At 67.0% G+C, this 57105-nt stretch carries 48 protein-coding genes and 1 pseudogene (1 of these 49 only partly in view); 24 read left to right on the forward strand and 25 right to left on the reverse strand.

Annotated elements, in window-relative coordinates; all coding sequences use genetic code 11:
• Positions 1-156 precede the first annotated feature (156 nt).
• The 12 genes from AVTE2539_RS14725 (at position 157) to AVTE2539_RS14780 (ending at position 13661) form a co-directional block, all read left to right on the forward strand.
• Positions 157-897 (forward strand): 16S rRNA pseudouridine(516) synthase, encoded by a 741-nt coding sequence (locus tag AVTE2539_RS14725; RefSeq protein ID WP_284411654.1) that lies wholly within the window; start codon positions 157-159, stop codon positions 895-897.
• Between the two features lie 164 nt (positions 898-1061).
• Positions 1062-2021, forward strand: a complete 960-nt coding sequence (locus AVTE2539_RS14730; protein WP_284407305.1) for a YncE family protein — start codon at positions 1062-1064, stop codon at positions 2019-2021.
• A 13-nt stretch (positions 2022-2034) separates the two neighbouring features.
• Positions 2035-2850 (forward strand): polysaccharide deacetylase family protein, encoded by an 816-nt coding sequence (locus tag AVTE2539_RS14735; protein WP_284411656.1) that lies wholly within the window; start codon positions 2035-2037, stop codon positions 2848-2850.
• A 38-nt stretch (positions 2851-2888) separates the two neighbouring features.
• A complete protein-coding gene (locus tag AVTE2539_RS14740; protein WP_284411657.1) occupies positions 2889-3932 on the forward strand; it encodes a sterol desaturase family protein in 1044 nt (347 codons plus the stop codon).
• Positions 3933-3969: 37 nt separating this feature from the next.
• Complete coding sequence (locus tag AVTE2539_RS14745; protein WP_284407297.1) at positions 3970-4848, forward strand: EI24 domain-containing protein; 879 nt, start codon at positions 3970-3972, stop codon at positions 4846-4848.
• Positions 4845-5666: a competence/damage-inducible protein A gene (locus tag AVTE2539_RS14750; protein WP_284411659.1), complete on the forward strand. Its 822-nt coding sequence runs from the start codon at positions 4845-4847 to the stop codon at positions 5664-5666. The genes AVTE2539_RS14745 and AVTE2539_RS14750 overlap by 4 nt, the downstream gene beginning before the upstream one ends.
• A 169-nt stretch (positions 5667-5835) precedes the next feature.
• Positions 5836-7251, forward strand: coding sequence for a type I glutamate--ammonia ligase (gene glnA / locus AVTE2539_RS14755; RefSeq protein WP_272551879.1), 1416 nt, complete (start codon positions 5836-5838; stop codon positions 7249-7251).
• Between the two features lie 194 nt (positions 7252-7445).
• Positions 7446-7952, forward strand: coding sequence for a hypothetical protein (locus tag AVTE2539_RS14760; protein ID WP_284407295.1), 507 nt, complete (start codon positions 7446-7448; stop codon positions 7950-7952).
• Between the two features lie 2 nt (positions 7953-7954).
• Positions 7955-9031: a nitrogen regulation protein NR(II) gene (gene glnL, locus AVTE2539_RS14765; RefSeq protein ID WP_502868928.1), complete on the forward strand. Its 1077-nt coding sequence runs from the start codon at positions 7955-7957 to the stop codon at positions 9029-9031.
• Between the two features lie 42 nt (positions 9032-9073).
• Entirely contained in the window at positions 9074-10690 is a 1617-nt protein-coding gene (gene ntrC / locus AVTE2539_RS14770; protein WP_284411661.1) for a nitrogen regulation protein NR(I), read from the forward strand.
• A 195-nt stretch (positions 10691-10885) separates the two neighbouring features.
• Positions 10886-11854 carry a ferritin-like domain-containing protein gene (locus tag AVTE2539_RS14775; protein ID WP_284411663.1) on the forward strand — a complete coding sequence of 323 codons (969 nt, stop codon included), beginning with the start codon at positions 10886-10888 and terminating at the stop codon, positions 11852-11854.
• 670 nt (positions 11855-12524) lie between these two features.
• Complete coding sequence (locus AVTE2539_RS14780; RefSeq protein WP_284411666.1) at positions 12525-13661, forward strand: hypothetical protein; 1137 nt, start codon at positions 12525-12527, stop codon at positions 13659-13661.
• 36 nt (positions 13662-13697) lie between these two features.
• On the opposite strand, the gene xth is transcribed toward AVTE2539_RS14780, so the two are convergent.
• The 3 genes from xth to AVTE2539_RS14795 form a co-directional block, all read right to left on the reverse strand.
• Complete coding sequence (gene xth / locus AVTE2539_RS14785; protein ID WP_284411668.1) at positions 13698-14474, reverse strand: exodeoxyribonuclease III; 777 nt, start codon at positions 14472-14474, stop codon at positions 13698-13700.
• Positions 14475-14819: 345 nt separating this feature from the next.
• Entirely contained in the window at positions 14820-15188 is a 369-nt protein-coding gene (locus tag AVTE2539_RS14790; RefSeq protein ID WP_284411670.1) for a response regulator, read from the reverse strand.
• A gap of 130 nt (positions 15189-15318) precedes the next feature.
• Entirely contained in the window at positions 15319-16392 is a 1074-nt protein-coding gene (locus AVTE2539_RS14795; RefSeq protein ID WP_502868929.1) for a mechanosensitive ion channel family protein, read from the reverse strand.
• 406 nt (positions 16393-16798) lie between these two features.
• On the opposite strand from AVTE2539_RS14795, the gene AVTE2539_RS14800 reads away from it, so the two are divergent.
• Positions 16799-21715: a PAS domain S-box protein gene (locus tag AVTE2539_RS14800; RefSeq protein WP_284411673.1), complete on the forward strand. Its 4917-nt coding sequence runs from the start codon at positions 16799-16801 to the stop codon at positions 21713-21715.
• A gap of 12 nt (positions 21716-21727) precedes the next feature.
• A complete protein-coding gene (locus AVTE2539_RS14805) occupies positions 21728-22858 on the forward strand; it encodes a response regulator (protein WP_284402728.1) in 1131 nt (376 codons plus the stop codon).
• Between the two features lie 92 nt (positions 22859-22950).
• On the opposite strand, the gene AVTE2539_RS14810 is transcribed toward AVTE2539_RS14805, so the two are convergent.
• Positions 22951-23883: an inositol monophosphatase family protein gene (locus AVTE2539_RS14810; RefSeq protein ID WP_284407290.1), complete on the reverse strand. Its 933-nt coding sequence runs from the start codon at positions 23881-23883 to the stop codon at positions 22951-22953.
• 138 nt (positions 23884-24021) lie between these two features.
• Here AVTE2539_RS14810 and AVTE2539_RS14815 point away from each other — a divergent pair, with 138 nt between their 5' ends.
• Complete coding sequence (locus AVTE2539_RS14815; RefSeq protein ID WP_284411675.1) at positions 24022-24816, forward strand: RNA methyltransferase; 795 nt, start codon at positions 24022-24024, stop codon at positions 24814-24816.
• A 45-nt stretch (positions 24817-24861) separates the two neighbouring features.
• Entirely contained in the window at positions 24862-25647 is a 786-nt protein-coding gene (gene cysE / locus AVTE2539_RS14820) for a serine O-acetyltransferase (protein ID WP_284402731.1), read from the forward strand.
• A 60-nt stretch (positions 25648-25707) separates the two neighbouring features.
• On the opposite strand, the gene AVTE2539_RS14825 is transcribed toward cysE, so the two are convergent.
• The 3 genes from AVTE2539_RS14825 to yjgA all read right to left on the reverse strand — a co-directional run bounded on the left by AVTE2539_RS14825 (position 25708) and on the right by yjgA (position 28116).
• Positions 25708-26523: a hypothetical protein gene (locus AVTE2539_RS14825; RefSeq protein WP_284411677.1), complete on the reverse strand. Its 816-nt coding sequence runs from the start codon at positions 26521-26523 to the stop codon at positions 25708-25710.
• Between the two features lie 320 nt (positions 26524-26843).
• A complete protein-coding gene (mog, locus tag AVTE2539_RS14830; RefSeq protein WP_284411679.1) occupies positions 26844-27458 on the reverse strand; it encodes a molybdopterin adenylyltransferase in 615 nt (204 codons plus the stop codon).
• Positions 27451-28116 (reverse strand): ribosome biogenesis factor YjgA, encoded by a 666-nt coding sequence (gene yjgA, locus AVTE2539_RS14835; RefSeq protein WP_284411681.1) that lies wholly within the window; start codon positions 28114-28116, stop codon positions 27451-27453. Before yjgA ends, mog begins: the two co-directional genes overlap by 8 nt.
• 86 nt (positions 28117-28202) lie before the next feature.
• Here yjgA and pmbA point away from each other — a divergent pair, with 86 nt between their 5' ends.
• Positions 28203-29612, forward strand: coding sequence for a metalloprotease PmbA (pmbA, locus tag AVTE2539_RS14840; RefSeq protein WP_284402734.1), 1410 nt, complete (start codon positions 28203-28205; stop codon positions 29610-29612).
• Between the two features lie 85 nt (positions 29613-29697).
• Here the strand turns inward: pmbA and AVTE2539_RS14845 are convergent, their stop codons facing one another.
• From AVTE2539_RS14845 to AVTE2539_RS14875, 7 genes are all read right to left on the reverse strand, one after another.
• Positions 29698-30384 (reverse strand): IPTL-CTERM sorting domain-containing protein, encoded by a 687-nt coding sequence (locus tag AVTE2539_RS14845; protein WP_284411683.1) that lies wholly within the window; start codon positions 30382-30384, stop codon positions 29698-29700.
• 194 nt (positions 30385-30578) lie between these two features.
• On the reverse strand, positions 30579-31385 hold the full coding sequence (gene hpaI / locus AVTE2539_RS14850) for a 4-hydroxy-2-oxoheptanedioate aldolase (protein ID WP_284411685.1): 807 nt from the start codon (positions 31383-31385) through the stop codon (positions 30579-30581).
• Positions 31386-31442: 57 nt separating this feature from the next.
• Positions 31443-32453: an NAD(P)-dependent oxidoreductase gene (locus AVTE2539_RS14855; protein WP_284411687.1), complete on the reverse strand. Its 1011-nt coding sequence runs from the start codon at positions 32451-32453 to the stop codon at positions 31443-31445.
• Positions 32454-32552: 99 nt separating this feature from the next.
• Complete coding sequence (locus AVTE2539_RS14860; protein ID WP_284411689.1) at positions 32553-33593, reverse strand: Bug family tripartite tricarboxylate transporter substrate binding protein; 1041 nt, start codon at positions 33591-33593, stop codon at positions 32553-32555.
• A gap of 190 nt (positions 33594-33783) precedes the next feature.
• Positions 33784-35253, reverse strand: a complete 1470-nt coding sequence (locus AVTE2539_RS14865; RefSeq protein WP_284412461.1) for an NAD-dependent succinate-semialdehyde dehydrogenase — start codon at positions 35251-35253, stop codon at positions 33784-33786.
• Positions 35254-35421: 168 nt separating this feature from the next.
• Positions 35422-36972: a UxaA family hydrolase gene (locus AVTE2539_RS14870; protein WP_284411691.1), complete on the reverse strand. Its 1551-nt coding sequence runs from the start codon at positions 36970-36972 to the stop codon at positions 35422-35424.
• A 95-nt stretch (positions 36973-37067) separates the two neighbouring features.
• The gene (locus AVTE2539_RS14875; RefSeq protein WP_284411695.1) at positions 37068-38072 is read right to left on the reverse strand and encodes a tripartite tricarboxylate transporter substrate binding protein; all 1005 of its coding nucleotides are present in this window, start codon (positions 38070-38072) and stop codon (positions 37068-37070) included.
• A 149-nt stretch (positions 38073-38221) separates the two neighbouring features.
• Here AVTE2539_RS14875 and AVTE2539_RS14880 point away from each other — a divergent pair, with 149 nt between their 5' ends.
• Both AVTE2539_RS14880 and AVTE2539_RS14885 read left to right on the forward strand, forming a co-directional pair.
• A complete protein-coding gene (locus AVTE2539_RS14880) occupies positions 38222-38680 on the forward strand; it encodes a thioesterase domain-containing protein (RefSeq protein WP_284411697.1) in 459 nt (152 codons plus the stop codon).
• A gap of 112 nt (positions 38681-38792) precedes the next feature.
• Positions 38793-39725 carry a LysR substrate-binding domain-containing protein gene (locus AVTE2539_RS14885; RefSeq protein ID WP_284411699.1) on the forward strand — a complete coding sequence of 311 codons (933 nt, stop codon included), beginning with the start codon at positions 38793-38795 and terminating at the stop codon, positions 39723-39725.
• A gap of 108 nt (positions 39726-39833) precedes the next feature.
• Here the strand turns inward: AVTE2539_RS14885 and AVTE2539_RS14890 are convergent, their stop codons facing one another.
• Positions 39834-40442 carry a hypothetical protein gene (locus AVTE2539_RS14890; RefSeq protein ID WP_284411701.1) on the reverse strand — a complete coding sequence of 203 codons (609 nt, stop codon included), beginning with the start codon at positions 40440-40442 and terminating at the stop codon, positions 39834-39836.
• Between the two features lie 432 nt (positions 40443-40874).
• Here AVTE2539_RS14890 and AVTE2539_RS14895 point away from each other — a divergent pair, with 432 nt between their 5' ends.
• Positions 40875-41603: a Crp/Fnr family transcriptional regulator gene (locus AVTE2539_RS14895; RefSeq protein ID WP_502868930.1), complete on the forward strand. Its 729-nt coding sequence runs from the start codon at positions 40875-40877 to the stop codon at positions 41601-41603.
• A 79-nt stretch (positions 41604-41682) separates the two neighbouring features.
• On the opposite strand, the gene AVTE2539_RS14900 is transcribed toward AVTE2539_RS14895, so the two are convergent.
• The 7 genes from AVTE2539_RS14900 to AVTE2539_RS14930 form a co-directional block, all read right to left on the reverse strand.
• Entirely contained in the window at positions 41683-42519 is an 837-nt protein-coding gene (locus AVTE2539_RS14900; protein WP_284411703.1) for a hypothetical protein, read from the reverse strand.
• An 11-nt stretch (positions 42520-42530) separates the two neighbouring features.
• Positions 42531-43364 carry a YaiO family outer membrane beta-barrel protein gene (locus AVTE2539_RS14905; protein WP_284411706.1) on the reverse strand — a complete coding sequence of 278 codons (834 nt, stop codon included), beginning with the start codon at positions 43362-43364 and terminating at the stop codon, positions 42531-42533.
• A 31-nt stretch (positions 43365-43395) separates the two neighbouring features.
• Complete coding sequence (locus AVTE2539_RS14910) at positions 43396-44418, reverse strand: hypothetical protein (RefSeq protein WP_284411707.1); 1023 nt, start codon at positions 44416-44418, stop codon at positions 43396-43398.
• On the reverse strand, positions 44415-45470 hold the full coding sequence (locus AVTE2539_RS14915; RefSeq protein WP_284411710.1) for a bactofilin family protein: 1056 nt from the start codon (positions 45468-45470) through the stop codon (positions 44415-44417). Before AVTE2539_RS14915 ends, AVTE2539_RS14910 begins: the two co-directional genes overlap by 4 nt.
• Positions 45463-46767, reverse strand: a complete 1305-nt coding sequence (locus AVTE2539_RS14920) for a glycosyltransferase family 2 protein (protein WP_284411712.1) — start codon at positions 46765-46767, stop codon at positions 45463-45465. The genes AVTE2539_RS14915 and AVTE2539_RS14920 overlap by 8 nt, the downstream gene beginning before the upstream one ends.
• Positions 46768-46771: 4 nt before the next feature.
• Complete coding sequence (gene wecB / locus AVTE2539_RS14925; protein WP_284411714.1) at positions 46772-47890, reverse strand: non-hydrolyzing UDP-N-acetylglucosamine 2-epimerase; 1119 nt, start codon at positions 47888-47890, stop codon at positions 46772-46774.
• A gap of 228 nt (positions 47891-48118) precedes the next feature.
• Complete coding sequence (locus tag AVTE2539_RS14930) at positions 48119-50632, reverse strand: polysaccharide deacetylase family protein (protein WP_284411716.1); 2514 nt, start codon at positions 50630-50632, stop codon at positions 48119-48121.
• 168 nt (positions 50633-50800) lie between these two features.
• Between AVTE2539_RS14930 and AVTE2539_RS14935 the strand changes: the two genes are divergently transcribed.
• Together AVTE2539_RS14935 and AVTE2539_RS14940 are read left to right on the forward strand one after the other, a co-directional pair.
• Positions 50801-50980 carry a hypothetical protein gene (locus tag AVTE2539_RS14935; protein ID WP_284411719.1) on the forward strand — a complete coding sequence of 60 codons (180 nt, stop codon included), beginning with the start codon at positions 50801-50803 and terminating at the stop codon, positions 50978-50980.
• A 230-nt stretch (positions 50981-51210) separates the two neighbouring features.
• Positions 51211-51912: pseudogene (locus AVTE2539_RS14940) on the forward strand (Crp/Fnr family transcriptional regulator); the annotation flags it as partial.
• Between the two features lie 236 nt (positions 51913-52148).
• Here AVTE2539_RS14940 and AVTE2539_RS14945 read toward each other — a convergent pair.
• Positions 52149-53240, reverse strand: coding sequence for a tartrate dehydrogenase (locus AVTE2539_RS14945; RefSeq protein WP_284411721.1), 1092 nt, complete (start codon positions 53238-53240; stop codon positions 52149-52151).
• Between the two features lie 109 nt (positions 53241-53349).
• Between AVTE2539_RS14945 and AVTE2539_RS14950 the strand changes: the two genes are divergently transcribed.
• Complete coding sequence (locus AVTE2539_RS14950) at positions 53350-54300, forward strand: LysR substrate-binding domain-containing protein (RefSeq protein WP_284411727.1); 951 nt, start codon at positions 53350-53352, stop codon at positions 54298-54300.
• A gap of 79 nt (positions 54301-54379) precedes the next feature.
• Here the strand turns inward: AVTE2539_RS14950 and AVTE2539_RS14955 are convergent, their stop codons facing one another.
• A complete protein-coding gene (locus AVTE2539_RS14955; protein ID WP_284411729.1) occupies positions 54380-54826 on the reverse strand; it encodes a GatB/YqeY domain-containing protein in 447 nt (148 codons plus the stop codon).
• A gap of 118 nt (positions 54827-54944) precedes the next feature.
• Positions 54945-55157, reverse strand: coding sequence for a 30S ribosomal protein S21 (rpsU, locus tag AVTE2539_RS14960; protein ID WP_007833691.1), 213 nt, complete (start codon positions 55155-55157; stop codon positions 54945-54947).
• 300 nt (positions 55158-55457) lie between these two features.
• Here rpsU and AVTE2539_RS14965 point away from each other — a divergent pair, with 300 nt between their 5' ends.
• A protein-coding gene (locus AVTE2539_RS14965; protein ID WP_284411731.1) for an EAL domain-containing protein crosses the window boundary here: on the forward strand, positions 55458-57105 show its start. It continues 1667 nt past the right edge of the window; only the first 1648 of its 3315 coding nucleotides appear in the window; it begins with the start codon at positions 55458-55460; its stop codon lies off the right edge, out of view.

A 57105-nucleotide genomic window follows, 5' to 3' on the forward strand; every position in this document is an offset into this window, starting at 1 on the left:
GTGAAACGACTTTGCGCCGATGATAGTGCGGGTTCCCGTGTGAAAGTAGGTCATCGTCAGGCTCTTACAGCCCAAATCGCCCCGACATCTAACGATGTCGGGGCGATTTGCTTTGGAGAATGAAAATTTTGAATCAAGCGATACAGTTGTAGTCACATGCAATTACAAGATATTCTTTATTCCCAGGGTTTCGGAACACGAAGGGTATGTGCAGGGTTGATCCAACGAGGCTTAGTGCGCTTGTTTGACCCGAAAGCTGATGCATTCAGCATTTGCGCGGATTCCTCTGTTGATGTAACGCCGGATGGATTGCGTTTTCAGGTTCAAGAGGAAACGTGGGTGTACCAACCCAAAGCCTATGTGATGCTTCACAAGCCATCTGGGACCGAATGCTCTCAGAAGCCTTCCACTTATCCAAGTGTCTATACATTGCTGCCTGTGCCGTTGCGACAACGACCTTGTAAAAGTGCAATACAGGGTGTGCAAGCGGTAGGGCGTTTGGATCAAGACACGACGGGACTGCTGTTACTCAGCGATGACGGGCAATTCATTCATCGCATGAGTTCTCCCAAAAAACATGTTCCCAAAGTGTACGAAGTGGCGACGAAACACCCTGTGAGCGCAGTTCAAATTTCCCGCTTGCTCGAAGGCGTCGTACTTGATGATGATCCTGTTGCAGTGAAAGCCGCTGCTTGTGTTCAGACATCCGATCACGGTGTAAGCCTCACTTTGACGGAGGGTAAGTACCATCAGGTCAAACGCATGCTTGCTGCAGTGGGGAACCGTGTGGAGACCCTGCACAGGTCGCGTATCGGCAATCTGGCATTGCCAACCGATCTGGCGCCAGGGCAGTGGAAATGGCTTGATGACAATGATCTTGCGGCCTTGACGAGCTAGCCTGCCGCTTACTATCAATTTTTGTCGTCTCTTGCGGTGGGCTGATAAGGTACTAGGTTGTTACCTGATGGGGCAGATGCGGTGTACTTGCACCGGCTACACTGCCGCGTGTTGTGAAAGTACATGCTGTGAAGTTTTCATTTAGCGGATGTTTCCGCGGTGCGTTGTTGGGATGGGCTTTTTTTGCTGCGACCGTTATCAGTGCGGCCCCTTCGTCACCCCCTCCTGTGTTCGTGCTGAACTCGCTTGAAGCGGATATCAGCGTGATTGATCCGGCTACCTGGACGGAAACCTCGCGGATTCCCACGGGGAAAGAGCCGCACCACATGTACCTGACACCGGACGAGAAATCTCTCGTGGTAGCAAATGCGCTGGCAGATACGCTGACCTTCATTGATCCCAAAACCGCCCAGGTGCAACGTACGGTGCGAGGCATTGTTGATCCTTACCATTTGCGGTTCACTCCAGACATGAAATGGCTGATCACCGCGGCCAATCGCTTGAACCACGTGGACTTTTATCGTTGGGATGGCAAAGACCTGACTTTGGTACAAAGGGTGGCGACAGCCAAAACCCCGAGTCATCTGTGGGTGGATAGCCAGAGCCGAACGGTCTACTCCACGATGCAGGACAGTGATGAACTCGTTGCGATCGACATCGCAACCCAGAAGATCAAGTGGCGGATCAAGACGGGAGCCATGCCGGCCGACATCTATGGAAGCCCGGACGATAAGTTCCTGTTCATCGGTTTGACGGGAAGCGACAGTGTCGAGGTGTTCGACGTGTCTGAAAATACGCCTCGCAGCGTCCAAAGGATCAAGACCGGCAGCGGTGCCCATGCGTTCCGCGGTGCAGGTGACAAGCGCCATGTGTATGTCAGCAATCGGGTCGCCAATACGATCAGCAAGATCGACATGGTCAAACGGCAAGTCGTCGATACCTATCCTGCGCCCGGTGGGCCAGACTGCATGGACGTTTCTGCGGATGGCCGGTGGATCTATGTCAGTGCCCGATGGGCCCGCAAGATGTTGGTCATCGACACGGTAGAGCGTAAGGTCGTTCAAAAAATCAATGTGGGCAAATCGCCTCACGGCGTCTGGACTCTGCAGCACGCTCCCAGATAAAACTGGAAAAAAAATGGCATTGCGCACTTCGACCTTCGTGGGTCTATATGCTATTTTTTTAATAGCATCTGGGGCCGTAAGTACGGCGGAAGCGGCTGAAGCAGCCGATTGCCAAAAACCGCTGTATCTGACCTTCGATACGGGGCACATGGAAATTGCCCCCTTGGTTGCCGATGTGCTCAAGCGAAAAAAAGTCCTTGTGACTTTTTTTGCAGCCAATGAAAAAACAAAAACGGGCGATGGCAGTTTGGGAACGGCCTGGGCTCCGTGGTGGCATGCACGGGCGGCAGAAGGGCATGCGTTTGCCTCTCACACGATGGACCATACCTATTGGCGTGCCGATGCTGGCACGCCGACTGCGCCGCAATTCCATGTGCGTTCCTCTTCTGGCCCTCAGGCAGGCAAGGATTTGACCCTCAGCGCTGAGCAGTATTGCAGCGAGATACGACGGGCTTCCGATCGCTTGCGCGAATTGACGGGGACGGCGCCCCTTCCACTTTTCCGGGCGCCTGGCGGAAAGACATCGCCTCGCCTTCTGGCCGTTGCCAAAGCCTGCGGCTATGCGCACGTGGGTTGGTCGCCAGCAGGCTTCCTGGGCGATGAATTGCCCAGTGAAAAATTCAGCAATGCAGCCTTGTTGAAGAAAGCACTGGACAATATTCGCAGCGGAGACATTCTGCTGGCCCATCTGGGCATCTGGTCGCGAAAGGACCCGTGGGCTCCAACGGTGTTGGAGCCTCTGATCGACGGGTTGAAGCAGCGCGGTTTCTGCTTCAGAACGCTGAATGACCATCCCGATTACCGCGACTGGCTGACGGGCAAGCGTTGAGTCCGATCAGTCGATGGACAGGACAGGAGTTGTGAGCGATGGATTGGTTGACTAACGGTTTTGATACCGCACAGCAATGTCTGTTCGAGTCGGTCATTCAGCCTGTGATGTTCGCGACGGGCATGGCGGGGCTGCTGGAGGATGGCTATGCCGCTACCGGGTGGCTGCTGGTCGGACTGCTGCAGCTGGTGGTGATGCTGGCAATCATTGCGCCGCTGCAGCGCTGGCGGCCCGTAGAGCCCCTGCTCGACCGTGCCGCGGTGCGGACGGACATTGTCTACACACTGATTCACCGCCTCGGCCTGTTTCGGTTGGCACTTTTCTTCAGTGTCGATCCGCTGTGGGACGCATTTTTCGGCGCGCTGCGCATGGACGGTATCAGCACGTTCCATCTGGATGCGCTATGGCCGGGCGTGACCGACCTGCCTTGGGTCAGCTTGCTGGTTTATCTGGCAGTGTTTGACTTCCTGGACTACTGGATTCACCGCGGGCAACACCACTTCGAATGGTGGTGGCGGCTGCACTCGCTGCACCACTCGCAGCGGCAGATGACCATGTGGAGCGACAACCGCAACCACCTTCTGGATGACCTGCTTCGGGATGCGATCGTGGTCACCGTGGCGCAACTGATCGGTGTGGCACCTGGCCAATTCGTGGCCATCGTGGCCTTGACTCAATTGAGCGAGAACTTCCATCACGCCAATTTGCGTGTGTGGTTCGGCCGCTGGGGGGAGCGTCTCTGGGTGAGTCCCCGGTTTCACCGCCTGCACCATGCGATCGGCATTGGGCACGAATCGGTGGCGATGCGCCCGGTCCGGTCTCCATCGAAGGTCATGGCGGAGCGCTATGTCCAGGTCGAGCCCATCCAGAAACCCGTCACGGTCTTGGGTGGCTGCAATTTCGGCGTGTTGCTGCCTTGGTGGGACATCCTCTTTCGGACTGCCAATTTCGAACTGCGATACGACCCGACCGGTGTCCGGGATCAGGTTCAGCCAGGGCCGGATGGCCGTGTTCGCAACTATGGGCGGGGGGTTTGGGCGCAGCAGTGGCGAGGTGTTTTGCGTCTCCTGGGCAAAGCCTAGCCAGCGGTCGGACTTCTGCCCACGCTATGCTCGCGCCATGGCATTGCTGATCGATTCCTTCTGGCGCGCTGCCGCCTATTGCCTGCACCCCCGCGTGATTGCGCTTTCCCTGCTGCCGTTGCTGCTCATGCTGCTGCTGGCCTGGGTGGCCAGTCATTTTTTCTGGGGCATTGCGGTGCAGGCGGTCCGCTCCGCACTGGAGTCATCGGACATTCTGGCGATGGTTTGGGGATGGTTTCAGGCCTGGGGCATCGAGCAGGCACCTGCCGCCATCGCTCCTTTGATCGTGGTGGTTCTCTCGACGCCGGTGATCATGATCTTCTCGGTGCTGGTGGTCGCAGTGATCATGACGCCTGCGCTCGTGACGGTCGTGGCCAAGCGCCGTTTCCCATTGCTGGAGCGCAAGCGCGGCGCGTCGATGGTGGCCAGCCTGGCATGGTCTCTCGGCGCGACGATGGCCGCCATGGCGGCGCTGGTGGTGTCCGTTCCGCTCTGGCTCATTCCACCGCTGGTGCTGGTGCTGCCACCGCTGATCTGGGGTTGGCTGACCTACCGCGTCATGGCGTTCGACGCGTTGGCCGAGCATGCGAGCCGACAGGAGCGCGAAGCCATTTTCAAACGCCACCGCATGCGCCTGCTGACCATCGGCATCTTGTGCGGCTACCTGGGGGCAGCGCCTGGAATCGTCTGGGCGTCCGGGGTGTTGTTCGCTGCGGCGTTTTTAGTCCTGATTCCGTTGGCCGTCTGGATCTATACCCTGGTGTTCGCCTTCTCTTCCCTGTGGTTCACTCACTACGCGCTGGACGCGCTCCAACAGTTGCGTGCCGAACAAACCGGCGGTAGTGCCGGCGGCGGTGCTGGCGCTGTACCCACTCCCATCCTTACCCCCATTGCACCCGCAAACCCCGCACCATGACGCCTTCCTTCGGACTCATCATCATTGGCGACGAAATCCTGTCCGGCAAGCGCGCCGACAAGCACCTGCCAAAGGTGATCGAGCTGCTGGGAGCGCGCGGTTTGCAGCTGGCCTATGCCGACTATGTGGGTGACGACTCAGGTCGCATTACCGCGACCCTGCAGCGTGCCTTCGCTTCCGGGGATGTGGTGTTTTCCTGCGGCGGTATCGGTGCCACGCCCGACGATCACACCCGCCAATGCGCTGCGCGCGCGCTGAACGTGCCGCTCCGGTTGCATCCGGAGGCAGAGTTGTTGATTCGGGAGCGCATGCAAGACGTCGCGACGGAGCAGGGCGTGCCTTATGAGCCCGACCGTGCGGACAATGTGCACCGACTGAACATGGGGGTGTTTCCCGAGGGGGCTCGCATCATTCCGAACCCGTACAACAAGATTCCTGGTTTTTCATGCGACGGCGGTGCCGGCGGTGCCGTGCATTTCGTGCCGGGCTTTCCCGTGATGGCTTGGCCGATGGTGGAATGGGTGCTGGACCGCCACTGTGCGCAGTGGTTCAATCGCGCCCCCCAAACCGAGCATTCCGTCGTGGTCTACGGCGCGATGGAGGCGGCTCTGACGCCGTTGATGGAGCGGATTGAAAGCCAGCACGCGTCGGTACGTGTTTTCAGCCTGCCGAGCGTGGACCATCCCGTGCATGGGCGCCACATCGAGCTTGGCGTCAAAGGCCCCGCAGAGTTGGTGCCCGCCGCCTGGACCGACTTACAGGCAGCGTTGCATGAATTTGGTGCAAACTGCGGCCCTGAAATGGTGCGAGATATTTGAAACGACGCTGCGCTCGATGATTTGCACTTTAATGGTGCAAATTCGGTGGCGCGGCAGGTTTGGAGGAGGGCGTGCTCCGCCTTAGTGCATTGCAGCACCTGGCTGGCACGCAACCTGCTTTTCTTTCGTGGTGTTTTTTTCAACAAGCGCTTAAATCCTGGAGAACCTGATGGCAAAGACCGTTGCAGACGTGATGAAGATGGTGAAGGAGAACGAGGTCAAGTTTGTTGACTTTCGCTTCACCGATACCCGCGGCAAGGAACAGCACGTGACTGTGCCCGTGTCCCATTTCGATGAGGACAAGTTCTCTTCGGGTCACGCATTCGACGGCTCTTCGGTGGCGGGCTGGAAGGGCATTGAAGCTTCGGACATGCAGCTCATGCCCGACCCCAACACCGCCAACATCGACCCGTTCTTTGAGGAAACCACGCTGTTCCTGCAATGCGACGTGATCGAGCCAGGCGATGGCAAGGCCTACGACCGTGACCCCCGCTCCATCGCCAAGCGCGCTGAGGCCTACCTGAAGGCTTCCGGCCTGGGCGACACGGCCTTCTTCGGCCCCGAGCCTGAATTCTTCATCTTCGACGGCGTGCGCTGGTCCAATGAGCCCGGCAAGGTCATGTTCGAGATCGAAGAATACGAAGCGCCCTGGAACTCCGGCGCCAAGCTCGAAGGCGGCAACCGCGGCCACCGTCCCACGGTCAAGGGCGGCTACTTCCCGGTGCCCCCCGTCGACAGCACGCAGGACATGCGCGCTGAAATGTCCCTGATCCTCGAATCCCTGGGCATTCCGGTCGAAGTGTTCCACCACGAAGTGGCGGGCGCAGGCCAGAACGAGATCGGCACCAAGTTCAGCACGCTGGTCGAGCGTGCCGACTGGACCCAGGTCCTGAAGTACGTGGTCTGGAACGTGGCCAATGCCTACGGCAAGACCGCGACCTTCATGCCCAAGCCCTACGCGGGCGACAACGGCTCCGGCATGCACGTGCACCAGTCCATCTGGAAGGACGGCAAGAACCTGTTCGCTGGCGACGGCTATGCAGGCCTTTCGGACTTCGCCCTGTACTACATCGGCGGCATCATCAAGCACGCACGTGCCCTGAACGCCATCACCAACCCTGGCACCAACAGCTACAAGCGCCTGGTGCCCGGCTTCGAAGCCCCGGTGAAGCTGGCCTACTCGGCCCGCAACCGCTCGGCCTCGATCCGCATTCCTTACGTGGCCAACCCCAAGGGCCGCCGCATCGAGGCACGCTTCCCCGATCCATCGGCCAACCCGTACCTGTGCTTCTCGGCCCTGATGATGGCCGGACTGGACGGCGTGGAAAACAAGATCCATCCCGGCGAAGCCGCCACGAAGGATCTGTACCATCTACCGCCCGAGGAGGACAAGCTGGTGCCGACCGTGTGCCACAGCCTCGATCAGGCGCTGGAGTATCTGGACAAGGACCGCGGCTTCCTGACCAAGGGCGGCGTGTTCTCCGATTCCATGCTCGACGCCTACATCGACCTGAAGATGGGCGAGGTCACGCGTTTCCGCATGGCGCCCCACCCCGTGGAATACGACATGTACTACTCGCTGTGATCCCTGGGCTGCGGCCACGGGACACACCACCAAAAGGCGGCTTCGGCCGCCTTTTTTCATGGCGCTGCCAGCGCCGTGGTCCCTGGGCGAATAACCGCTCCCGACCGGGGGCGCCGATTGGCGAGGCCCAGCGATTGGGAGATACTCCCCTGGCATCTCCCGCATGCCGCCGGCATGCCTTGCGAGGAACCTGAATGAAAAAAACACTCATCGCACTGATGGCCATCGCCGCCGTGGCGCCCGCCGCGTGGTCGCAGGATCGCATCTACCGCTGCGGCAATGAATACACCAACAATGCCAGCCAGGCCAAGGAGCGTGGCTGCAAACTGGTCGAAGGCGGCAATGTGACGGTTGTGCAGGGTGCGCGGCCAGGCGGGGCGCCAGCGGCATCGGGTGGCAGCGCGCCGAGCGCCAGCACCTCGCCCGCCAACGCCCCCCGGGTGGACACCAACGACCAGCGCGCAAGGGACTCCGATGCGCGCGCCATCCTGGAAGCCGAACTACGCAAGGCCGAGGCACGTCAGGCCGAGATCGCCAAGGAATACAACAACGGCGAGCCCCAGCGCACGGCCCTCGAACTGCGCAACCCCCAATTGTGGATGGAGCGCACCGCCGAGCTGAAGGCCAGCCTCGCCCGCGCGGACAGCGATGTGGCCGGCATCAAGCGCGAACTCGCCCGCCTGCCTGCGGCAAATCGCTGAGCGTGGTGGTTTCTTCCAAACCCGATACGGCGCGCTACCAGGCGCTGGACCTCGTGTCCACGCTCGTGGCCGTGCTGCAACCCGACGGGGCCGTGCTGTTCGCCAATGCGTCCCTGGAGAACATGCTGGGGCTGTCGCGGCGCACGCTCGAAGGCTCTGACTTCAGCGGCTATTTTTCCGACCCGGCGCTGCTGCAGACAGCCCTGGCCGGAGCGCGCGGACAGGACTTCGCCGCGCTGCGCTTCGAGGCCGCGCTGCGCCGTGCACAGCAGCAGGATGCGATGCCCGTTCATGTGCACCTGGCGGTCGCAGAGCACACCGGCGAGATCCTGGTCGAGCTGTGGCCCCTGGAGGCTCAGGCCCGGCAGGACCGCGAGGAGCGCCTGCGTGAACAGGCGCTGGCCAACAAGGAGCTGATCCGCAACCTGGCGCACGAGATCAAGAACCCCCTGGGCGGCATTCGCGGCGCGGCGCAGTTGCTGGAGATGGAACTCGACAATCCCGAGCTCACCGAATACACCCAGGTCATCATCCACGAGGCGGACCGGCTGCAGAGCCTGGTGGATCGCCTGCTGGCACCGCACCGCCATCCGCACCTGGTAGGCGACGTGAACATCCACGAGGTGTGCGAGCGTGTACGGTCGCTGGTGCTGGTGGAGTACCCGCAGGGGCTGCGCGTGCAGCGCGACTACGACACCTCCATTCCCGAGTTCCGCGGCGACCGCGCACAACTCATCCAGGCGCTGCTGAACATCGTGCAGAACGCGGCGCAGGTGCTCACGGATCGCATCGCCGTGGGCGACGCGCTGATCACGTTGAGCACGCGCGTGGCGCGCCAGGTCACCTTCGGCCGGCAGCGGTATCGGCTGGCACTGGAATTGCATGTCATCGACAACGGACCGGGCGTGCCCGAAGCCATCAAGGAGCGGATTTTCTATCCCTTGGTGACAGGGCGTGATGGGGGATCGGGGTTGGGGCTGACGCTGGCGCAAACCTTTGTGCAGCGGCACCACGGATTGATCGAGTGCGACAGCGTGCCGGGTCGCACCGATTTCCGAATCCTCATTCCCTTGCCTTGAGGTCCCGATAAGCAATCCATGGGAACAAGGTAGAACCAACACATGAAGCCGATCTGGATAGTAGATGACGACCCCTCGATCCGCTTCGTCCTAGAGAAGGCGCTGGCACGCGAGAGCTTGCCGACGCGCAGCTTCACCCACCCGCGCGAGGTGCTGGAAGCGCTGGCTGAAATCACCCCCGGCGATCCCGAGCGGCAAGGTCCGCAGGTGCTGGTGAGCGACATCCGCATGCCGGGTGGCTCGGGCCTGCAACTGCTGGAGAAAGTGCGCGAACAGCAGCCGGGCCTGCCCGTCATCATCATGACGGCGTATTCCGATCTGGACAGCGCGGTCTCGGCCTTCCAGCGCGGCGCTTTCGAATATCTTCCCAAGCCCTTCGACCTGCCCAAGGCGGTGGAGCTGATCCGCCGCGCCGTCGAAGAAAGCCAGCGCGAAGAAGTCACCGAAGAGCGCCAGACCGCCACCCCTGAAATGCTGGGACAGGCCCCGGCCATGCAGGACGTGTTCCGGGCGATCGGTCGGCTGAGCCAGAGCCAGGTCACGGTGCTCATCACCGGCGAATCGGGTTCTGGCAAGGAGCTGGTGGCGCGCGCGCTGCACAAGCATTCGCCCGTGGCCGGCGGCCCCTTCGTGGCCATCAACACCGCGGCCATCCCGAAAGACCTGCTGGAGAGTGAACTGTTCGGCCACGAGCGCGGCGCCTTCACCGGCGCGCAGACGCAGCGGCGCGGGCGCTTCGAGCAGGCGGAAGGCGGCACGCTGTTCCTTGATGAAATCGGCGACATGCCGTTCGACCTGCAGACGCGGCTGCTGCGCGTGCTGTCCGATGGCCAGTTCTACCGGGTAGGTGGCCATGCCGGCGTCAAGGCCCACGTGCGGGTGATCGCGGCGACCCACCAGGACCTGGAACGCCGGGTGAAGGACGGCGTGTTCCGTGAAGACCTTTTCCACCGCCTCAACGTCATCCGGCTGCGCCTGCCCGCGCTGCGCGAGCGCCATGAAGACGTGCCCATGCTGACGCGGCATTTCCTGCAGCAGAGCGCGCGGCAACTGGGCGTGGAACCCAAGCGCATCTCCGACGCTGCGCTCGTCCGGCTGGGCCAGTTCGGCTTTCCTGGCAATGTGCGGCAGCTGGAGAACATCTGCCACTGGCTGACCGTGATGGCGCCGGCGCAGGTGATCTCGCTGCAGGACCTCCCGCCCGAAGTGCTGGAGGCGCCCGTGGCGGCGGCGCCACTGGAAGCTGCACCGGCCGTGCCGGAGCCGCGCAGCGAGGCGCCGGTTTCCACGCTGGCGGCCCCGGCTTTACAAGGCACTGCACCGGCCATTCCTGCGGCGGCGGTGCCCCGGGAAGACCGGGTGTTTGCCGCACCGGCCCTGGGGACGGCCTTCCCGCCGGCCGGGGCGTCGCAGGCGATCCTGGCGGACTCGCCGGGTTGGGAGCAGGCGCTGGAGGCCGAGGCGCACAAGCTGCTGTCCGGGGGGCAGACCGAGGTCTGGGATGCGCTGTCGCGGCGTTTCGAGTCGCGCCTCATCCGCACGGCGCTGGCCGCCACGCACGGCCGGCGCATGGAGGCGGCGCAGCGCCTGGGCATTGGCCGCAACACCATCACGCGCAAGATCCAGGAGCTGGGCCTGGACGCGCCCGAAGATGCATGAAAAAAAGGCCTCCACGGCAATGAAAACGCCGGCATGTAGCTATTAATTTTGTAGCAAAGAAGCAATATTCGGCCAGTGTTTTCACACAGGCCTGTGCAGGCACGAGTCCTACAGGCGTGCGGTGCACAGGCCGACCTCCGGCGCAATGGATGCCTTGAAGAATGAAGGCACTGTTCAACCAACCGGAGTTACTTCATGTCCGATTTCAACGATGCAAACCGCGACCCTCTGACCAACGAGCCTGGCGCGCACCCCGTGGGCACCGGCGTCGGCGCTGCTGGTGGCGCAATGGCGGGAGCGGCGGCCGGTGCCTTCGGCGGCCCGATCGGCGCGGCCGTCGGCGGTGTGGCGGGTGCCGTGGTCGGCGGTCTGGCCGGCAAGGCCGCCGCCGAGTCGGTCAACCCCACCGTGGAAGATGCCTACTGGCGTGAAAGCTACGACCGCGAGCCCTACTACGTGAAGGGCCGCGCCTATGACGAATACCGTCCTGCCTACGAGCTGGGCTGGAGTTCAGTTGGCCGCTACGACGGCGATTTCGACGCCGTCGAACCCAACCTGGCCCGCGATTGGGGCACGGCACGTTCCACCAGCCGCCTCGAGTGGGAAGAGGCCCGCCCCGCTGCCCGCGCCGCCTGGGAGCGCGCAGGCCGTGGCACCACGCTGGGCTCCGACTCCGCTTACGGCAACACCTACGACAACACCACTGCCTTGGTGGACAACGACGACGTGGTCGATGTGCTGGACGACCTGCTCGAATCCTGCCGCGACGGCGAGTACGGCTTCAAGGCATCGGCCGAGCATGCCGACTCGCCTGAACTGAAGGGCATCTTCCTGCGCCACGCCAGCGAATGTGCGGCGGCCGCCACCGAGTTGGAGCGCGAAATCCGCAACCATGGCGGCGAGCCTTCCAGCGGTGGTTCCATGTCCGGCGCACTGCACCGCGGCTGGGTGTCCGTCAAGGCGGCGATGTCCACCCGTGACGACAAGGCGGTGCTGGAAGAGTGCGAGCGCGGCGAAGACGCGGCCGTGGCCCGTTACCGCAAGGCGCTGAAGGCTTCCCTGCCGGCGAACGTGCGTGCCATGGTGGAACGCCAGGCCGAGGGCGCACAGCGCAACCACGACGAAGTGCGTGCCTTGCGCAATCGCTTCCAGGCTGCGGCATAACGCTTGTATAGCCGATTCTGCGAAAGCTGAGGAGCCGCTGTCACCGCCACCGCGGTGACCATGGCGGCGCCCATTTCGCTGCAACCCAATACCCCCAAAGCCCCGGACCCGGGGCTTTTTTGCGTCTGCGGGCAATTCCTCACATCCGTTCGCATCGTGCTGCGGCGCTTCGCCTGGAGGCTTTGAACGGTCCATGGACGAACCCTAGAGTGAGCGGTTCACCGGTGTTGTAACAACCCGGTCGACCATTTCGTTCACAACACAAGGGGGGGATTTCATGAACGCAATCTACAGCAGCCCGGTATCCGCACGTCGACCGGTCCCCGAGCGGGGGCAAAGCTTTCCTGGTGCCGATCGGCGCGAGGCCAATGCCAACAGGGCTGAGCCCCAGCAACGCTCCCGTACGCGCACCACGGTGTCTTCCGACGGGCTCCCGCCGCTTTTTCCGCGCTCTGGCCGGGTGAACGGCGGTGCCGCCATGCCTTCGCCCCGGGCCGAATTGCCGCGCCCATCGGGGCTGGTGCAGCCGGCCGGAGACGTACATGCCGCCGCGCCTGGGTCAATCTTCCTGGAGGCCGCTTCGTTCGTCGAGGTTGACCTGTCCGACAGTGTGTCCGATCAGACATCGGTCTATTTCTCTGGCAGAACGTCTCCCTCTCGGGAGGAGGCATTGCATGACGTTGTCGAGGACACCATCGCCGCTCTCCTGGGCCCGGCCGTCGCGCAGGCACCGGACGTGGTCGCGCGGCTGGAGCGCAACACCGAAGTGCTTTTCACGAAAGGCATCGACACCCCGAAGAAGCTTCACGATTTCCTGAGCCAGGCGTGGCGGCACGATGCGACGCTGAGTTTTATCGGAATGGGTTTTGCCGACGGCGCGGGCTACATGGCCGCCATGACGGCGGCCAACGAAAAGCTGGTGGCGATGCTGCCGCTGGCGCTGCTCAAGAATCCCTCCTTGCTGGGGCTGGCGGTGGGCGTCGGCGTGGGCGCGGTGGATGTGTTCACCAGCGTGGTGGGCGGGGCCATCATCAAGCCCGGCATCTACAACGATTACGGCGGCAACGCCCGGTTGCCGGTGTCGCTGCAGCCGGATCCGCATGCGGAAATTCTCAAGAACGCGGGCGTTTCGGCGGGTCTCAACGTGGCCAAGAACCTGCCCAGGACGGTGGAGCCCTACATCCAGGCTGCCATCGAGGGCCGGGGCGACCACGGCGTGAACCGCGCCTGGGCGGACCGCATCGACGCGACCTTCATCGATGGGTTCGGCGGCATGCTGGCCGCCGGGGCGAAGAACGTGATGAAGCTGTCGCAGACGGTGCCGTACGACGCTCGCATGCTGCTGCGCGACGACCTGCACGAGGTCATCGACAAGACCCAGGCCTCCTGGGGCGACAGGATCAAGGCCATGGGCCCGTCGGCGCTGCAGGGCGCCAAATCCCTGGTGACCTCACCCGTGCCGGTCGCGGTGGTGGCCACGGTGGGCCTGTTTGCGTCCGAGCTCTTTGCCGCCAACGCCAGCATCGACCTCACAGGATCGCCGGCATCGCTGCCCCCCGACCGGGCCGATGCCGGCATGCTGGCGGGCAAGCGGGCCTCGTCGGTCATGCTGTTCGGTCTCATGTCGGGGTTGATCGAAATCGGGGCCCCGTATGTGGCCCAGGGCGGTGCCTACGCCGCCCGGAAAATCAAGGACGGCTGGCAGCAGGCGCCCAACGTGATGGCATGGGCACAGGAGCGCCTGGGGCCCACCGCCCGCAGGCCGCTGGATGTGGAAATGGGGCTGGCGGGCGCGGCCCGTCGCTGACCGCTGGCGGCCCGTAGGGTCGTGCGGTTTCGGTGGTCAGTCCAGCGTGGCGACGACCGGCGCGTGGTCGCTGGGCTGCGGGTTCTTGCGCGGCGCGCGGTCGATGGTGCAGGCCGTCACGCGCCCCCGCAGCGCTTCGCTCATCAGGATGTGGTCGATGCGCAGGCCGCGGTTCTTCTGGAAGCCCAGCATGCGGTAGTCCCACCACGAGTAGCTCTTTTCGGGCTGGTCGAACAATCGGTAGGCGTCGGTCAGGCCCAGTTGCAGCAGCTGCTGGAAATGGCCGCGTTCCTCCACGGTGTGGTGGATGGTGTCCTTGAGGCCCACCGGATCGAACGAGTCGCGGTCTTCGGGGGCCACGTTGAAATCGCCCAGCAGGGCCAGGCGCGGGTGCGCCTGCAATTCCTCGCGCAGCCAGCGGTGCAGCGCTTCGAGCCACAGCATCTTGTAGGCGAATTTTTCCGACCCCGGTGCCTGGCCGTTGACGAAATAGCCATTCACCAGCCGCAGGGGGCCGTCCGGGGTGTCCAGGGTGGCGGCGATCACGCGGGCCTGCGCGTCTTCGTGGGCGGGGATGTTCCGCACCACGTCGCGCAGCGGGCTGCGGCTCAGGATGGCGACGCCGTTGTAGGTTTTCTGGCCGAAGGCCACCGCGTGGTAGCCGATCTCCTTCAACGCGTCGTGGGGAAACTTTTCGTCCACCAGCTTCAGTTCCTGCAGGCACAACGCGTCAACGGGGTTGTCGGCGAGCCAGGCGATCACCTGGGGCAGGCGCACGGAGAGGGAGTTGATGTTCCAGGTGGCAAGTTTCATGTTCGACCCATCTTGTTGGCGCACGCGCCGTTCGTCTTCGGAGCATCCCCCGCCTGCGGCCGTGTGGCTTCGCGCGGGGATGAATCCTCCGATTTTCCCCCGGGTGGGGGACGCCCCACGCGAAATTGCTGGGCGAGGGGACGCTGCGGTGTCGGGTAGGTCCGAATGCCGTGCCGCTTTGGGTCGAGAAGGCCTGCAATGGCCGGGAAAAGAGGCCTGAGTGGCCGTGCGGGGAAACCGAAGGCGGCATGCCGCGCGGCGGAGAACGAAGGCGTCGTCAAGGCAGGGGACGGGGTTTATGCGCGGCGCCTTGAAGCCGCAACCTTCGCCCCGCAGCGAAGGCGTTCAGCGCAGCGGCGACAGGATGCCCGTGAGGCGCCGCCAGTCGACGGGCTTGAGAAAGTGGTGGTCCACCACCGCCAGCAGTTCGGTGACGCGGTCGTTGGTGTCCGTCCAGCCGGTCAGGGCGATCAGGACGATGTCGTCCTTGTGCTTTTCGCGCACGCGCCGCGCCAGTTCCAGCCCGTCCATGCCCGGCATGTCGAAATCCAGCAGCACGCAGGCCGGTTGGTACTTTTCGATGTAGTTCAGCGCGTCCGCGCCGCTGTTGGCAATCGCAGCGGTAAAACCATCCAGTTGGAGGGCCATGGCTGCCAGCTCCGCTGTCTCGGGATGATCGTCCACCACCAGTATTTCCGCCGCCCTTTGGGTCATTCCGCTCGTCTTTCTAGTAACCGCGTTTTATACCTGCAAGCGCTCGAACCGGCTATGTCAAAAGACATGGCACAGCCGCCGGCACTGCCTGGCCAATGGCGCGCCTGCAATAGGGGTTTGTGGACGGCCGTCATGGCAACGGAGCGAGCGATGCGTCGGCACGCGCGGCTTCCTGCGGGCCGCGCACCTGCGGCAGGCAGTCGGGGTATTCGCGCTGAATGAAGCTGACCAGCGCCTCGCGCACGCGGCAGCGCAGGTCGAACGCCAGGCCCGACGATCGGGCCGAGACCAGCACGCGGATCTGGATGGTGCGCTCGGTCACGTCGGTGAGCTGCAGCACGCTCACACGCCGGTCCCACTCCGGTGCCGTCTCCAGGATGCGGTCCAGTTCGGCACGCAGCGGGTCCAGCGGCAGGCGGTAGTCCGCGAACAGGAACACGGTGCCCAGGATCTGCGAGCTGGTGCGGGTCCAGTTCTGGAAAGGGTTCTCGATGAACCACTGCAGCGGGATGATCAGCCGCCGCTCGTCCCAGATGGCCAGCACCACGTAGGTGCCCGTGATCTCTTCCACGCGGCCCCATTCTCCCTGCACGATCAGCACGTCGTCGATGCGGATGGGCTGGGCCAGCGCGATCTGCAGGCCCGCGATGATGTTGCTGAACACGGGCCGTGCCGCGATACCGGCCACGATGCCGACCACGCCGGCCGAGGCCAGCAGGCTGGCGCCCACCTGCCGGGCGCCGGGAAAGGTCATGAGCATGAGCGACACGGCTGCCATCACCACGCCCGTCATGGCGGTGCGCGACAGCACCCGGGCCTGGGTGGCGACGCGGCGCGCCGTCAGGTTGTCTTCCACGTTCGCCGGGTAGCGGGCGATGAGCCCGTCCGCTACCCCGCCGATGGCGGCGATCAGTGCCCAGGCCGTCACCGCGATGAGCGCCAGCCCCGTGAGGTGCCGCACCGTGCCGAGGTGGGGCAGCGTATCGGCGGCGGCCACCCAGACCAGTTGCGTGGCGAACAGGGGCAGCAGCACGCGCATGGCGGGCACGCAGGCCTGCACGACGGTCTGCAGCACGGGCAGCCCGCGCGTGGCCCGCAGGGCGAGCAGCGCGGCGATGCGGTGGGCCATGGCACCGGCCATGGCGGCCAGGCTGGCGCCGAGCAAGGTGGCGAGCCAGGGGGAGAGGGACAGAAAATCCAGCATCGTCGAGGGGGCTCCTTGGGATGGGGTGGCAAGAAAAGAGACGGCGGCGGGATGGGCGGGCCGCTTCGGGCCTGCCGCTCGCCGGCCGGGCGAGATGGGAAATGAACAGGGCCGGTTAAACCCCCCGGGTTTTTACTGGGCGGTGCCCTGTCCGCAGGGGGGCCGGGGCCGGGTACATCCCGATTGTCCAAAAACTGCTTGGAAGTAAAAGGTTCCAAGAACTGTTACGTTTTGACATACTGCAGGGCGCGTGCCCCTCGGGCATGTCCTGACCAGTGTGTGTGTCCTGCCGTGATGGAAGGTTCAAAGCGACTGTGATGGTGTCTCCAGGAATGCATAGCGTGCGCGCCGCCTGCGCGCCCGCCTTCGGCCCCCGGGGCCGGCCAGCGGCATGGGGTACCGGCCCATGGCGGTGAGCACCCGCTCCGGCGGCATCGGCGGCCTGCACGACCACGCCATGGGCGACTGGCGGTGGCGCCGCGGTGCCGCGCTGGTCGTTGCCATGGCGCTGCTCGGTGCGTGGCTGGTGGTCGAAACCGTGGCGCATGTGCGCGCGGCGGGCCGGGGGGAAGAGCGCAGCCGCCAGCTGGCGCACACGGCCGATTCGCTGCTCAACCAGAGCATGGGCAGCCCGATCCTCGGTGCCGTGACGCTGCTGGGGCTCAGCGAGCCCGCGCTGAAAGAGGTGGCTACCGGCGAGCTGCCCCCCGATGCGCCCGAGGCGCTCGCCCGCCTGGCCGTGGTGCGCGGCCGGTTCCTCATGAGCGGCGTGTATGTGCTGTCGCGAGACGGCACCGTGGTGGCGCACGAGACGCCAGGCGCGCCGTCCACCGGCATCAACCTGGCCTACCGGCCGTATTTCCAGCAGGCCATCCGGGGCGGCGTGAACGTGTACCCGGCCCTGGGCAGCAACACGCAGGAGCGCGGCCTGTACTACGCCGCGCCGCTGTACGAGGGCGATTCGCCGGCCAGCGCCATCATCGGCGTGGTGATGGTCAAGGTGGCGTTCGACGCGTTCGATGCGCAGATGGCCCGCTCGGGCTACCCCATGCTGCTGATGTCGCCCAAGGGCGTGGCCTTTTCGGCCACCCGGCCCGAATGGCGCTACGCCATGGCGCCGCCGCTCACCCAGGCGCGCATCGATGCCGTGCGCGACCAGCGGCAGTTCGGCAAGGTCTTCGACAACGGCGTGGCGTCGGCGCTGCCGTTCCGGCTCGATGCGCGCGAGGTGGTGGTGAACGGGACGACCTACGCGCTCGACAAGCACCCGCTCGACTGGAAGGACCCCGACGGCACCTGGCAGCTCGTCGCGCTGGACGACGTGAGCGCGCTGCTGCCCCCGTCGCGGCGCTGGCTGATCGGCGGCGGCACGTTCGCCCTGCTGCTGCTCATGGGCGGGATGATGCTGGAGATGCTGCGCCACCGCGCGCGCATGGCGTCCGCGATGGAGCGGTTCCAGGTGCTGGGCGCGGCGCTGCAGACCAGCCCGGTGGCGGTGGTCATCACCGACGCGCAGGGGCGCATCGAATGGGTCAACACCGAGTACGAGCGCAACAGCGGCCGCACGCTGCAGGAGGTGCGTGGTCAGAAGCCCTCGGTCATCTCCAGCGGCCAGACGCCGCCCGAGACCTACCAGCAGCTGTGGGCGCGGCTGCTGTCGGGCCAGTCCTGGCGCGGCGAATTCATCAACCGCCGGGCGGACGGCACCCTGTTCCATGAAGAGGCGACGCTCTCGCCCGTGTTCGACCAGCGGGGCCGGCGCATCGCCATCGTCGGGCTGCACGAGGACGTCACCGACCGCATCACCGCCCACCACGAACTGCAGCGGCGCGAGCGCCTGCTCAACGACCTGCTGGCCCAGCAGACCGCCATCTTCGACAATGCGCCGCCCATCCTGCTGGTGTGCGACGGCGTGTTCCGCCAGTTCAACCCGGCGTTCACCGAGTTGATGAAAGGCTCGGCCACCGAGTTGCTCGGCCACTCCGTATCGCGGATATTCGGCGGCGCGCAGGGCCATGGCGTGTTCCTGGAGCGCACCGGCGCCCGGCTGGCGGCGGGCGAGGCGGTCCGGGAGGTCTGCACGCTGCACCGCCTGGACGGCACGACGTTCGAGGCCCGCGTGTCCGGCCGCAGCCTCGAGATGGACGGCTTCAGCGATTCATGCCTGTGGGTGATCGAGGACGTGAGCGAGACGCGCGCGGCCGAGGAGGCCATGCGCGAGATCAATGACCGCCTGGCGCTGGCGCAGGAGGCCGGCAAGGTGGGCGTGTTCGACCTGGACCTGGCCTCGGACCGGCTGGTGTGGAGCGACAAGCTCGAATCCCTGTACGGCGTGCCGCCGCAGCCCGAAGGGCGCAGCCTACAGGACTGGCTCGACCGTCTGCACCCCGAAGACCGGGCCCGCGCCCAGGCGCGCATCGACAGCGCGCTGGCTGGCAGCGACGGCCAGTTGCAGGACTCCTGGCGCGTGGTGCGGCACGATGGCGAGGTGCGCTGGTTCCTGTGCGCGGCGCGCATCATCCGCGACGACGAAGGCCGCGCGAGGCGACTGATCGGCGTGCAGGTGGACGTGAACGACCAGAAGCTGCTGGAGGCACAGGTGGCCGAGCAACTGGTGTTTCAGCAGGCGCTCATCGACGCGATTCCCGTGCCGCTGTTCTACAAGGATGCGGAGGGGCGCTACGTGGGCTTCAATCGGGCTTACGAGCGCGCCTTCGGCGTGCGCCGCAACGACCTCATCGGCCGCACCGTGCTGGACCTGCATTACCTGTCCGAGGCCGAGCGCGCCGCCTTCGACTCCGATGCGCAGTTCGCGCTGAGCGGCGCGCAGTCGGTGCACAAGGAGGTGGACCTGCCGTATGCCGACGGCGAGATCCACCACACCTTGTTCTGGCTGCACGGGTTCCAGCGGCCGGACGGCACGCCCGGCGGCGTCATCGGCACCTTCGTGGACATCACCGACCGCCAGCGTGCCGAGCGCGAGCTGCGCCGCGCCAAGGAGATGGCGGAGGAAACCACGGCGCTCAAATCCAACTTCCTGGCCAACATGAGCCATGAGATCCGCACGCCGATGAACGCCATCATCGGCATGTCGCACCTGGCGCTCAAATCGGGCCTCACGCCGCGCCAGAGCGACTACGTCTCCAAGATCCAGCAGGCAGGCCAGCACCTGCTGGGCGTGATCAACGACATCCTGGATTTCTCCAAGATCGAGGCCGGCAAGCTCATCGTGGAAAAGCAGCCCTTCGTGCTCGACCGCATGCTGGAGGGCGTGGCCGACGTGGTGGGCTACAAGGCGGGCGTGAAGGGGCTGGAGCTGGTGCTCGATGCCGCTGCCGACGTGCCCGCGCACCTGGTGGGCGATGCGTTGCGGCTGGGGCAGATCCTCATCAACTTCGCCAACAACGCCATCAAGTTCACCGAGCGCGGCGAGATCCACATCCTGGTGCGCGTGCTCGAGCGCGCAGGCCAGCGCGTGCTGCTGCGCTTCGAGGTGCGCGACACCGGCATCGGCATGACCCCCGAGCAGATGGGGCGGCTGTTCCAGAGCTTCCAGCAGGCCGATGCGTCCACCACGCGGCGCTACGGCGGCACCGGCCTGGGCCTGGCCATCTGCAAGAACCTGGCCGAACTCATGGGCGGCGAGGTGGGCGCCGAAAGCGAGCCCGGCAAGGGTTCTGCCTTCTGGGTGACGCTGCCGCTCGATTGCGGCATGACCGTTCCCGCACTACTGCCGCCGCCCGGCGTGCGCGGGCGCCGCGTGCTGGTGGTGGACGACAACCAGACGGCAGCCACCGTGCTGTCCGACATGCTGCAGGCCATGGGCTTCGAAACGACCGAGGTGGAGTCCGGCCTGCAGGCGCTGGCTGCGCTGCGCCAGGGCATCGACGAGCGGCACCCCTACGGCCTGCTGCTGATCGACTGGCACATGCCGGGCATGGACGGCATCGAACTGGCCCGCCGCATCCGCGAGATCGGCCTGGACCGCGTGCCGCAGATGCTCATGGTCACCGCCTACGGGCGCGAAGAGGTCATGCTCGCCGCCCGCGCGCAGGGCATCGAGACCGTGCTGGTCAAGCCGGTGAGCGCCTCGGTGCTGTACGACACGCTCATGCAGCCGCTGGAGCACGGCTGGATGCCCACGCAGGCCCACCTGGCCCAGCCCGGCAGCGACCAGCCGCCGCTGGCCGTGCGCGGCGCCACCGTGCTGCTGGTGGAGGACAACGAACTGAACCAGCTCGTGGCCCTGGAGCTGCTGCGCGATGCCGGCTTCGTGGTGGACGTGGCCGCGCACGGGCAGGCCGCGCTCGAATGCATCGAGCGCCAGGACTACGACGCCGTGCTCATGGACATGCAGATGCCCGTGATGGACGGCGAGACCGCCACGCGCGCGCTGCGCGCGGACCCGCGGCACTCGAACCTGCCCATCATCGCCATGACCGCCAACGCCATGGAGTCCGACCGCCAGCGCTGCTTTGCCGCCGGCATGAACGACCACGTGCCCAAGCCCATCGAGCCGGCGGTGCTCTGGCGGGCGCTGGCGCGGTGGATCCGGCCGCGCCCGGGGCTGGGTGTGCGCCTGGACGAGGCCGGCGGGGCGCCGGGGCCCGCGGTGGCCGCCGGCCCGACGGGCACCGGGGCCTCGGCCGCGACCGCCGCGGCGCTGGGCGGGCCCGCGCAACTGCCCCAGGGCGTGCCGGGGCTCGACACGGTGCTCGGGCTGCAGCGCGCGCTGGGCCGGCCCGCGCTGTATGCCGACATGCTGCGCCGGTTCGCGGAAGGCCAGCAGCACGTGGCGCGCGACCTGTCCGGCGCGGTGCGGGCGCAGGACTGGGAGCAGGCCGAGCGGCTGGCGCACACGCTGCGCTCGGTGGCGGCCAACATCGGCGCGCAGCCGCTGTCCCACGAGGCCGAGGCCCTGGAGCAGGCGCTGCGCACCGGCCAGCGCAGCGCGGCGCTGCAGCGCCTGTGCGACGGCGTGGACCGGCGCGTGGCCGAGCTGCTGGAAGGTCTGGACGCCTGGGCCGCGGCAGCGCAGCCTGCCGCCCTGGCGCCGGGGAATGCGCCGCCGGGCCAGCCGGCCCCGATGGCGCTGCGCCCGGCCCTGCAGCGGCTGCGGGTGCTGCTGCAGGCCGACGACCCGGCCGCCGTGGACCATCTGCAGCAAAATAGGCCGGTGCTGGAAAGTGCGTTGGGCGCAGCGTTCGCTGCGCTGGAATCGGATACCCGGAGTTTCGAGTTTGAGCGGGCCTTGGACACGCTGCATGCCGCGGCGCAATCGGACCTCGACGGGTCCGAGCCTTCTCCAGGCGGGGCCGCATGACAGGACCACCCCATGGACATCCCCCATTTCTATGCCGACGAGTCCCTCTTTGTCGAAAAACCCATCGCCACCGTGCTGGTGGTGGACGACACGCCCGACAACCTCACCCTCATGGGCACGCTGCTGCGTGACCACTACCACGTCAAGGTCGCCAACCAGGGCGAGAAGGCCTTGCGGATCGCGCAGTCGTCCCCGCCGCCCGACCTGATCCTGCTGGACATCATGATGCCGGGCATCGACGGCTACGAGGTCTGCCGCCAACTCAAGGCGCACCCGCAGTCGCGCGACATTCCGGTCATCTTCCTCACCGCGCGCTCCACCTCGGACGACGAGCGCACGGGCCTGGCGGCCGGTGCGGTGGACTACATCACCAAGCCCATCAGCCCGCCCATCCTGCTGGCGCGCGTGCACACCCACCTGGCGCTGAAGGCCACCGCCGACTTCCTGCGCGACAAGAGCGCCTACCTGGAGCGCGAGGTGGCCATGCGCACGCTGGAAGTGCAGGCCATCCAGGACGTGACCATCATGGCCATGACCTCCCTGGCCGAAACGCGCGACAACGAGACGGGCAACCACATCCGCCGCACGCAGCTGTACGTGAAGGCGCTGGCCGAGCACCTGCGCCTGCACCCGCGCTTCGAGCAGACGCTGACCGAACGCATGATCGAGTTGCTGTACAAGTCGGCGCCGCTGCACGACATCGGCAAGATCGGCATTCCCGACCGCATCCTGCTCAAGCCCGGCAAGCTCACGGTGGAAGAGTTCGAGGTCATGAAGACGCACACCACGCTGGGCCGCAACGCCATCGAGGACGCCGAGCGCCGCCTGGGCATGCGCGTGGCCTTCCTGAGCGTGTCCAAGGAGATCGCCTACAGCCACCAGGAAAAGTGGGACGGCAGCGGCTATCCGGAGGGCCTGGCGGGCGATGCCATTCCCGTCTCGGCACGGCTCATGGCCGTGGCCGACGTGTACGACGCGCTCATCAGCAAGCGCATCTACAAGCCCGCGTACTCGCACGAGCAGGCCTGCGCCACCATCGTGCGGGGCCGCGGCACGCATTTCGACCCCGACATGGTGGATGCCTTCGTGGACCTGGCCGACGACTTCCGCGACATCGCGCTCAAGTACCCCGACCCGGAATAGGCCGGCACGGGCCGCAGGCCCGAAAAGAAAAAAGGGACTGCCGCGCGACCCACGGGCCGCAGCGGCAATCCCTTCGCGCGGGCGCGGCCGGGTCAGCGGGCGCCGGTGGCGGCTTCGCCGTCCTCGGCCGGAGTGGCCGGCACCACGTCGTCCAGGCCGTCCGTGGGCAGCGAGAGGTTGGCCGCCGCCTGGCGCACGGCCGCCTTGTCGCCGGCGCTGGCGAACTGGCTGTATTTGCTCAGGATGGGCACCAGCTGGCCGTAGATGCGCGGTGCGCCGGCCAGGCATTCGCGCTGCTCCAGGAAGTCCGCCTCGCCCGTGAAGTTGCCCACCAGGCCGCCGGCCTCGGTCACCAGCAGCGAGCCGGCCGCCACGTCCCAGATCGACAGGCCGGTCTCGAAGAACGCTTCGGTGTAGCCCGCGGCCACGTAGGCCAGGTCCAGCGCGGCGGCGCCCGGGCGGCGCAGGCCGGCGGTGCGCTGCATCACGTCGGCCATGATGTTCAGGTAGTTCTTGAAGTTGTCGCCCGGACGGAACGGAAAGCCGGTGGAGATCAGGCATTCCTTGAGCTGCGTGCGCTTGGAGACGCGGATGCGGCGCTCGTTCAGGTAGGCGCCGCGGCCCTTGGTGGCGGTGAAGAGGTCGTTGCGGGTCGGGTCGTAGATCACAGCCTGCTCGACCTTGCCGCGCACGGCCAGCGCGATGCTCACGCAATAGACCGGAAAGCCGTGGATGAAGTTGGTGGTGCCGTCCAGCGGGTCGATGATCCAGACGAACTCCGAATCCTTCGCGCCGTATTCGCTGCCCGATTCCTCGGCCAGGATGCCGTGGCCGGGGTAGGCCGTGAGCAGCGTCTCGATGATCGCCTTTTCGCTCGCGTGGTCCACCTCGGTCACGAAATCGTTGATCTGCTTTTGCGAGATCCGCACGGATTCCACGTCCAGGGCCGCGCGGTTGATGATGGCGCCGGCGGCGCGTGCGGCCTTGATGGCCACGTTGAGCATGGGGTGCAGATTGGTCGACATTGGATTGTGGCGTGGGCCGGGCGCGCGGCAAGGGCGGCCTGGCGGTTCAGGAACGGGGAATGGCGCCCCGGCGATGCGGACGGCGACAATGAGCGCGCGATTTTACCCGTACTGCCTTTTTTTCACCGACCGCGTGCCATGAAGACCCGTTTCATCCTCCTCCACACCAGCCATGCCGGCAACGTCGGCGCCGCCGCCCGCGCCATGAAGACCATGGGCTTCGGCGACCTGGTGCTCGTCGCCCCGCGCTGGGCCAACGTGCTGCGCCGCGAGGAAACCATCCAGCGCGCCAGCGGCGCCTTGGACGTGCTGGAGAACGCGCGCATCGTCGCCACGCTGGACGAGGCCCTGGACGGCATGAGCCACCTGTGCGCCACCGCCATGACCCCGCGCGACTTCGGCCCGCCCACGCGCTCGCCGCGCGAGCATTTCGAGTTGCTATTGAAAAGTGAGCAACATGCCATAGAAGAACATGTGCTGGAGCCCGATTTGGCTCCAACGCCCAGCACCGAGGCCGGCGTGGCCTTCCTGTTCGGCAGCGAGCGCTTCGGCATGGCCAACGACGACGTGTACCGTTGCCACGTGGCGCTGTCGATTCCCACCAACCCCACCTTCGGCTCGCTCAACCTGGGTGCGGCCATCCAGGTCGTCGCCTACGAATGGCGCCTGGCGCTCGGCGGTTTCCCCGCCGCCGACGGCGCGGCGGCCGCAGCACCCGCCACCGAGCGGGCCGACGCCGCGCAGGTGGCCGGCATGCTGGCGCACTGGGAGCGCGCGCTGGTGGACATCGGCTTTCTCGACCCCGCCGCGCCCAAGAAGCTCATGCCGCGCCTGAACCAGCTGTTCAACCGCGCGCAACTCACGCCCGAGGAAATCCACATCCTGCGCGGTGTCGCCAAAGCCATGACCGGCGCCGCGCAGGCAAAGCGCTAGACTCGGCGGCTCTTTTTCCGCTGCGCCCCCACGCCCCACCACCCCATGTTTGCCCGCCTGCGCTCCGACGTCCAGTGCATCCTCGACCGCGACCCCGCCGCGCGCAGCACCTGGGAGGTGGTCACCTGCTACCCCGGCCTGCACGCGATCTGGCTGCACCGGCCGGCGCACTGGTGCTGGCGCCACGGCCTACCGTGGCTGGGGCGCTTCATCTCGCATTTCGCGCGCTGGATGACGGGCATCGAGATCCACCCGGGCGCCAGGATCGGCGAGCGCGTCTTCTTCGACCATGCCATGGGCGTGGTGGTCGGCGAAACCGCCGAGATCGGCGACGGCTGCACCATCTACCAGGGCGTGACCCTGGGCGGCACCTCGCTCTACAAGGGCGCCAAGCGCCACCCGACGCTGGGCAAGGACGTGGTGGTGAGCGCCGGCGCCAAGGTGCTGGGCGGCTTCGAGGTGGGCGACGGCGCCAAGATCGGCAGCAACGCGGTGGTCATCAAGCCCGTGCCGCCGGGCGCCACAGCCGTGGGCATCCCGGCCCGCATCATTCCCTCCAAGGCCGGCCAGAGCGCCGACGTGACCGAGCCGCAGGCCGCGCGCCCGTTCACCGCCTACGGCATCACGCAGGAAGACGACCCGCTCTCGCAGGCCATGCGCGGCCTGATCGACAACGCCTCGTCGCAGGAGCACCAGATCGCGCTGCTGTGGCAGGCCATCGAAAAGCTTTCGGCCAACCCGCAGGCCCCGGCCAAGGACTGCGTGCCCTGCGACGCGGCGCGCGAGGAGCAGTTCCAGGCGGACAAGCTCAACGAGCTGGTGGGGAAGTAGCGGGGCCGCACCGCCGGTAGGGGGGCTGGCCGCTAGGAGGCCATGCCTCGGCCACGGGGATCAGTCAAGCGTCTTGGTGCCGTACAGCACCGCGTCGAGCCAGGCTGGATCCGTGGCTTTAACCCAGTCATCTCGGTCGCCGTCATAGATTTCCTTGCCTTCCGAGGCCCATTTCTGCATCTTGGCCTGGAACTGCCCTGGATAGTCCTGTGCGCTGCACGCAATGTTGGCCCATACATCGCAGATGGCCAGATCGGCCGGCCATTGCGTGAAATCGTCTGGCAGACGCTGTGGCCTGGGGCCCACGATCGCGAAGCCATGCAGTTCGCCGGTCGGGCCGGAGCCGACGCCATGTACCGGCCAGCCATTCGCTTGGCCGTAGGCTTTGGCGATCTCGGTCAGTTGCCCGCAGTTGTGGCCGCGGACCCCCAGCGGCGAATGGCCTTGCTCCTGAACCTTGTCGATCTCTGCCTTGGCATTCCAGATTCTGTCGTTCTCGGTGTCTTCATCCACCCGGGTGTGGCACTTGTTGTCCGACTTGAAGTTGTTGCGGTGATAGTGGTTCCGGCGGATGACCGCGAGCATCTGCGTGGCAATGGCCAGAGATTCTGGCTGACCCCCCTGAAGTCCCGAATGAACCCCTTCCATCCACACGGTGCCTGCATCCTCCAGAGGGACGGCCTTGAATGTGGCGTGCACCAGTCCGGCCGCATCCTTGGCGTGGAAGCGTCCCCACGGATCGCGCTGACCCATGATGCGTACCGTCTCGCCAGACGGGCGTTGATGGCGCACCACTTCATAGCCGTCCGGTAACGGGCCGTGCAGTGGTGCATGGCATGCCCGCAAGGGGGTTGTGTCACCGTGCGATGGACCCATGGAGCGTGGCTGCAGAGCAGGGTGCGACAGATTCCCGAAGCGGGGAGATGATGAAGTTGGCTCCTTGCCGGGTTGCGGCGCGCTGTCGTCTGTGCCGCAGGAAGAATGCGGCACGGGTGCGGAGCGTGCGGCCTGGGATGGGATCAATGGCGACATTCGGAGTGGCGTCAGTGGCAGTGATGTAAATCCACATCATGAAGAAGCTACCTGCCTGCGATACCAGGGCAGAGCGAATGGATATGAATTTCCGCGAAAGCGAGCGCGGCGGCACACCCCTATGTCCCTGATCGTTCCTGTTGTTGCGATTGCCCCTGCGCTGGTTAGGTCCTGTGCGCGCTTTTCGGCCGGAACGCCTTGCACACCGCGTCGTGCGTTTCCAGGTACGGCCCGCCGATCAAATCGATGCAGTAGGGCACCGCGGCGAAGATGCCCGGCACCACCGGGCTGCCGTCCTCACCCCGCAGGCCTTCCAGCGTTTCCGCAATCGCCTTGGGCTGGCCGGGCAGGTTGACGATGAGCGTGCTGCCGCGCACCACCGCCACCTGGCGCGAGAGGATGGCCGTGGGCACGAAGCGCAGGCCGATCTGGCGCATCTGCTCACCGAAGCCCGGCATCTCCTTGTGGGCCACGGCCAGCGTGGCCTCGGGGGTCACGTCGCGCAGGGCGGGACCCGTGCCGCCGGTGGTCAGCACGAGGCTGCAGCCGGCGGTGTCGGCCAGCTCGATCAGCGTGGCGCTGATGGTGGCCTGGTCGTCGGGGATCAGCCGGGGCTCGAAGGCGATGGGGTTGCGCAGCGCGCGGGCCAGCCAGTCCTGCAGTGCCGGCAGGCCCTTGTCCTCGTAGACGCCGGTGCTGGCCCGGTCGCTGATGGAGACGATGCCGATGCGCACCGGCTCGAAGCCGCCGGTCGCGGCAGGTGCCACGGCGTCAGGCATCGCGGCCGGTCTCTTCGTGGCGGGCGTGGGTGGCCGCGTCTTCCATCTGTTCGCGCACGAGCTGGAACAGCTCGCGGTAGGCGCGGCCCTTGCGTGGGGCCAGGCCCTCGGACACCTGCACGTTCGCGGTCTTGCCCTCGGGCTGCGCATCCTTGCGCGCCTGGCGGATCAGCGCGCGGATCTGCTGCGTGTCGGTGCGCGGAAAGCGCTCCAGCCAGTCGGGCAGCGCGGCGTCGTCGGCGATCAGCCGGTCGCGCCAGCGCTCGGAGGCGTGCAGCGCGAGCTTTTCGGCGGCCGATCCGTTGTGCTGCTCGTCCAGCGCGGCCTGGGCGGCGGCCACGGCGGCGGGATCGAGCTGGCGCATGATCTTGCCGACGTACTGCATCTGGCGGCGCTTGCCCTCGAAGTTGGTGATGCGCTTGGCCTCGGCCAGCGCGTCGCGCAGCTTCTCGGGCAACTGCAGGCGTTCCATCAGGTCGGCGCGCAGCGTGAGCAGGTCTTCGCCGAGCTTCTGCAGCGCATCGCTCTCGCGCTTCAGGTCGGTCCGGCTCGCTTCGTGCGTGCCTTTGAGCTCGGCTTTCAGTTCGATGTCCAGCTCGCTGCCTTCGGCAACGAACTGGCCTCGCACGTAGTAGCCTTTTTTGGGTTTGCGTGACATGGTGGGGGCAATGGGAGGGGCACGCGTGTGCCCATACAGGCTTCGGCACCTTGGCGCCGAAGGCGGCAAGTATCATAGCCGCCGATATGAATACACCCAGCCCACGCGCCGCCGGCGCCGCCCCGAAGACACCCGACAGCGGTTTCAGCTACACCCGCCCGTTTTTCGAAGACCTCGTGGACCGAGCCCTGGCGCACGCCAAGAAGCTGGGCGCCACCGACGCCGGCGCCGAGGCCTCCGAGGGCTGCGGCCTGTCGGTCAGCGTGCGCAAGGGCGAGCTGGAGAACGTCGAGCGCAACCGCGACAAGTCGCTGGGCGTGACGGTCTACATCGGCCACCGGCGCGGCAACGCCAGCACCTCGGATTTTTCCAGCGCCGCCATCGAGCAGACGGTGCAGGCCGCCTACGACATCGCCCGCTTCACCGCTGAAGACCCGGTGGCCGGCCTGCCGGACGAGGCCGACATCGCCCCCGAGGACTCGCACCGCGAGCTGGAGCTGTTTCACCCCTGGGCCATCACCAGCGAGGAGGCCGCGCGCATCGCCATGGAATGCGAAGCCGCCGCGCTGCAGACCAGCCGCCGCATCACCAACAGCGAAGGCGCGGGCGTGTCGGCCCAGCAGAGCCACTTCTTCAGCGCCCACACGCGCGGCTTTCGCGGCGGCTATGCCAGCTCGCGCCACAGCCTGTCGGTGGCGCCCATCGCCGCGCTGCCCGGCAAGAATGCCGACATGCAGCGCGATGCCTGGTACAGCTCCATGCGCGATGCGCGCGAGCTGGCCGCGCCGGCCCAGGTGGGCCGCTACGCCGCCGAACGCGCCCTGAGCCGCCTGGGCAGCCGCAAGATCCCCACCACGCAGTGCCCCGTGCTGTTCGAGTCGCCCCTGGCGGCCGGCCTGCTGGGCGGCTTCGTGCAGGCCGTGAGCGGCGGCGCGCTGTACCGCAAGAGCACCTTCTTGCTCGACTCGCTGGGCAAGCCGGTGCTGCCCAAGCACATCGACATCCTGGAAGACCCGTTCATTCTTCGCGGCAAGGGCAGCTCGCCCTTCGACGACGAAGGCGTGCGCGTGGCGCCTCGCAAGGTGGTGGATGCCGGCCGCGTGGAGGGCTACTTCCTCTCGAGCTACTCGGCGCGCAAGCTGGGCATGAAGACCACCGGCAACTCGGGCGGCTCGCACAACCTCACGCTCACCTCGCGCCGCACCCGCGCGGGCGACGACCTCGACGCCATGCTGAAAAAGCTGGGCACCGGCCTGTTCGTGATCGAGCTGATGGGGCAGGGCGTGAACTACGTGACGGGCGACTACTCGCGCGGCGCCAGCGGCTTCTGGGTGGAGAACGGCCAGATCGCCTACCCGGTGCATGAGATCACCATCGCCGGCAACCTGAAGGACATGCTGAAAGGCATCGAGGCCGTGGGCGCCGATGCCTACAACTACGGCGCCAAGACCGTGGGCTCGATCCTCGTGAACCGCATGAAGGTGGCGGGCAGTTGACGCAACCCGCAGCGGTGCCGAAAGCACCGGCCCCAACAAAAAACCCGCCAGCGGCGGGTTTTTTGTTGGGCTGAACGAAAGCCGATCAGCGCTGGCGGCGTAGGCGGGCGATGCCGAACATGCCGAGCAGCGAGGCCATCAGGATCAGGCCCCATTCGGACACCGTGGGAATGGGCGATGCCGTTACTGCAGCTGCGGCCATCGCGTAGCTCACGGGGGCGTTGTTGGCCGTGCTGCGCGAGGTGTCGGTCACGGTCGATGTCAGGCAGGTATCGGTCGCGCCGCTGCTGCCCGTGCCCGTGTTCTGGCAGCCGGAGTTGTGGGTGGAGGTGCTGGTGGCGCCGGAGACGATCACGGCCGCGAAGCGGTCCGCCGTGGTGTGCGGTGCGGTGCCCGTCATCCACAGCACGGCCTGCATCAGGTTCACGTTCGTGATGTTGCCGGAGGCGTCCGTGGAGATGCGCAGCGTGTTCAGACGGGCGTTGGGGTCGGTGGAAGCCACGGTGTCCAGGCCGCTGGAGAAACTGTAGGAGGTGACGGTCGAGCCGATCTCCAGGTTGCTGGCGCTGGCGGGCAGGTTACCGGCCGTCGTGAAGGTGCCGGTGATGTTGTTCGTGGTCAGGTAGTTGGCGCACAGGCTCGCGGGCGTCGTGGTGCAGTTCGTGTAGTTCTGCAGGCTGGCGTAGTTGCCGGTGCTGTTGATGTTGACCGTGGCACCGAACGATGTACCTGCCGCCAGGGCGAACACAGTGCCCAATAGGATTTTTCTCATAACCGCCTCCAAGGGTTAGTAATTGTTACCGGCCGAAAGTTTAATGCGGAACCGCAAACGATTCTGTAACTGTTGCATTGGTGCCAATTTCGAACACCGCCGCCCTGGCGCGGCGAGCTAAGGCGGTGGCACCCATGGCCCCCCGTTGCCCCGGCGAGTCGCCGCGAACCCGCCTCCGCAGCCGGTGGGACCGCTCAATACGCGGCGCCCGACTGGGGCGGCACCGCCGCCACCGCCGGCCCGCCGAACTGCGCGCGCAGCTTGCGTGCCGCGCCCACGAACATCAGCACGTCCACCCCCACTGCCACGAAAGTGCAGCCCAGATCCAGGTAGCGCTGCGCCAGCACCGGATCGGACGTGAGCGTGCCGGCGGCCTTGCCGCTGGCGATGATGGTCCGCATGGCGCCTTCGATGGCGGCCTGCACGTCGGGGTGGCCGGGGTTGCCGCGGTGGCCCATGGACGCGGCCAGGTCGGCCGGGCCGATGAAGACGCCGTGCACGCCGTCCACCGCGCAGATGGCGGGCAGGTTCTGCAGCGCCGTCACCGTTTCGGCCTGCACCAGCAGGCAGACCTCGTCGTCGGCCACCTGCAGGTAGTCCGCGCGGCCGTTCCATTGCGACACGCGGGCCACGGCGCTGCCCACGCCGCGCGTGCCGTGCGGCGGGTACTGGGTGGCGGCGGCAATCGCGCGGGCCTGCTCGGCCGTGTCCACCATGGGCACGAGCAGGGTGCGCGCGCCGATGTCCAGCATCTGCTTGATGAGCGATGCGCTGCCTTCCACCACACGCACCACCGGCTGGGCGGGCTGCGCGGCCACGGCCTGCAGTGTGGCGAGGGTGCTGCGCACGTCGTTGGGCGCGTGCTCGCCGTCGATCAGCAGCCAGTCGTAGCCGGTGGTGGCGGCTGCCTCGGCCAGGTACGGGTCGGCCATCGACAGCCACAGGCCGATCTGGGGCCGGCGGGCGGCGAGGGCGGATTTGAAGGGGTTGTGTGCGGGCATGGTGCGGGTTGGGCGTGAAGCGAAGGGGGAAGGAGAACGAAGGGTAGCCGGCCGGGCTCAGACCCCGGCCAGCAGGTGGCCCGGCGGCAGCGGCCGGCCCTGCAGGTGGTCCACGATGTTGCGCGCCGTGGCGGTGGCCACGCGCAGCGCGGCATCGCGCGTCACCCCGGCGACGTGGGGTGTCAGCAGCACCTGGGGCAGGGCGTTGAGCGGGTGCTCCAGGGGCAGGGGCTCGGTGTCGAAGGTGTCCAGCCCCGCGCCGGCGAGGTGGCCGCTGCGCAGCGCCGACAGCAGGGCCGCTTCCTCCACCACCGGGCCGCGAGCGGTGTTGACGAGAATGCCGCCGGGCCGCAGGCAGTCCAGCTCGCGCGCACCGATCAGGCCGCGCGTGCGGTCGGTCAAGGGGCAGTGCAGGCTCAGGATGTCCACGCGCGCCAGGAAGGCATGCAGGTCCGGCTCGGTGGCAAAGCCGTCGGCCTGGCCCGCCGGGCGCAGCACCAGCACCTGCGCGCCCAGCGCGGCGGCCAGCCGCGCGGTGGCGCGGCCGATGCTGCCGTAGCCCACGATGCCCACCGTGCTGCCCCGGAAATCCCGGCCCTGCCACTGGCTGTCGGCCCAGCCGCCCGCGCGCACGCGCCGGTCCAGCTCGGGCAATTGCCGCGTGAGCGCGAGCATCAGCGCCAGCGCGTGCTCGGCCACCGCATCGGCATTGGCGCCCAGGGCCACGGCCACCGCCACGTGGCGCCGCTGTGCCGCCGCCCGGTCCACGCTGTCCACCCCGGCGCCGTTCTTGGCCACGATGCGCAGCGCGGGCGCGGCGGCCATCACGCGCTCGGTGATGGGCTTGGAGCCGCGCAGCACGATGGCCTGCGCGCCGGTGGCGGCCAGCCGTTCGGCCAGCGTGTCCTCGGTGATGGGCTCGGCCATGCAATGCACGCGGCCGCCGCTGCGGCGCACCAGGTCCTGCGCGGCCTCGGGCCAGTGCGCGGCGGTGACGAGGACATCGAACGGGGCGGGGGAAGGGGCCAGGGAGGATGGGGCCGGATCGGGCGTCGTGGAAACGTTCATGGCGCGTGCATGCAGTGGGGAAATGGTGAAATGGTGTCGGCGAGATGAACAGGCGCAACGCAAGGCGGGGCGGGCCACGCCCGCCCCGTGCGTGCCGTGTCAGTCGATGCGGATGCCGTTGGCCTGGATCACCTTGCCGTAGCGGCCCAGCTCGTCCTGCGTGAAGCGGGCCAGGGCCTGCGGCGTGCCCGGCTGCGGGCGTACGCCCAGCGCTGCCATGCGTTCCAGCACCTCGGGCTGGCGCAGCACGGCGTTCAGCGCGGTGTTCAGGGTGGCCACCACGTCCTTGCTCGTCTTGGCGGGGGCGTACAGGGCATACCAGGCGTTGACCTCGAAGCCGGGGTAGCCCGCCTCGGCGAAGGTGGGCACGTCCGGCAGCTCGGGCAGGCGGGCGGGCGCGGCCACGGCGAGCGCCCGCACCTTGCCGCCCTTGATGAGCGGCGAGGCGCTGGTGAGCGTGTCCAGGATCATGTCCAGCCGCCCGCCCATCAGGTCCATGGTGTGGGCGTTGCCGCCCTTGTAGGGCACGTGGTTGATCTGCACCTGCGCGGCCTGCTTGAAGAGTTCCGCCGCCAGGTGCAGCGGCGAGCCGTTGCCCGACGATCCGTAGTTGAGCGCCCCCGGCTGCTTGCGCGCGGCCTCCACCAGCGCGCGCACGCTGGTGTACGGCGAATCCTGCGCCACCACCAGCACCATCGGCACCACGCCGATCAGCCCGATGGGCGTGAAGTCGGCCACCGCGTCGTAGCCGGGCTTGGCATAGAGGTGCGGGCTCACCGCGTGGCTGGCCAGCGAGCCCAGCACCAGCGTGTAGCCGTCCGGTGCGGCCTTGGCGGCCACCGTGGTGCCGATGGTCGTGCCGGCCCCGGGGCGGTTGTCGATCACCATGGGCTGCTTGAGCGCATCGCCCAGCTTCTGGCCCACGAGCCGCGCCACGGCATCGTTGGCGCCGCCGGCCGGGTAGGGCACCAGCAGCGTGACGGGTTTGGTCGGATAGGCGTCGGCCGCGTGGACGGCGGCGAGCGGCGCGGCCAGCCCGCACAGGGCGAGCGCGGCCGATACGACGAGCGCTCGGCGGCCGGTGGTGGTGCGGGTGCGTGGGCCGGGGTGTGCATGGGCACGGGAAGCGATGGGAACCATGGTGTTGTCTCCTGGTGTGTGGTTTTTACTTGGGCGAACAAACCGGCACCGCGCCCATGTCGCGCCGTGCCGGTGGGGAAATCGATCAATGCATGGGGGGCTTCCGTGGTGGGGGCTTGCGTGGCGGTGACAGGCGGTTTGGTGGAGGGAGCCTTGTGCGGTCGGTGTGCTGGTGTGGGCCGTGTGCCCCTCAGCCCAGCCCTCCCTGGCACACATACTTCGTGTGCAGGTAATCCTCCAGCCCGTGCGTGGATCCCTCTCGCCCGTAGCCCGACTCCTTCACGCCCCCGAACGGCGCCGCCTCCGCCGCCAGCGCCCCTTCGTTGATCCCCACGATCCCCGTCTCCAGGGCCTCCGCCACGCGCCAGATGCGGCGCACGTCCTGGCTGTAGAAGTACGCCGCGAGGCCGAACGGCGTGTCGTTGGCGGCGGCGATCACTTCTTGTTCGTTGTCAAAGCGCGTGAGCGGCGCCACCGGGCCGAAGGTCTCCTCGCAGGCGCAGGCCATGGTCGCATCGGCGTTCTCCAGCACCGTGGGGGCGTAGTAGGTCGCGCCCAGGTCGGTCAGGCGCTTGCCGCCCGTGAGCACCCTGGCGCCCTTGGCGACGGCGTCCTGCACGTGCCGCTCGATCTTCTCCACCGCCCGGGCGTTGATCATCGGCCCGATCTGCGAGGCGGGGTCGCTGGCCGGCCCCACCTTCAAGGCCGCCACGCGGGCGGTGAGCTTTTGCGCGAATTCGGCATGGACTGCGGTGTGCACGAACACCCGGTTGGGGCACACGCAGGTCTGGCCGCCGTTTCTGAACTTGGCGGCCATGAAACCGTCCACGGCGGCGTCCACGTCGGCATCCTCGAACACGATGAAGGGGGCGTTGCCGCCCAGCTCCAGCGAGAGCTTCTTGAGCGTGTCGGCGCTGCGGCGCGCCAGGTGCTTGCCCACGGGCGTGGAGCCGGTGAAGGTGATCTTGCGCACGCGCGCATCGTCCAGCCACACGTCCACCACCTCGGGCGTCTTCTCGCGCGAGGCGGTGACGATGTTCAGCACGCCCGCAGGCACCCCGGCCTCCTGGGCCAGCAGCACCAGGGCCAGCGACGTGAGGGGCGTGTCCTCGGCGGGCTTGCAGACCACCGTGCAGCCGGCGGCCAGGGCCGGGGCGATCTTGCGGGCGATCATCGCGGCGGGAAAGTTCCACGGCGTGATGGCGGCCACCACGCCCACGGGCTCCTTCAGGGCGAACATGCGCCGGCCGGGCACGGGGGCGGGGATGACCTCGCCGTTCATGCGCGTGGCCTGTTCGCCGAACCATTCGATGTAGCTGGCGGCGTAGGCCACCTCGCCCTTGCCCTCGGCCAGGGGCTTGCCCTGCTCCAGCGAGATCAAGGCGCCCAGGTCGTCCTGGTGGGCCAGCACCAGATCGTTCCAGCGCTTGATGATGGCCGCGCGCTGCTTGGCGGGCACCTGGCGCCAGGAAGGAAAGGCGGCATGGGCGGCCTCCAGCGCGGCCCGGGCCTCGGGGGCGCCGGAGTCGGGCACCTCGGTGATGACAGTGCCGGTGGCGGGGTCGGTCACGGGCAGCAGCGCGCCGGGGCCGGGGTGCCACTGGCCTGCGATGAAGTTGGCGCTGCGGATCAGGTCGGGGCGGTGGAGGGTCAGGGGCAGGGTCAGGGGCAGGGTCAGGGGCAGGGTCAGGGGCAGGGTCAGGGGCAGGGGCAGGGGCATGGCAGGGACGGAATGGGGTTGGAATGAAATCGGGCTCCAGTGCAAATAACACTAGGGCATCGTGCTATCAATTTTGTAGTAATGGTGCCTGACCCGGTTCAGCCAGGGTCAGCTCACGATGCCCAGGTGCCACGGCACGAACTCGTGGTCGCCCAGGCCCAGCAGCTCGCTCTTGGTGGCGCCGCCGCTCGCGTGCCGCAGGATCTGCTCGAAGATGCGCTGGCCCATCTCGGGCACCGTCAGTTCGCCGTCCAGGATCACGCCGCAGTTGATGTCCATGTCTTCCTCCAGCCGCTGGTACATGGCCGTGTTGCTGGCCAGCTTGATCGTCGGCGCCGGCTTGCTGCCGAACATCGAGCCGCGCCCGGTGGTAAAGCAGATCAGCTGCGCGCCGCTGGCGATCTGCCCCGTGGCCGCCACCGGGTCGTAGCCCGGCGAATCCATGAAGACGAAGCCGCTCTCGTCGATGCGCTCGGCGTATTCGTACACCGCGCGCAGCGGCGTGGTGCCGCCCTTCATCGCCGAGCCGAGCGACTTTTCGAAGATGTTCGCCAGCCCCCCGGCCTGGTTGCCGTGGCCCACCACGCCGTTGAACTGCGCGTTCTGCCCGGCCGCGTAGCGCTCCCACCAGGCCAGACGGTCCAGCAATTTTTGCCCCACCTCGGGCGTGATCGCCCGGCGCGTGAGCATGAACTCCACGCCGTGGATCTCCGGCGTTTCCGACAGGATGGCCGTGCCGCCGTGGCGCACCAGCACGTCCATCGCCGCACCCAGCGCCGGGTTGGCCGTGATGCCCGAGAACCCGTCCGAGCCGCCGCACTCCAGCCCGATCTTGAGGTGGCTCGCGCTCACCGTGCTGCGCCGCGCGGCGTTGGCGGCGGGCAGCATCGCCTCGATCGCCTCCACGCCCGCGGCGATGGTGGCGCGCGTGCCGCCCACCTCCTGCATCACCAGCGTGCGCATCAGGCGCCCGCGCTGCAATCCTTGCGAATCCACCAGCCCATCGACCTGGTTGCGCTCGCAGCCCAGGCCCACGATCAGCACGCCCGCCAGATTGGGGTGGCGCGCATAGCCGGCGATCGTGCGGCGCAGCACGTCGAAATGCTCGCTGGGCGACGACATGCCGCAGCCGCTCGTCTGCGCGAACGCCACCACGCCATCGACGTGCGGGAAGGCCTTCATCCGCTCGGGCGTGAAGTGCGCGGCGATCTGCTTGATGACCGTGGCCGAGCAGTTCACCGACGACAGGATGCCGATGAAGTTGCGCGTGCCCACGCTGCCGTCCTCGCGCACGAAACCCTGGAACGTGGCGCGCTCGGCTTGCGGCACATAGTCCACCGGCCGCACGTCCGCACCGAAAGCCGGGTCGCGGTAGTAATCGACCAGTTCGATGTTGTGGCTGTGCACGTAGTCGCCCGGCTCCAGGTCGCGCGTGGCCACGCCGATCACTGTGTCGTACTTCTTCACCTGTTCGCCCTGCGCGATGCGCCGCGCGGCGATCTTGTGGCCGGCCGGCACCTGGGCGCGCGTGCGCACGCCCAGTTCGGCAATGGCCTGCCCGATCGCCAGCGCCGACTTGGCCACCAGCACGTTGTCGTTGGGGTGCAGGTGCAGCAGCGGGCTGTCGGTGGGGGCGGGGAGCGGCGCAATGGCGTTCATCGGTGGGGCTTTCGGGTGGGGGCGCTTCGGAAGGGGCGCTCTCTTGCAGGGTGGGCGGTGCGGCGGCTGCGATGCCGCCGCCCGTTCGCTCGGCATCAGCTCTTCATCAGTTCGCGCAGCTTGAGCTTGTCGATCAGCACGGTCTCCTTGGCGTAGACCGTGTTCACGTATTTTTCGTAGTCGGGGCCGTCCAGGTACAGCAGCGGCGCATCGAGCCGGTCGGCCACGGCCTTGAACTCGGGGCTCGCCACGGCCTGGCGGAAGGCCTTGCGCAGCTTCGCCGCAATGGCCGGGTCCAGCCCCTTGGGCGCGCCGATGCCGTTGGGCGCATCCACCACCACGTCGTAGCCCAACTCGCGAAGCGTGGGCGTGTCCTTGAAGCGCGCGGTGCGCTGCTCGCCCCAGGTGGCCAGCAGGCGCAGCTTGCCGGCCTCGACATGCGGCGCCCACGAGCTGGAATCGGCCAACGCATCCACATGGCCGCCCAGCACGCCCTGCAGCGCTTCGGCGCCGCCCTTGAACGGCACGTGGTTCAGGCGGATGCCCGCCACGCTGGCGAATTCTTCCATGCCCACGTGCGTGGCACCGCCCACCCCCGCGTGCGCATAGGTCACCTGGCCGGGGTTCGCCTTGGCGTGCTGCACGAAGTCCTGCAGCGTCTTGAACCGCGAATCGGCCGGCACCGCGATGCCGAAGGTCTGGCCCGAGGTGCGCGCCAGGTAGGTGAAGTCCTTGCGCGGATCGGCCTGCAGCGTGCCCAGTTGCGAAAACCGCGTGACCGAGATCGGGATCTGCCCGATCGTGTAGCCGTCCGGCCGGGCGGAGGCCAGGGCCTTCGAGCCGATCATGCCGGAGGCCCCGGCGCGGTTTTCCACCGCCACCGCCTGGCCCAGGATGCGGCCGGCCACCGTGCACAGCGTGCGCATCGATTGGTCGGCCGTGCCGCCGGCCGGCCAGGGGCAGATGAAGGTGATCGTGCGCTCGGGGTAGCCGTTGGCCAGGGCGCGGGAGGGAAGGAGGGTGGACGTGGCGGCCAGGGCGGCCGCGCCGGCGGCGCCCAGCACGAACTGGCGCCGCTGCAAGGGGCGGGAAGAATTCATCGATGTCTCCGGTCTGTTTTTTATCGGGAAAGCACAGGCTGGATTCTTGGGCAGACAATCATTGCTTTCCAATGAATTAGCAGACTCGCTTCATAGCCTAACGGTTATGAAGCCGAACGGCACCTTCCCCTTCGTTGAAAGACGCACCGATGACCACCGAATCGACCGAGGCCTTGCAGCAGGTGCTGCACCACGACATCCCGCTCACCCGCGACATGGGCCTGACCGTGCTGCGCTGGGAGGACCACGCGCTGCACCTGCATCTGCCGTTGGAGCCCAACGTCAACCACAAAAGCACCATGTTCGGCGGCAGCCTGTATTGCGGCGCCGTGCTGGCCGGCTGGGGCTGGCTGCACCTGCGCCTGCGGGAGGCGGGCATCGAGGGCGGCCACATCGTGATCCAGGAGAGCCACATCCGCTACCCGCTGCCCGTGCGCGGGGCCGCGGTGGCGATCTGCGAGGCGCCCGACCCGGCGTTGTGGCGCACCTTCATCACCACGTACCAGCGCCGCGGCCTCGCGCGGCTTGCGCTGCACACCCGCGTCCGGGCCGAGGGCAGCGAGGACGATGCGGTGCAGTTCACCGGGCAGTTCGTGCTGCACCGCTGACCGGGGCGGGGGCCGGCCCGTGCCGGCCTGTGCCCCGGTGCACGCGCTGCATCGCCCACCTGCGGCTTCCTTTCCTGTCCTTTCCTTCAACCACCTTCCACGCCCACGCCCCATGAGCCAGATCGACCGCGTTTTACGCTCCAACCTCAAGCTGCGGCACCTGCAGATGCTCGTGGCGCTGGACCAGTTTCGCCACGTCGGCCGCGCGGCGGATTTCCTCTTCGTCACCCAGCCCGCCGTCTCCAAGACCCTGGCCGAGATCGAGCGCATGTTCGGCCTGCCGCTGTTCGACCGCTCCACCCGCGGCACCGAGCCCACCGCGGCCGGTGCGAGCGTGGTGCGCTTCGCGCGGTCGGTGCTGGCCGGCTACGACCGCACCCGCGACGAGATCGCCGCCGAGGCCAGCGGCGCGCGCGGCCGCACCAGCGTGGGCGCCATGGTGGCCGCCACGCCCGTGCTGCTGGCGCAAGCGGTGGAAAAGCTCAAGGCCCGGTCTCGCCACACCACCGTGCTGATCGAAGAGGGCGACCTGACGCGCCTGCTGCCGAAGCTGCGCCTGGGCGAGCTGGACCTGTTCGTCGGCCGCCTGGAGCCGGGCTACGCCTCGCCCGACCTGGAAACCGAGGCCCTCTACGACGACCCCATGGTCGCCGTCGTGCGACCGGGTCATCCCCTGGCCACGAAGCGCAAGCCCCGCTGGGCTGACATTGCCGGGCAGCCCTGCGTGCTGCCCCCGCCCTGGGCCTCGCTGCGCGTGAAGCTGGAGCAGCAGTTCTTCGCGCACGACCTGCACCCGCCGGCCGACATCGTGGAGTCGGCGTCGTTCCTGTCGCAGATCACCTTCTTGCACCAGCGCGGCGCCGTGGCCTTCATGGCGCGCACGGTGGCGCGGCATTTTGCGGGGCAGGGAATGCTGGCGGTGGTGAAGGTGCCGGTGGAGATCGAGTTGCCGCCGGTGGGGCTGATCCGGATGCGGGGGGTGGAGGGGACGCCGGTGACGCAGGCGTTGGTGGGGTGTTTGAGGGAGGTGGGGAGGAGAGAGTAAATCGCTCTTTGTGACCCAGAGGCGACGATGGCTATTAACCTGGTTGAAAATTGGATAGAGGGAATATTTAAAAATATCTATTTTAAGACAAGAAATGTAATGGAATTTTTACCTGCAGGTGATGCATGGATTGATTATTAAAATGAGCGGTAATAGTATGATGAAACCGATAATCAAAGCTCCATCCCCGCCTTGTGAGATGGGCGACGATGTTAGATTTCTGCTCGATTGAAATTTAGTTGAAGGCGAGACTTGTACTACGTAGGTCTGGTTGGTTGCTTGTAATTCTCCAGTACGTGTGCCATGGTTTTTTAAAAAACGCGTCCCTTTGATGCTTCCACTTAAGACGTAACGATTGCCAGTGTCGGCGAAGCCAAGAGCGCGTGCCGTGTCGGCAATTTCTTTGGATTGATTTTTTTCTTTGTTGAATTGAAGTGTCCACTCGCCCTTAATTTCTGTTTCTGAATCCAATTCGAAAGTGTTGAAGCTGGCGGAGAGTTGTGAGTGTAGATTTGATTTAATCGCTGCAATGAGGTTTTCGGGTGGCTTGAAGATATAATCAAATTCGCGCCCAATGATTGCCAGGGTGTCTCCCTTGGGAGATATTGCGAGTGATTTGAAAATTTCTTTGTAGTACAGCTGGCGGTCGATGCGGTTTGCGCAGCCTGTCAGGGTGAAGGCTCCAGAAGCAATAAGTGCGCGGCGGCTAATTTTCATATGACTGTTTTAATAGTGGTGCAGTGGCTTGCGTTGAATCTGGATTTTTATCGTTCACCGATGTCCCGAAAATTTGGCGAAACGTGGCCCCAGAATGAAGATGAGCCAGAGCGATCTGACCCATCCGGCAAGTCCAATATTTTGCAATCAACTCGAGCCGCCTGATCGCATCGCCGACTGCATGGTGGCCATCCAGAATGCGACATCGCCGGCTCAGGTCGGGTCACTTCCTCGATCGCCGCAGCGATGGAGTCGTGCACGCCAAACCGTATCCCTCGTCCAGCATCGACGCGCTTACCGAACCGTGGTGGATGCCCAATTCCATACGAGGGCCTTTCCGCAACAAAGCCCCTTATGTGCGCCACCGCACATAACGTCTACCGCGTTGTCCATATACTTTTTGAAACACATCCCAGCGAACAAGTCAAAAATATGTCCCGCGTGCCACTGCAACCTGACGACGTCTCCAGCAACGGAATACTGCATGCGATGGCCGCAGACGATTTGCAGCGCTGGCTGCCCCTCATCGATGTGCTGGAGCTTCCGCTGGGGCAGGTGCTGTACGAGTCCGGCGCGGCGGTGCGGCACATCTACTTTCCGTCCACCGCCATCGTGTCGCTGCTGTATGTGATGGAAGATGGCTCCTCCGCGGAGATCGCCGTCGTGGGGCGGGAAGGGGTGGTGGGCATTTCCCTCTTCATGGGGGGCGGGTCGATCCTGAGCCGGGCCGTGGTGCAGAGTGCCGGCCGGGCGTTTCGCATCCGGGCCGATCGCATCCGCGGCGACGTGGCCAATCCGGCCATCCTGCCGCTGCTGCTGCGCTACATCCAGGCACTCATCACGCAGATGTCGCAGACCGCGGTCTGCAATCGCCACCACATGCTGGACCAGCAACTGTGCCGCTGGCTGCTGCTCAGCCTGGACCGGCTGGAGGGCAGCACGCTCGTCATGACGCAGGAGCTGATCGCGGGCATGCTGGGCGTGCGGCGCGAAGGCGTGACGGAAGCGGCCATGAAGCTGCAGAAGGCCGGGCTGATCCGCTACTCGCGCGGGCGCATCGAGGTGCTGGACCGACCCGCGCTGGAGCAGCGCTCGTGCGAGTGCTACGCCGTGGTCAAGCGCGAGTACGACCGGCTGTTGCCGCCCTCGCACAGCCTCTGAGCGGTTCGTTGCGGGGCCACTCGTGCGGGCCGCGCGCTGCCCGGGCCGGGCGGCGCGCTGGCCTTGATCTTTATTTGTCTCAGCGCATGGCGTTGGGCGATACGTCGCTCATGGCCCAGGAGTACAGGGCCACGAACACGAGCGCATCGAACACCGCGCCGAAGCAGATGTACAGCACCGGCATGTAGAGCACCGAGAGGTGGTGCATGAGGAAGGCCTGCGCCATGACCTGGTGGGGGATGAGCAACGCGAAGAACGCCAGGATCGCCAGGGTGTTGCCCACCTTCGACAGCAGGCTTTCGTTCAGGATGTAGTAGCCCGCGCCCAGCATCACCGGCGTGGCGACCATCATCACGTAGCCGATGAACATCAACTCTTCGCTGTGCCGGGAAATCGTGTACGGAAAATGCTGCGGGATGAACCAGAAGTAGGCCAGCGCGAACGCCTGCACCACGCCGATGATGCGCATCGGGTACTTGAGGGGCAGGCTGGCTTTGCGCATCCGCAGCGAGGCCAAGAGCAGCACCACCACCAGGCCCGCCGCGGCCGCCATGCCGGCCATGCCGGGCAGAGGGCGGTCGCTCGCGCCTGCGGTGAGCGCCATGCCGTCCGAGCCCACGCGGCCGTCGATCAGCAACCGCCGCAAAGGAATGTCCAGGGCCTGCGACCAGAACACGATGACGTCCCGCCAGAAGTCGAACAGATCGCGCCGCCCCCACACCAACAGCGCACACAGCGCCGCGGGCAGCACGATGGCCTGGATCAGCAGGAAGGGCGTCACCTTCAGGGGGGTCATGGAGCGGTGCGGGCGGCTGTGCACCTGCCTGCCGGTTTCGCGCAAGGCCTCGAAGGTGGCGGCGAAGGCGCGGCCGTGCGGATGCGCGGCATCGGCCGGGATGGGGGTGGTTGGTGTCATGGCGTCTCTGCTCAGAAATCGTGGAACAGGCCGACGGTGGCGCCCGCCCGCCGGTACAGCGGGTTGCTGTAGCGGTTCACGGCCAGCAGCAGGCCGGTGTTCTGGCCGATCCAGTGCCGCCAGGCGATGCTGGCCTCGCGGCTGGTGAAGTTGACCAACTGCGTGGCGGGGCCGGTGGCCAGATAGCCTTCGCCCCCCCAGCCGACCCGCGCGGTCACCAGGTCGGCCTTGGCGCGGCCCCAGGTCAGGGCTACGAAGTGCTGGCGCGTGTTCACGCTGCCCGGGGCGCTTTCGTTGAAGCGCACGCCACCCTCGACGATCCAGGGCGCCTCGAAGTAGTAGGTGGCCCCCAGCAGCACGCTGCGGTCGGAGTGCCCGTCCGGCGCCCTGTAGTAGCCCGCGCCCAGGGTTCCCACCAGCCGGCGGTCGGCCAGGAACTTGCGGTTCAGCGTGGCGTCCACGCGGTACTTGGGCAGGTAGAACGCGCCGTCGCCAGCGCCGAGGGTCGCCGAGCCGTACCAGTCTTCGTCGAAACGGTATGTATCGCCCACGCCCAGGTAGGTGCCGCCCACGCCGAAGCGCCGGTGCGAAGACAGCTCGCCCTGCAGCACGTGGCCGGGCAGGCTCCATCCGCCGGTGAGCGTCATGTCGCGCCAGTTGCCGTAGGGCCCGCTCAGGTGCTGCGTTCCCGCGCTGAGCTGCAGGCTGCGGGTGCGCTCTTCGACGGGTGCGGGCGGCGCGGGGATGATCAGGTCCTGGCCTGTGGCGGGTGCCTGGGCCAGGCCGGGCGCGGGCGCGCACAGGGCAAGCAGCCAGAGAAAGTGAAGGGCCGGGTGGCGTTGCATGCGGGGGGCTCCAATGGGGCGGTCGGGTCGGCTAGCGGCAGGTGGCCGCGGGAGGGGCGGCGACCACCCCCTTGCTGGCCAGGATCTGGAAGGACACTTCGTCGGTGACCGCCCAGCGGGCCGAATGCCGCAGCGGGGCGCTGTGGCGCACCCAGCAGCGGGCGGTGTCCGGGTCGTTGCGGCGCAGCGCCAGCACGGCGATGATTCCCCACGGGTAGTCGGTCTGGCCCTGGGCCAGCCACTCGCTTCGGTGCCGGCGCATCCAGTCGCGGTAATGGGCGTCGGCCGAGTCAGGCAGCAGGGGAAAGCCCACCATCAGCGGAAAAAGCTGGGCCACGTGGTCCGGGTAGAAGGCCGCCGGCTGCGCGCGCTGCTCCATCTGCGTGGACACCAGGAAACGGCGGTTCACCGGGTCCCAGAACGTGTCGTGGATGGCCTGCGCCAGCCGCTCCGACGGCTCGGCGCCCGGGGCGCTCAGGGGCTCGCGCACGCGCAGCGACCAGACCTCCAGGTTGTCCATGAACAGCCCGTGCAGGTACACCGGCGACACCATGTAGATGCCGCGCGAGGGCTGGTAGAGGTGGGCCAGCGCAGCCCGGCTGGTGGCCTGGCTCTTGCGCAGGGCGGGCGAGGCCTTCACGTGCGCCGGCATGGCCTGCAGCAGCCTGAGCCACATCGCCAGCAGCGAGTCGTCGGCATCGGCGGTCTTGCAGGCCTTCCACCCGCCGCCGTCATCGCGGCAGAAGCGGTCGAACGTGCCGTCGGGTTTTTGCTGCGGCACCAGCCAGTCCGCGAACCGGACGGCCGGGCCCTGGATGTCCAGGCCGTTGTCGTGCGCGAGCAGCAGCGCCTGCAGCGTGAAATAGGGGTCGCTGGCCGCGCCGCCATGCAGGATGGTGATGGCGCCGCTGTCGCCGCCATACGCCTGCAGGTCCAGCGGTGTGGCAGCGCCCGCCCTGCTGGCGGTGCCCGCGGCGTTGGCGAAGGGCAGGGGCAACGCCATGGCCGCGATGGCGGCCAGGGCTTGCAGGGCGCGGGAGAGGCGGGTGTTCATGCCCGCTTCACCATGCCGATCTCGTGGGCCCAGAGCGTGCCGTGTACGACCGCGCCTTCCTCCGCCACGATGCAGCGCCCGCTCACGGTCGTCAACGCATCGGGCAGCCCGACCACGGTGCGCGCACCGAGCATCACATCGCCTTCGCACACCACCGGCCCCAACGCCAGCGCGCCGGGCAGCAGGTACGCGGACTGCTCGCAGGTGATGGCGCCGTGCACGACGGCCCCTTCGCCCAGCGTGATGCCGCCACGCGCCTTGATGTCGCCGACCACGGTGGTGAAGGGGCTGATGGTGAGGAACCCCGTCACCACCAGGGAGCCACGGTAGATGGAGTGTTCTGCCAGCGTGCAGTCGCCGCGCACCATGTACAGCTGCGGCGTGCGCTGGATGGCGTGCGCCAGCGTGGCATAGCTGGCCGTCTGCGGTGCTGGCAGCGTGGGAGTGGGCGGGGCCGTGGAGGGCTGACCCGTGCCCGGGCCTCCCAGTCGCACCACCGGCGCGTGGAGCCGCTCGAACCAGCAGGGGGCGGCCAGCTTCACCGCCGCGCCCGCGGACACGCGTCGCAGGGCGGTGCTGCCGGGGCCCAGGCGCAGTTCTCCGTCGGCATGGGCCCAGTCGGCGATCTTGCTGCCGTCACCCAGCTCCAGGTCGTGTGTGGCATAGAGGCTGGAGAACGCGCTGCCGGCACCCACGTGCATGCTGCCGTCCACGAACACGGGCTGGAACGCCAGGATGGCCGCGGGCGTCGTCACGTCGCCGCACGCCAGCAGCCGGGCTCGGGCGCTGGCCCATGCCGCGGGCGCGGCGTCGGGCGAGATGAGGTCGAAGGACTCATACCCCGTGGACTCGCCGTGGCCCAGCCGGGCCTGCGCATCGGCGCGCAGCCGCCGGGCGAAGTGGTCGATGTCGGCCGCATGGTCGGGCGGAACCAGCAGGGCCGCGCTGTCGGTGGGGCGGCGCCATTCGCGGATGGCCGGCACGAAAGGCAGCAAGAACAGTGCGGCGCAGGCCGTCGCGAAGGCCAGCAGCATGGGGTGGTATTCAGGCATTTTTGACCTCGTTGCGGTAACGCGCCGTCTTGTCCCACACCATCTCGCGCTTGAAGAGAGCGTCCAGCAGCAGGCTCCACACGGCACCGGAGATGGCGAACAGGCTCACCATGAAGCCCAGCATGTTCAATGGCAGCAGCCGCAGGCGCCGGCGGTTGCCATCGATCAGCACCGCGATGACGATCTCGAAGAACGCGGCGAAGTTGCCCAGCGTGCCGTAGACCATCAGCGCGAACACGGGGATCAATTGCGACAGCAGCGACCCCGCATTGAGGAAGTACAGCCCCAGCGCCAGGCACCAGCCGGCCAGCATGATCAGCGGGATCACGAACACGAACAGCAGCAGCATTCCGTCCACGCGCTGGCCCAGCGTGAGGTAGGGGCTGGTGACGAACTTCCACCAGTGCCGCGCCAGCACCTGGTTGTGCCCCTTGGCCCAGCGCTTGACCTGCTTGATGCGCACGGGCCATTCCTCGGGCACTTCCTCGTAGCACTCCGAGCGGTTGGTGTAGACCGTCTTCCAGCCGTTGAACATGAGCCGGAAGGTGATGTCGGTGTCCTCGGCCAACGTGTCGTCGTGCCAGCCGCCCACGGCCTCCACGGCCGACATGCGCACGCCCCCCACTGTGCCGCCGTACTGCGGCATCAGGTTCATGTTCATCCGCGCCTGCTGGTCGACCTGGTAGCCGGCCGAGCGCTCCAGGTCCAGCAGCCGGGTCAGCAGGTTCGCGCCGCTGTTGACGGGCACCACGCGGCCCATCACCGCACCCACTTCCGGATCGAAGAAGGGCGCCACCAGTTGCTTGAGCAGCCCGCGCCCGGGCACGTAGTCGGCATCGAAGATGATGGCGATGTCGCCCTCGGCAAAGCGCAGTGCGTCCTTGAGCGCCGCCGACTTGCCCGGCTTGCCGCTGGTGCGGTGAAAGGGAGCCAGCCGGGAGGGGAACCGCTCGTCGTAGCCGTTGATGATCTGCGCCGTCGCATCGCTGGAGCGATCGTTCACCGGAATGATCATCATGCGGTCGGCGGGGTAGTCGGTCTTGAGCAGCGCCTCGATGCAGCCGGCGATGACCTTCTCTTCGTTGTGCGCGGCAATGAACACGGTGATCATGGGCCACTGGGCCACCGCGATGTCCAGATAGGGGTGGCGCTGCGTGCCGACGAGCCGGCTCATGGTGAACGCGAAGTGCCGGATGCCGTACAGCACCATGAACAGCACCACGAACATGAGCAGATAGGCCATCACGGCGGCCACCGGCTGCACCGAGAAGGCGGGAAGAAGTCCGAGCGGATGCATGGTGTCAGGCCGCCAGGGGCAAGGGCATGGGTGCGGCGGGCACCAGGTGGCTCGCCAGCACGGAGACGATGCGCTGGCAGGCCTGGCCGTCGCCGAAGGGGCTGTGCACCTGCGCCATCTGCCGGTGCGCGTGGGGGTCGCCCAGCAGCCGCGTCACGTGCGAGACGATGGCGTCGTACGACGGTCCGATGAGCAGCGCACAACCGGCCTGCACGGCCTCGGGCCGCTCGGTTTCGTCACGCAGCACCAGCACGGGCACGCCGAAGGTCGGGGCCTCTTCCTGCAGCCCGCCCGAGTCCGTGAGCAGCAGCCAGGCATCGGCGAGCGCCTGCTGCATGTCCATGTAATCGAGCGGATCGCTCAGCTGAATGTTGGCGATGCCGCCCAGCAGGGCCTGCACGGGCTCGCGCACCACGGGGTTCTTGTGCACCGGAAACAGCACCTTCAGCCCGGGGTTCTGCCGCGCCAGATCGGCGATGGCCCGGCAGATGCCGCGCACGCCTTCGCCCCAGCTCTCGCGTCGGTGGAAGGTGACCAGCAGGTGCCCCCGGCCGGTGGTGCGGCGCCGCACCCCGTGGTGTGTGCAGGTCCAGTGCTGCGCATCCACCACGGTGTTGCCCGTCACGTGGATGCGTTCGTCGGGAATGCCCTCCGACCGCAGCGCGGTGCGCGAGCGCGAGGTGGGCGGAAAGTGGAACTGCGCGAGCCGGCTGATCATCTGGCGCAGCCCTTCTTCGGGAAAGGGCCGCGCCAGGTTGTAGGTGCGCAACCCCGCCTCCACGTGGGCCACGGGCAGGCCACGATAGAAGCCCGCCAGCGCGCCGATGAACGCAGATTCGGTATCGCCCTGCACGATGACCAGCGCGTAGTCTTTCGCCTGCAGCACCCCGTCGATCTGGCGGCGGCAGCCGGCGCTGAATTCCTGCAGGGTGCTGCCTTCGCGGTGGAGCACGATGTCCGGCCGGATGGTGAAGCAGTCCAGCATCTGGATGGCCATTTCGTCGTGCTGACCCGTGTGCAGCCAATGCACGCGGGCCCAGCTGAGGGCCCTCAGCGCGTGGTACAGAGGCGCCAGCTTGATGATCTCGGGGCGCGTGCCCGAGACGATGAGAATGTCCTGCATGGCTCGATCCTTTGCGGTGGTGGGGGTGGAGAGGAAAGAGGAAAAAGCCAGGCATCCCGGAGGGGGCGCAGTGCCGGCGGGCACGCTGCAGTGGAGTGGCGGGAGCCCATGCTCCATCGGCCCGATCTCTTTCTGAACGGCACGGGCGATGGTGCGTGCGGTTTGGCGAGCGGTCTGTTCGCTGACCCACATAGCGCAGCGCTTGCCCGGCACAGCGTCAGTGGGGGTTCAAGGAATGAACGTGGGGTTGCGTTGCGCCTGGAACTGGGCCTGCGTCACCGGCTTGCCCGTGACCAGCCAGACCGTACCGCCGTCCGAGACGGTCACCGACCCCGCGGTGACGATGGTGGGCCGCAGGTAGCGGGCCTTGGGCAGCATCCACACCATCTCGGCCATCGTGGTGGGGTGGGTCGCCGTGAAGCGCGTCGTCGTGCCGTTCGCGAGCAGGGTCTGGGTCCAGCCCACCTGGTGGCGCGTGGCCATGAAATCGGCCAGGCGTGGCATGGTGTACCACTTGAACTTCGCGCCCTTCGTCTGCCCATAGGCCAGCAGACCCTTCACGACGTCGATCCAGTCGTTCGCGCCGGGCGGGTGTGCGTACACCATGCGGCTGGTGTTGTAGTTGACCGAGAAGTCCACCATGGCCTGGTACCAGGCGTTCACCTCGGCCTTGGGCACGTTGTAGTCCTGCCATTCCTCGAACGTGGCATACGTGCCCTGGGGCGTGACCGGGAACACCCACAGCGCCGGGTTGAGCAGCACGCCGTCCCGGTACTGGCGCGTGGCGCCCAGTCCGGTGTGGCCGCCGAAGTAGGCCGCCACCACGCCTTGCTGCTCCAGCCAGGTCATGGCCCATGGCGGATTGTTGCCCTGGGGGGCCGAGTAGCCGCGCGCCGGGCGGCCCACGACGGTGTCCACTGCGCTCCTGTTCTGCACCAGATACGGCTGGAACTCCGCAGCGTTGTTCTCCGTGGCGTTGAGGCCATAGTAGTCGTGGATCCACCCGCCGTGCGATCCGATCGCATGGCCTTTCGCGTCCAGCCGCCTGAGCAACTGCTGCGCCACCGTGTTGTTGTTCAGGTTCCAGCCCAGGCCGTCGCCCGACACGATGGTGTCGGGCCCTGCCGTCATCTCCATGGAGAACTTGTGCGTGTTGAAGACGCCGGCAGCCTCCAGATGCAGCGAAGGCTGCTGCGCGGCCATCGAGTCCAGATGCCAGTCCAGCGTCATTCCGGCCACCCCGTTGGGCATGGCCGACAGGTGGGCTCCCTGTACGAGGTGTTCCATGAAGTAGCGCAGAAAGCCGTGCATCGGCAATGCGTCGGTGCGCCCCTTCAGATAGGTCAGGGGCATGTTCACAAACAGCACCTTGCCTGTGCCGGTCGTCTGAATGCCCGCCACGAGTCCGAACGACGGGGACAGCGCCAGCGGTGTTCCGGCGTAGGTGCCGGTGGTCACGTAGGTCGGATAGATCAGGTGGCCCAGCAGATAGCCGTTGTACGCGTCCAGCGTGTCCACTTCCGCCGCCTGCAGCGATTCACCGGCGAGTGACGCGCTGGCCTGCGATGCCTCCGCCGATGCCACCGTCAGCGGATGCCGTGCCAGGCCTGCGGGCTGCACGCGGGTGGCGGCCGCCGGCTGCCGGCCTTTGAATGCCTTGCCGAAATCCACGGTCACCGACCGCGCGCGCACCTGTCCCGCCGCCGAGCGTTGCCGGTCCTGCAGGGAGTAGGAAGGCAGGGACTGGAACTGCTGCGGATCGAACCCCTTGACCCCGCCCGGGTCGCCGGGACTGGTGGGCAGATAAAGCGCCTCGCCCGCGGCCAGGCGCGCCGCTCCCAGGAGGCCGTTGCTTCCCGTCGGGGCCTGGCCCGTGCCGGGTGCGACCGCGGAGGCTTTGGCGGCGGTGGCCGACGATTGCGCCAGGTTGTAGGGCAGCGATTTCCCCGGGGGCACGAGCAGCTCGCGCATGGTGCTGCGCATGGCCGTCACCGGGCCCAGTCCCACCATCTGGCCCAGCAGCGCGTCGTACAGCACATAGTCCACCCCCGCCAGATCGCTCAGCCGCGATTTCGGAATGGGATAGACGGGCTGGTTGTTGGCATTGAGCGTCAGGGCGCCGAAGTCGTAGGTCAGCAGTGCCCGCCCGCCTGCCGTCACATAGCTGCGCACGGAGGCCAGCAATGCATCCGTGGCGATCACGTGCAGCTGGTCGGGCAGCACGAGCCCGGCGTACTTGAGTGCCTTGGCCGGGGCCATGGCCAGGAACTGCGCGTCGGTGACCACGGCGATGCGCGTGCCCGTCTCCGATGCGGCATCCAACCAGGCCGTCACGCGTGGATCGGTCGCGGGCTGCTCGTCGGGCAACAGCAGCATCAGCAGGCCCGGGTCTTCCACCCCGTTGTTGAAGGGAGCGACCACCGTAGCTACCGTAGCCACCGCTGCCCGTTGCGTTGCTGGCTGCGCGGCCACCGCATCGGCCGCCATTTCGGTGGCGGGGGGCTGCGTGGAGGGTGGCAATTGCACCGCCTTGACCTGCGGCAGCCAGCGGTCGCCCGCAGCGGCCGGGGTGGAGGACTGGGTGCCGGCGGCGGCCGTGCTGGCTGCCGATTCGCCGCTGCCATCATCGCCGCCGCCGCATGCGGAAAGCAGCACAAGGAGACCCGCACACACGAGGCGCCCCGCATGCCCGCGTTGCCGGGTGCCGGCGGCATGGTGGAAGAAGGCTCTGAAGATGGACATGATCCCGCCCTTTCGTGGTGATGAGCGGCCATTGGGCAGGAGGGGTTGCGGCGGGTCTGTTCGCTGCCGTACATCGACGATGCGGGCCTGGGTACGCTGGCGAACGGATGGTGCGATCCAAAGCCGCTAAAACGGCTGAAAACATGTTCGAGACGAAAGGCCCCCGCCATGGACCACCACACCATCGCATCCCAAGCCACCGTGCCGCCCGAAGGCCAGGCGCCGGGTTCCCTGGAGCATTTGCAGGCCGCACTGGCACAGGCTCTGGCGCAGATTGCATACCTCGAAGAGGAAAAGCGCCAAATGCTGCTGGCGGCCAACCATGTGCATTGGCTGACCATGCTCTAGCCGGACCCACCCCCTGAACAAGGCTTCGGTGCCAGTGCTTGGCCCTGTGGCGGTGTCCGGCGGCCAGCGGTGGGCCTGTGGTTCCACTGCGTGTGCCCGCCGCGAAACGCTCTCTTTGGTGTGTGGGCCTGCACGGGCGGGTTTTATGTGTTCGCTATCGAACAGAGAAGTTGAAAAGTTTTACCTATATTGATTTGACATTTCCACTCTCATCACGCCCCACCATGCGCATGCAATTAAGTATCCCCGAGGTGTCACGCAACACGCTTGTGGCGGCGCTGGATGATGTCGATCTGCAGCGGTGGCTGCCTTTCCTGGAGATGGTGGACCTGCCTCTGGGCAAGGTGCTGTCCGAGGAGAACGTGACGACCAGCCACGTCTACTTTCCCACCACGGCCATCGTCTCCAAGTTGCACGTGATGGAAGACGGCTCGTCCGCGCAGTTGGCGGTCGTCGGCAACGAGGGCGTGGTGGGCATCTCGGTCATCATGGGCGGCGTGTCGGGCGCCATCCGGGCCGTGGTACTGAACGCGGGCAAGGCATTGCGCATGCGCAGCGAGTTCTTTCGCGAAGAAGTGAACCGCCCACCTGTCCTGCATCTGCTGCTGCGCTACATCCAGGCGCTCATGTCGCAGATGTCGCACACGGCCGCGTGCAACCGGCACCATGTGCTGGACCAGCAACTGTGTCGCTGGCTCCTGCTGAGCATGGACCGGACCCAGGGCAACTGGCTGTTCATGACGCAGGAACTGATCGCCACCATGCTCGGCGTGCGGCGCGAAGGCGTGACCGAAGCCGCCATGAAGTTGCAGAAGGCCGGCCTGATCCGCTACGCCCGGGGCCGCATCGAGGTCATGGACCGGGTCGGGTTGGAACGGCGGGCCTGCGAATGCTACGGCGTGGTCAAGAGGGCCTATGACCGCCTGCTGCCGAGATGCGATGACCACCGTCTCTACCTGCCGGAGCCGGCGCGGGGGGATGGTGCGGGCCATGGGCTTGCGCGGGAGCCCTATCGCATCCTGCCGTACGCCGCCATGGAACCCGTCCATGCGCGACTGGACAGTCTCGACCTTGGCCATCGCACGCACCTGCCAGCATCGAAGGGAGCGCCGGACCCGCGTTGAAGGAGTCGCTGCCAGCGCCGCCTTCAATGCTCGCTGTGGGTGGATCAGCCCCGGGCGATTCGTGCCGCGATGGCCTCGCCCACCTGGGTGGTGTTGGCCGTGCCCCCTAAGTCGGGCGTCTTCGGCCCGGTTTTGATGACCTCTTCGATCGCCGCCACGATGGCATCGTGCGCCTGCCGCCCTGCGCCCTGGCCTTGCGTCAAGAAGTCCAGCATCAGCGCACCCGACCAGATCATGGCGATGGGGTTGGCGATGTTTCGGCCGTAGATGTCCGGCGCCGAGCCATGCACGGGCTCGAACAGGCTGGGGAAGGTGCGCTCGGGGTTCAGGTTGGCCGAAGGCGCCAGGCCGATGGTGCCGGTGGTGGCGGGCCCCAGGTCGCTGAGGATGTCGCCGAACAGGTTGGTGGCCGCCACCACGTCGAAGCGCCCGGGCTGCAGCACGAAGCGCGCGGTGAGGATGTCGATGTGCTGCTTATCGAGCGTGACCTCGGGGTAGGCCTTGGCGATGTCGTCGGCGCGGGCGTCCCACCAGGGCATGCTGATGGCGATGCCGTTGCTCTTGGTGGCGAGGGTCACGTGCTTTTTGGCGCGGCTTTGCGCCAGGTCGAAGGCGAACTTCAAAAGGCGATTGGCGCCGTGGCGCGAGTAGACCGATTCCTGGATGACGATCTCGCGGTCGGTGCCCTCGTACATGATGCCTCCCAGGGACGTGTATTCGCCCTCGGTGTTTTCGCGCACGACGAAGTAGTCGATGTCGCCGGGCTTCCTGCCGGCCAGGGGGCACGGCACGCCTTCGAACAAACGCACGGGGCGCAGGTTGATGTACTGGTCGAACTCGCGGCGGAACTTGAGCAGCGAGCCCCACAGGGACACGTGGTCGGGCACGGTGGCGGGCCAGCCGACGGCGCCGAAGAAGATGGCGTCCACGCCGGCGAGCTGGGCCTTCCAGTCGTCGGGCATCATTTTTCCGTGGGCGGCGTAGTAGCCGCAGCTGGCCCAGTCGATGGTGCGGCATTCCAGCTCGAAGCCGAAGCGCTCGGCCGCGGTCTGGATGGCCCGCAGGCCTTCGGGCATGACTTCCTTGCCGATGCCGTCGCCGGGGATCACGGCGATCTGGTACTTGGTTTTTTGCATGGGGGGTCCTTGTGGAAAAAAGCAGAGCGGCAGGTGCCGGATGGGGGCATTGTTCGGCAGTGCCTCGCAAAATACAATCCGCCGCCTGTGGTCTCATTCTTCACACTTCGTGCACAAAATTCCTTCCAACGACGACCTGCGCGTGTTCACCGTGGTGGTGCGCAAATCGAGCTTCGGCGAGGCTGCGACCGAGCTGGGCACATCGCCCGCCTATGTGAGCAAGCGCATCCGACTGCTGGAGGAGGATTTGGCGGTCAAGCTGCTGCACCGCACCACGCGCCGCGTGGTGGTGACGGAGGAGGGCGAGCGCGTCTTCCACTGGGCGCAGCGCATCCTGGACGATGTGGACCAGTTGCTGCAGGAGGTGGCGGTCACGCGGCGCGAGCCCCGCGGCCTGCTGCGGGTGAGCTGCAGTTTCGGCTTCGGGCGGCGCGTGGTGGCGCCGGCACTGTCGCGGCTGGTGGAGCGCCATCCGGCCCTGCAGGTGCGGCTGGAGGTGTTCGACCGGCTGGTGGACGTGGCGGGCGAGGGGTTCGACCTGGACGTGCGCGTGGGCGACGAGATCGCGCCGCACCTCATCGCGCGGCGGCTGGCGGACAACCACCGGGTGCTGTGCGCGGCGCCCGCCTACCTGGCGCGCCATGGCACGCCGCGCGCGCTGGCGGAGCTGTCCAGCCACGACTGCCTCGTCATCAAGGAGCGCGACCACCCGTTCGGCGTGTGGCGCCTGCGCAGCGGCGGTGTGGAAGAGTCGGTGAAGGTGCGCGGCCCGCTCTCGGCCAACCACGGGGAAATGGTGGTGCAGTGGGCCGTGGACGGCCGCGGCATCACGCTGCGCTCGCTGTGGGATGTGGGGCCGCAGTTGCGCGCGGGGCACCTGGTGCCGGTGCTGCCCGAGTGGCGGCAGGAGGCGAATGTGTGGGCGGTGTATCCCACGCGGCTCCATCTGTCGGCCAAGGTGCGCGTGTGCGTGGAGTTTCTGCAGGAGCATTTCCGCGCGGAATGGGCGGCCGGCGGCGACGGCGCACGCATTGGCGCGGTGGGCGGTACGGGCGAATGAGAAGGGAAATATGGCGGGGTGCAGCGCGCTGGCACCCCGCTTTGCAAGGACGCGCATGGCACGCGTCCCGAGGGCCCGATCAGCCGGCCAGCGCGGCCTTCACGGCGGCGGACACCTGGCCCATGTCGGCCTTGCCGGCCAGCCGCGTCTTCACCACGCCCATGACCTTGCCCATGTCGCCGGGGCCCGCGGCACCCAGTTCAGCCACGATGGCTTTCACGGCGGCCAGGGTTTCGTCGGCCGACATGCGCTCGGGCAGGTAGGCCTGCAGCACGGCCGTTTCAGACTTTTCCTTGTCGGCCAGGTCCTGGCGGCCCGCGCCTTCGAAGGCGGTGATGGAGTCCTTGCGCTGCTTGATGAGCTTGTCCAGGATGGCGACGACGGCGGCGTCGTCCAGCGTGATGCGCTCGTCGACTTCCTTTTGCTTGATCGCCGCCTGCAGCAGGCGGATGGTGCCCAGGCGCTCGACGTCCTTGGCGCGCATGGCGGTCTTCATGTCTTCGGTGATCTGTTCTTTGAGGCTCATGGTGTTCTCCGTTCAAACCAGGGGTGGGTGGGGTGGCGCGCTGTGCCCCAAACGAAAAAACCCGCGCTTGGCGTCCCTAGCGCGGGTTTTGCGGCGGTGAGGCCGGCTCTGTCAGAGCTTAGTACAGCTTCTTGGGCAGCTGCATGCTGCGAACGCGCTTGTAGTGGCGCTTGACGGCGGCGGCCTTCTTGCGCTTGCGCTCGGCGGTGGGCTTCTCGTAGAACTCACGGGCGCGCAGGTCGGTCAGCAGGCCGAGCTTTTCGATGGTGCGCTTGAAGCGGCGCAGGGCGACGTCAAAGGGTTCGTTTTCTTTTACGCGGATGGTGGTCATTAGCTAATGGTTTCCAAAATGTGCCCACAGAGGGTATCCAGGAGATCGGGCCTGAATGCCGTGTGCAGCGGGTTCCCCGTCTGTAACTAGTATTGGCCGACGGGGTATTGCCAGCAAAGCCGAAGATTATAGCCCTGTAATCCGCTCTGTCGATGGCTGCGTTCCGATCGCGTGGCCATCGGGCGTGTGGCTTGGAATTTGCATGGGGCTCCGGTGGCGCTGATTCGATTCATCCCCCCGTTCGTTCCCGCAACCGCCCCGCGCCGTTCTTTCCCCGCGCGGGGCCCCAAGCACGACACCATGGCAATCATGCACCGCGTATCGGGCTGGCTGGGCCGGCTCAGTGTGGGCCGCAAGCTCATGCTCATCTACCTGCTGGACTTGACGGCCGTGATCTACGTCTCGGGCATCCTGATCCACGAGAAATTCCTGGCCATCGATTTCGCGCGCAAGGAGATCGTGGGCACCGCCTATGCCTCGGTGGTGCGCGACGGGCTGATGGGGGCGTTCATGGAGGGCGACGGCATCGCGGGCATCCTGCTGATGGACCGCCTGGCCGCGGTGCGCAGCGCGCACGACGGCGCGCTCAAGACCGGCGAGCCGGCCGCGCGCTTCGAGGCGCTGCTGCGCCAGTCGGCCGCCGGCGACCCGGCGGGGCGTGGAGCGGTGGGCGCAATGGGGGCGGCCGGCGAGCCGGTGCGCGGACCCCTGCTGCGGCAGGGGCGCGAGCTGCTCACGACCGTGGGCAACCAGTCCAACCTGATCCTCGATCCCGATCTGGACAGCTACTACGTGATGTCGCTGATCCTGCTGCGCTTTCCGGAGCTGCTGCAGGTCACGCACGATACGGCGGCCTTCCTGAATGCGCCCGGTGCCCGCCAGGGCGACCACCGCGCGGCTGAACTGCTCACGCTGGCGGGCCGGCTCGATGCGGTGATGCTGGGCATCGATGCCGACTACGACCAGGCCTTCATCGCCGGCTCGCCCGCGCTGAGGGCGGCGCTGGACGCGCAGCGCGCGGCCTTGCGCCAGGCCGGCAACGATCTGCAGGCGCTGCTGCAGGGCATCGCCCAGGGCGAGGGGCGCACCGCCGCGGCCGAGCTGCCTGCGCGCCAGCGCGCGCTGCTGGGCGCGCTGCAGACGGCGTGGGTGCAGGGCACGGCGCAGCTGGACCGCCTGCTCTACGCCCGGGTGGACGACCTCTTTGCGCGCATGTGGCTGCACCTGGGCACGGCCGTGCTGCTGCTGGGCTGCATCCTGAGCCTGGTCACGCTGGTGGCGCGGCAGATCGCCAAGCCCCTGCAGCAGTTGGCGCGCGTGGCCGACGAGGTGCGCCGCAGCGGCGACCACACCCTGCGCGCGCACTGGACCAGCCGTGACGAGATCGGCCGGCTGGTGACGGCCTTCAACGGCATGCTGGCGCAGCTCGACCGCGAGCGCGTGCTGCAGCAGGAGCTGGCCGCCAGCGCGCGCGCCGCCGAAGCCCAGCGCGAGCTGGTGGAGGCGCTGCCCATTCCGATGGTGGTCACCTCGGTGCCCGAGCACGAGGTGCTGCACGCCAACGCCCCGGCCGGCCTGTGGCTGAACGGCACCACGCTGGACCCCTGGCGCACGGGCATGGAGCCGGGCGTGCGCGCGCGGTTTTTCCAGCGGCTGGCCGACCAGGGCGTGGTGGACGAGTTCGAGGTGCGCTGGAAGGGCAGCGCCGAGCCGCTGTGGGCCGTGCTGTCGGCGCGGCGCCTGCACTTCCAGGGGCGCGATGCCATGCTGACCGCCTTCACGCCCATCAACGTGCTCAAGGTGATGGAGCAGCGGCTGGAGCTGTGGGCCAAGGTGTTCGAGGCCTCGTCCGAGGGCATCATCATCATGGCCGCGGACCAGAAGATCCTGAGCGTGAACAAGGCGTTCTGCCGCAGCACGCACTACGACTTCTACGAGGTGATCGGCG

The sequence above is a fragment of the Acidovorax sp. SUPP2539 genome (assembly GCF_030158975.1).
Taxonomy (GTDB): Bacteria; Pseudomonadota; Gammaproteobacteria; order Burkholderiales; family Burkholderiaceae_C; genus Paracidovorax.

Coding starts and splice junctions, on each gene's coding strand:
- pmbA (WP_284402734.1), top strand. CDS start 28,203: ATGAATACACCCAGCCCACGCGCCGCCGGCGCCGCCCCGAAGACACCC.
- AVTE2539_RS14810 (WP_284407290.1), bottom strand. CDS start 23,883: ATGTCGACCAATCTGCACCCCATGCTCAACGTGGCCATCAAGGCCGCA.
- yjgA (WP_284411681.1), bottom strand. CDS start 28,116: ATGTCACGCAAACCCAAAAAAGGCTACTACGTGCGAGGCCAGTTCGTT.
- AVTE2539_RS14930 (WP_284411716.1), bottom strand. CDS start 50,632: ATGTCCATCTTCAGAGCCTTCTTCCACCATGCCGCCGGCACCCGGCAA.
- xth (WP_284411668.1), bottom strand. CDS start 14,474: ATGAAACTTGCCACCTGGAACATCAACTCCCTCTCCGTGCGCCTGCCC.
- AVTE2539_RS14945 (WP_284411721.1), bottom strand. CDS start 53,240: ATGCAAAAAACCAAGTACCAGATCGCCGTGATCCCCGGCGACGGCATC.
- AVTE2539_RS14815 (WP_284411675.1), top strand. CDS start 24,022: ATGAAGACCCGTTTCATCCTCCTCCACACCAGCCATGCCGGCAACGTC.
- AVTE2539_RS14860 (WP_284411689.1), bottom strand. CDS start 33,593: ATGGTTCCCATCGCTTCCCGTGCCCATGCACACCCCGGCCCACGCACC.
- AVTE2539_RS14880 (WP_284411697.1), top strand. CDS start 38,222: ATGACCACCGAATCGACCGAGGCCTTGCAGCAGGTGCTGCACCACGAC.
- AVTE2539_RS14955 (WP_284411729.1), bottom strand. CDS start 54,826: ATGAGCCTCAAAGAACAGATCACCGAAGACATGAAGACCGCCATGCGC.
- AVTE2539_RS14870 (WP_284411691.1), bottom strand. CDS start 36,972: ATGAACGCCATTGCGCCGCTCCCCGCCCCCACCGACAGCCCGCTGCTG.
- AVTE2539_RS14735 (WP_284411656.1), top strand. CDS start 2,035: ATGGCATTGCGCACTTCGACCTTCGTGGGTCTATATGCTATTTTTTTA.
- AVTE2539_RS14800 (WP_284411673.1), top strand. CDS start 16,799: ATGGCGGTGAGCACCCGCTCCGGCGGCATCGGCGGCCTGCACGACCAC.
- AVTE2539_RS14900 (WP_284411703.1), bottom strand. CDS start 42,519: ATGACACCAACCACCCCCATCCCGGCCGATGCCGCGCATCCGCACGGC.
- cysE (WP_284402731.1), top strand. CDS start 24,862: ATGTTTGCCCGCCTGCGCTCCGACGTCCAGTGCATCCTCGACCGCGAC.
- AVTE2539_RS14725 (WP_284411654.1), top strand. CDS start 157: ATGCAATTACAAGATATTCTTTATTCCCAGGGTTTCGGAACACGAAGG.
- hpaI (WP_284411685.1), bottom strand. CDS start 31,385: ATGCCCGCACACAACCCCTTCAAATCCGCCCTCGCCGCCCGCCGGCCC.
- AVTE2539_RS14825 (WP_284411677.1), bottom strand. CDS start 26,523: ATGGGTCCATCGCACGGTGACACAACCCCCTTGCGGGCATGCCATGCA.
- AVTE2539_RS14885 (WP_284411699.1), top strand. CDS start 38,793: ATGAGCCAGATCGACCGCGTTTTACGCTCCAACCTCAAGCTGCGGCAC.
- ntrC (WP_284411661.1), top strand. CDS start 9,074: ATGAAGCCGATCTGGATAGTAGATGACGACCCCTCGATCCGCTTCGTC.
- AVTE2539_RS14745 (WP_284407297.1), top strand. CDS start 3,970: ATGGCATTGCTGATCGATTCCTTCTGGCGCGCTGCCGCCTATTGCCTG.
- AVTE2539_RS14895 (WP_502868930.1), top strand. CDS start 40,875: ATGTCCCGCGTGCCACTGCAACCTGACGACGTCTCCAGCAACGGAATA.
- AVTE2539_RS14740 (WP_284411657.1), top strand. CDS start 2,889: ATGGATTGGTTGACTAACGGTTTTGATACCGCACAGCAATGTCTGTTC.
- AVTE2539_RS14795 (WP_502868929.1), bottom strand. CDS start 16,392: ATGCTGGATTTTCTGTCCCTCTCCCCCTGGCTCGCCACCTTGCTCGGC.
- AVTE2539_RS14750 (WP_284411659.1), top strand. CDS start 4,845: ATGACGCCTTCCTTCGGACTCATCATCATTGGCGACGAAATCCTGTCC.
- AVTE2539_RS14760 (WP_284407295.1), top strand. CDS start 7,446: ATGAAAAAAACACTCATCGCACTGATGGCCATCGCCGCCGTGGCGCCC.
- AVTE2539_RS14920 (WP_284411712.1), bottom strand. CDS start 46,767: ATGCATCCGCTCGGACTTCTTCCCGCCTTCTCGGTGCAGCCGGTGGCC.
- AVTE2539_RS14875 (WP_284411695.1), bottom strand. CDS start 38,072: ATGAATTCTTCCCGCCCCTTGCAGCGGCGCCAGTTCGTGCTGGGCGCC.
- AVTE2539_RS14805 (WP_284402728.1), top strand. CDS start 21,728: ATGGACATCCCCCATTTCTATGCCGACGAGTCCCTCTTTGTCGAAAAA.
- wecB (WP_284411714.1), bottom strand. CDS start 47,890: ATGCAGGACATTCTCATCGTCTCGGGCACGCGCCCCGAGATCATCAAG.
- AVTE2539_RS14890 (WP_284411701.1), bottom strand. CDS start 40,442: ATGAAAATTAGCCGCCGCGCACTTATTGCTTCTGGAGCCTTCACCCTG.
- rpsU (WP_007833691.1), bottom strand. CDS start 55,157: ATGACCACCATCCGCGTAAAAGAAAACGAACCCTTTGACGTCGCCCTG.
- mog (WP_284411679.1), bottom strand. CDS start 27,458: ATGCCTGACGCCGTGGCACCTGCCGCGACCGGCGGCTTCGAGCCGGTG.
- AVTE2539_RS14845 (WP_284411683.1), bottom strand. CDS start 30,384: ATGAGAAAAATCCTATTGGGCACTGTGTTCGCCCTGGCGGCAGGTACA.
- AVTE2539_RS14790 (WP_284411670.1), bottom strand. CDS start 15,188: ATGACCCAAAGGGCGGCGGAAATACTGGTGGTGGACGATCATCCCGAG.
- AVTE2539_RS14935 (WP_284411719.1), top strand. CDS start 50,801: ATGGACCACCACACCATCGCATCCCAAGCCACCGTGCCGCCCGAAGGC.
- glnA (WP_272551879.1), top strand. CDS start 5,836: ATGGCAAAGACCGTTGCAGACGTGATGAAGATGGTGAAGGAGAACGAG.
- AVTE2539_RS14915 (WP_284411710.1), bottom strand. CDS start 45,470: ATGCCTGAATACCACCCCATGCTGCTGGCCTTCGCGACGGCCTGCGCC.
- AVTE2539_RS14775 (WP_284411663.1), top strand. CDS start 10,886: ATGTCCGATTTCAACGATGCAAACCGCGACCCTCTGACCAACGAGCCT.
- AVTE2539_RS14855 (WP_284411687.1), bottom strand. CDS start 32,453: ATGAACGTTTCCACGACGCCCGATCCGGCCCCATCCTCCCTGGCCCCT.
- AVTE2539_RS14905 (WP_284411706.1), bottom strand. CDS start 43,364: ATGCAACGCCACCCGGCCCTTCACTTTCTCTGGCTGCTTGCCCTGTGC.
- AVTE2539_RS14910 (WP_284411707.1), bottom strand. CDS start 44,418: ATGAACACCCGCCTCTCCCGCGCCCTGCAAGCCCTGGCCGCCATCGCG.